General features: G+C 64.9%; 51 protein-coding genes (2 of these 51 running past the window's edge). 20 read left to right on the plus strand and 31 right to left on the minus strand.

Annotated features, from left to right (window positions below; translation table 11 throughout):
- Positions 1-289, minus strand: partial view of an aminomethyl transferase family protein gene (locus tag ACT3HL_RS11565; RefSeq protein ID WP_445086987.1) — the start only. 1025 nt of this gene lie to the left of the window's left edge; only the first 289 of its 1314 coding nucleotides appear in the window; its start codon is at positions 287-289; the stop codon falls past the left edge of the window.
- Between the two features lie 247 nt (positions 290-536).
- Between ACT3HL_RS11565 and ACT3HL_RS11570 the strand changes: the two genes are divergently transcribed.
- Entirely contained in the window at positions 537-1244 is a 708-nt protein-coding gene (locus ACT3HL_RS11570) for a class II aldolase/adducin family protein (RefSeq protein ID WP_445086988.1), read from the plus strand.
- 596 nt (positions 1245-1840) lie between these two features.
- Here the strand turns inward: ACT3HL_RS11570 and ACT3HL_RS11575 are convergent.
- Both ACT3HL_RS11575 and ACT3HL_RS11580 read right to left on the minus strand, forming a co-directional pair.
- Complete coding sequence (locus tag ACT3HL_RS11575; RefSeq protein ID WP_445086989.1) at positions 1841-2758, minus strand: PhnD/SsuA/transferrin family substrate-binding protein; 918 nt, start codon at positions 2756-2758, stop codon at positions 1841-1843.
- Between the two features lie 162 nt (positions 2759-2920).
- Positions 2921-3625, minus strand: a complete 705-nt coding sequence (locus ACT3HL_RS11580; RefSeq protein ID WP_445086990.1) for a class II aldolase/adducin family protein — start codon at positions 3623-3625, stop codon at positions 2921-2923.
- Between the two features lie 323 nt (positions 3626-3948).
- Between ACT3HL_RS11580 and ACT3HL_RS11585 the strand changes: the two genes are divergently transcribed.
- Positions 3949-5229 (plus strand): aminomethyl transferase family protein, encoded by a 1281-nt coding sequence (locus tag ACT3HL_RS11585; protein ID WP_445086991.1) that lies wholly within the window; start codon positions 3949-3951, stop codon positions 5227-5229.
- A gap of 7 nt (positions 5230-5236) precedes the next feature.
- On the opposite strand, the gene ACT3HL_RS11590 is transcribed toward ACT3HL_RS11585, so the two are convergent.
- A complete protein-coding gene (locus ACT3HL_RS11590; protein ID WP_445086992.1) occupies positions 5237-6118 on the minus strand; it encodes an EamA family transporter in 882 nt (293 codons plus the stop codon).
- Between the two features lie 158 nt (positions 6119-6276).
- On the opposite strand from ACT3HL_RS11590, the gene ACT3HL_RS11595 reads away from it, so the two are divergent.
- From ACT3HL_RS11595 to ppk1, 3 genes are all read left to right on the plus strand, one after another.
- Complete coding sequence (locus ACT3HL_RS11595) at positions 6277-8367, plus strand: hypothetical protein (protein WP_445086993.1); 2091 nt, start codon at positions 6277-6279, stop codon at positions 8365-8367.
- 107 nt (positions 8368-8474) lie between these two features.
- On the plus strand, positions 8475-9179 hold the full coding sequence (locus tag ACT3HL_RS11600; protein WP_445086994.1) for a metallophosphoesterase: 705 nt from the start codon (positions 8475-8477) through the stop codon (positions 9177-9179).
- Positions 9166-11538, plus strand: coding sequence for a polyphosphate kinase 1 (gene ppk1 / locus ACT3HL_RS11605; RefSeq protein WP_445086995.1), 2373 nt, complete (start codon positions 9166-9168; stop codon positions 11536-11538). The genes ACT3HL_RS11600 and ppk1 overlap by 14 nt, the downstream gene beginning before the upstream one ends.
- Before the next feature lie 16 nt (positions 11539-11554).
- Here ppk1 and argF read toward each other — a convergent pair whose 3' ends face one another.
- The 16 genes from argF to ACT3HL_RS11685 all read right to left on the minus strand — a co-directional run bounded on the left by argF (position 11555) and on the right by ACT3HL_RS11685 (position 27526).
- Positions 11555-12454: an ornithine carbamoyltransferase gene (gene argF / locus ACT3HL_RS11610; RefSeq protein ID WP_445086996.1), complete on the minus strand. Its 900-nt coding sequence runs from the start codon at positions 12452-12454 to the stop codon at positions 11555-11557.
- Positions 12455-12459: 5 nt separating this feature from the next.
- Complete coding sequence (locus tag ACT3HL_RS11615) at positions 12460-13521, minus strand: [LysW]-lysine hydrolase (protein ID WP_445087049.1); 1062 nt, start codon at positions 13519-13521, stop codon at positions 12460-12462.
- Between the two features lie 86 nt (positions 13522-13607).
- The gene (locus ACT3HL_RS11620) at positions 13608-14747 is read right to left on the minus strand and encodes an acetylornithine/succinylornithine family transaminase (RefSeq protein ID WP_445086997.1); all 1140 of its coding nucleotides are present in this window, start codon (positions 14745-14747) and stop codon (positions 13608-13610) included.
- The gene (locus ACT3HL_RS11625; RefSeq protein ID WP_445086998.1) at positions 14744-15775 is read right to left on the minus strand and encodes an acetylglutamate/acetylaminoadipate kinase; all 1032 of its coding nucleotides are present in this window, start codon (positions 15773-15775) and stop codon (positions 14744-14746) included. The genes ACT3HL_RS11620 and ACT3HL_RS11625 overlap by 4 nt, the downstream gene beginning before the upstream one ends.
- A gap of 15 nt (positions 15776-15790) precedes the next feature.
- Complete coding sequence (argC, locus tag ACT3HL_RS11630) at positions 15791-16867, minus strand: N-acetyl-gamma-glutamyl-phosphate reductase (RefSeq protein WP_445086999.1); 1077 nt, start codon at positions 16865-16867, stop codon at positions 15791-15793.
- Entirely contained in the window at positions 16864-17736 is an 873-nt protein-coding gene (lysX, locus tag ACT3HL_RS11635) for a lysine biosynthesis protein LysX (RefSeq protein ID WP_445087000.1), read from the minus strand. The genes argC and lysX overlap by 4 nt, the downstream gene beginning before the upstream one ends.
- Before the next feature lies 1 nt (position 17737).
- A complete protein-coding gene (gene lysW, locus ACT3HL_RS11640; protein ID WP_256288519.1) occupies positions 17738-17917 on the minus strand; it encodes a lysine biosynthesis protein LysW in 180 nt (59 codons plus the stop codon).
- Between the two features lie 204 nt (positions 17918-18121).
- The gene (argH, locus tag ACT3HL_RS11645) at positions 18122-19603 is read right to left on the minus strand and encodes an argininosuccinate lyase (protein ID WP_445087001.1); all 1482 of its coding nucleotides are present in this window, start codon (positions 19601-19603) and stop codon (positions 18122-18124) included.
- Positions 19604-19606: 3 nt separating this feature from the next.
- The gene (locus tag ACT3HL_RS11650; RefSeq protein WP_445087002.1) at positions 19607-20827 is read right to left on the minus strand and encodes an argininosuccinate synthase; all 1221 of its coding nucleotides are present in this window, start codon (positions 20825-20827) and stop codon (positions 19607-19609) included.
- A gap of 136 nt (positions 20828-20963) precedes the next feature.
- Positions 20964-21095 (minus strand): hypothetical protein, encoded by a 132-nt coding sequence (locus tag ACT3HL_RS11655; RefSeq protein ID WP_445087003.1) that lies wholly within the window; start codon positions 21093-21095, stop codon positions 20964-20966.
- An 81-nt stretch (positions 21096-21176) separates the two neighbouring features.
- Positions 21177-22376 (minus strand): cation:proton antiporter domain-containing protein, encoded by a 1200-nt coding sequence (locus tag ACT3HL_RS11660; RefSeq protein WP_445087004.1) that lies wholly within the window; start codon positions 22374-22376, stop codon positions 21177-21179.
- On the minus strand, positions 22376-22861 hold the full coding sequence (locus ACT3HL_RS11665; protein ID WP_445087005.1) for a TrkA C-terminal domain-containing protein: 486 nt from the start codon (positions 22859-22861) through the stop codon (positions 22376-22378). The genes ACT3HL_RS11660 and ACT3HL_RS11665 overlap by 1 nt, the downstream gene beginning before the upstream one ends.
- Positions 22862-22939: 78 nt before the next feature.
- On the minus strand, positions 22940-23590 hold the full coding sequence (locus ACT3HL_RS11670; protein WP_445087050.1) for a dolichol kinase: 651 nt from the start codon (positions 23588-23590) through the stop codon (positions 22940-22942).
- Between the two features lie 36 nt (positions 23591-23626).
- Positions 23627-25426: a glycine--tRNA ligase gene (gene glyS / locus ACT3HL_RS11675; RefSeq protein ID WP_445087006.1), complete on the minus strand. Its 1800-nt coding sequence runs from the start codon at positions 25424-25426 to the stop codon at positions 23627-23629.
- Positions 25423-26271: a CBS domain-containing protein gene (locus ACT3HL_RS11680; RefSeq protein WP_445087007.1), complete on the minus strand. Its 849-nt coding sequence runs from the start codon at positions 26269-26271 to the stop codon at positions 25423-25425. The genes glyS and ACT3HL_RS11680 overlap by 4 nt, the downstream gene beginning before the upstream one ends.
- Before the next feature lie 79 nt (positions 26272-26350).
- Positions 26351-27526, minus strand: coding sequence for an alpha-hydroxy-acid oxidizing protein (locus ACT3HL_RS11685; RefSeq protein ID WP_445087008.1), 1176 nt, complete (start codon positions 27524-27526; stop codon positions 26351-26353).
- 249 nt (positions 27527-27775) lie between these two features.
- Here ACT3HL_RS11685 and ACT3HL_RS11690 point away from each other — a divergent pair, with 249 nt between their 5' ends.
- From ACT3HL_RS11690 to ACT3HL_RS11705, 4 genes are all read left to right on the plus strand, one after another.
- Positions 27776-27943, plus strand: a complete 168-nt coding sequence (locus ACT3HL_RS11690; RefSeq protein WP_445087009.1) for a DUF7556 family protein — start codon at positions 27776-27778, stop codon at positions 27941-27943.
- A 142-nt stretch (positions 27944-28085) separates the two neighbouring features.
- Positions 28086-28505 carry a PCC domain-containing protein gene (locus tag ACT3HL_RS11695; protein ID WP_445087010.1) on the plus strand — a complete coding sequence of 140 codons (420 nt, stop codon included), beginning with the start codon at positions 28086-28088 and terminating at the stop codon, positions 28503-28505.
- A complete protein-coding gene (locus ACT3HL_RS11700; RefSeq protein WP_445087011.1) occupies positions 28505-32734 on the plus strand; it encodes a DNA-directed DNA polymerase II large subunit in 4230 nt (1409 codons plus the stop codon). The genes ACT3HL_RS11695 and ACT3HL_RS11700 overlap by 1 nt, the downstream gene beginning before the upstream one ends.
- A gap of 316 nt (positions 32735-33050) precedes the next feature.
- Positions 33051-33956: a 2-dehydropantoate 2-reductase gene (locus ACT3HL_RS11705; protein ID WP_445087012.1), complete on the plus strand. Its 906-nt coding sequence runs from the start codon at positions 33051-33053 to the stop codon at positions 33954-33956.
- Between the two features lie 289 nt (positions 33957-34245).
- On the opposite strand, the gene ACT3HL_RS11710 is transcribed toward ACT3HL_RS11705, so the two are convergent.
- The 3 genes from ACT3HL_RS11710 to ACT3HL_RS11720 form a co-directional block, all read right to left on the minus strand.
- Positions 34246-35793: a sulfatase-like hydrolase/transferase gene (locus ACT3HL_RS11710; RefSeq protein ID WP_445087013.1), complete on the minus strand. Its 1548-nt coding sequence runs from the start codon at positions 35791-35793 to the stop codon at positions 34246-34248.
- Between the two features lie 85 nt (positions 35794-35878).
- Complete coding sequence (locus ACT3HL_RS11715; protein WP_445087014.1) at positions 35879-36235, minus strand: NifU family protein; 357 nt, start codon at positions 36233-36235, stop codon at positions 35879-35881.
- Between the two features lie 74 nt (positions 36236-36309).
- Complete coding sequence (locus ACT3HL_RS11720) at positions 36310-36633, minus strand: DUF5783 family protein (protein ID WP_445087015.1); 324 nt, start codon at positions 36631-36633, stop codon at positions 36310-36312.
- Positions 36634-37205: 572 nt separating this feature from the next.
- Between ACT3HL_RS11720 and ACT3HL_RS11725 the strand changes: the two genes are divergently transcribed.
- Both ACT3HL_RS11725 and ACT3HL_RS11730 read left to right on the plus strand, forming a co-directional pair.
- Entirely contained in the window at positions 37206-37979 is a 774-nt protein-coding gene (locus tag ACT3HL_RS11725; RefSeq protein ID WP_445087016.1) for an IclR family transcriptional regulator domain-containing protein, read from the plus strand.
- A gap of 176 nt (positions 37980-38155) precedes the next feature.
- Complete coding sequence (locus tag ACT3HL_RS11730) at positions 38156-38581, plus strand: universal stress protein (RefSeq protein WP_445087017.1); 426 nt, start codon at positions 38156-38158, stop codon at positions 38579-38581.
- A 438-nt stretch (positions 38582-39019) separates the two neighbouring features.
- Here ACT3HL_RS11730 and ACT3HL_RS11735 read toward each other — a convergent pair whose 3' ends face one another.
- The 6 genes from ACT3HL_RS11735 to ACT3HL_RS11760 all read right to left on the minus strand — a co-directional run bounded on the left by ACT3HL_RS11735 (position 39020) and on the right by ACT3HL_RS11760 (position 45276).
- Entirely contained in the window at positions 39020-39820 is an 801-nt protein-coding gene (locus ACT3HL_RS11735) for an ATP-binding cassette domain-containing protein (RefSeq protein ID WP_445087018.1), read from the minus strand.
- A gap of 2 nt (positions 39821-39822) precedes the next feature.
- Complete coding sequence (locus ACT3HL_RS11740) at positions 39823-40623, minus strand: ABC transporter permease subunit (RefSeq protein WP_445087019.1); 801 nt, start codon at positions 40621-40623, stop codon at positions 39823-39825.
- Between the two features lie 2 nt (positions 40624-40625).
- On the minus strand, positions 40626-41402 hold the full coding sequence (locus ACT3HL_RS11745) for an ABC transporter permease subunit (RefSeq protein WP_445087020.1): 777 nt from the start codon (positions 41400-41402) through the stop codon (positions 40626-40628).
- A 96-nt stretch (positions 41403-41498) separates the two neighbouring features.
- On the minus strand, positions 41499-42593 hold the full coding sequence (locus tag ACT3HL_RS11750) for an ABC transporter substrate-binding protein (RefSeq protein ID WP_445087021.1): 1095 nt from the start codon (positions 42591-42593) through the stop codon (positions 41499-41501).
- A gap of 427 nt (positions 42594-43020) precedes the next feature.
- Complete coding sequence (locus ACT3HL_RS11755; RefSeq protein WP_445087022.1) at positions 43021-43929, minus strand: EamA family transporter; 909 nt, start codon at positions 43927-43929, stop codon at positions 43021-43023.
- 207 nt (positions 43930-44136) lie between these two features.
- Positions 44137-45276, minus strand: a complete 1140-nt coding sequence (locus tag ACT3HL_RS11760; protein WP_445087023.1) for an LLM class flavin-dependent oxidoreductase — start codon at positions 45274-45276, stop codon at positions 44137-44139.
- Positions 45277-45990: 714 nt separating this feature from the next.
- Between ACT3HL_RS11760 and ACT3HL_RS11765 the strand changes: the two genes are divergently transcribed.
- Positions 45991-46398, plus strand: a complete 408-nt coding sequence (locus ACT3HL_RS11765; protein WP_445087024.1) for a DUF120 domain-containing protein — start codon at positions 45991-45993, stop codon at positions 46396-46398.
- A 492-nt stretch (positions 46399-46890) separates the two neighbouring features.
- The gene (locus tag ACT3HL_RS11770) at positions 46891-47715 is read left to right on the plus strand and encodes an alpha/beta fold hydrolase (RefSeq protein WP_445087025.1); all 825 of its coding nucleotides are present in this window, start codon (positions 46891-46893) and stop codon (positions 47713-47715) included.
- Between the two features lie 956 nt (positions 47716-48671).
- Here the strand turns inward: ACT3HL_RS11770 and ACT3HL_RS11775 are convergent.
- Positions 48672-49307 carry an FAD-binding oxidoreductase gene (locus tag ACT3HL_RS11775; protein ID WP_445087026.1) on the minus strand — a complete coding sequence of 212 codons (636 nt, stop codon included), beginning with the start codon at positions 49305-49307 and terminating at the stop codon, positions 48672-48674.
- Between the two features lie 89 nt (positions 49308-49396).
- Here ACT3HL_RS11775 and ACT3HL_RS11780 point away from each other — a divergent pair, with 89 nt between their 5' ends.
- The gene (locus tag ACT3HL_RS11780; protein ID WP_445087027.1) at positions 49397-50224 is read left to right on the plus strand and encodes an alpha/beta fold hydrolase; all 828 of its coding nucleotides are present in this window, start codon (positions 49397-49399) and stop codon (positions 50222-50224) included.
- Positions 50225-50328: 104 nt separating this feature from the next.
- Here the strand turns inward: ACT3HL_RS11780 and ACT3HL_RS11785 are convergent, their stop codons facing one another.
- Positions 50329-50727 carry a VOC family protein gene (locus ACT3HL_RS11785; RefSeq protein ID WP_445087028.1) on the minus strand — a complete coding sequence of 133 codons (399 nt, stop codon included), beginning with the start codon at positions 50725-50727 and terminating at the stop codon, positions 50329-50331.
- A gap of 359 nt (positions 50728-51086) precedes the next feature.
- Between ACT3HL_RS11785 and ribB the strand changes: the two genes are divergently transcribed.
- The 6 genes from ribB to ACT3HL_RS11815 all read left to right on the plus strand — a co-directional run.
- On the plus strand, positions 51087-51791 hold the full coding sequence (gene ribB, locus ACT3HL_RS11790; RefSeq protein ID WP_445087029.1) for a 3,4-dihydroxy-2-butanone-4-phosphate synthase: 705 nt from the start codon (positions 51087-51089) through the stop codon (positions 51789-51791).
- Between the two features lie 151 nt (positions 51792-51942).
- Complete coding sequence (locus tag ACT3HL_RS11795) at positions 51943-53082, plus strand: LLM class flavin-dependent oxidoreductase (protein WP_445087030.1); 1140 nt, start codon at positions 51943-51945, stop codon at positions 53080-53082.
- 313 nt (positions 53083-53395) lie between these two features.
- Positions 53396-54796 carry an SLC13 family permease gene (locus ACT3HL_RS11800; protein ID WP_445087031.1) on the plus strand — a complete coding sequence of 467 codons (1401 nt, stop codon included), beginning with the start codon at positions 53396-53398 and terminating at the stop codon, positions 54794-54796.
- 349 nt (positions 54797-55145) lie between these two features.
- The gene (locus ACT3HL_RS11805; RefSeq protein ID WP_445087032.1) at positions 55146-56330 is read left to right on the plus strand and encodes an ABC transporter substrate-binding protein; all 1185 of its coding nucleotides are present in this window, start codon (positions 55146-55148) and stop codon (positions 56328-56330) included.
- Between the two features lie 21 nt (positions 56331-56351).
- Positions 56352-57062: an ATP-binding cassette domain-containing protein gene (locus ACT3HL_RS11810; protein ID WP_445087033.1), complete on the plus strand. Its 711-nt coding sequence runs from the start codon at positions 56352-56354 to the stop codon at positions 57060-57062.
- 16 nt (positions 57063-57078) lie between these two features.
- Positions 57079-57671, plus strand: partial view of an ATP-binding cassette domain-containing protein gene (locus tag ACT3HL_RS11815; RefSeq protein ID WP_445087034.1) — the 5' portion only. The gene runs 148 nt beyond the window's last position; only the first 593 of its 741 coding nucleotides appear in the window; it begins with the start codon at positions 57079-57081; the stop codon falls past the right edge of the window.

Consider the following 57671-nt stretch of genomic DNA (forward strand, 5'->3'; position numbering starts at 1 on the left):
CCTTTCCGTCCTCGTTGCACTGGACGATGTGTTTGCCCTGACCGACCGCGAAATTCTCAAAGGAGTTAACCGAGAGGTCAGCCAGCAGATCGATCGCTTCCGGGCCCGAGACCTCGAGGTCAGAGATGAACGACCAATCGCCGATATAACAGGTCTCCTTCCACGCGATCTGCTCGTCGATCCAGTTCGTGAACTCGCGCTGACGCCACCCCGGGTGGATATACCCCGGTTCCGCTCGCATCCGCTCGACGTAGCTTTCACCGCCTGTGCCAATGGGAGACTCACTCATAGTTTAGTATCCCTACTGTGGCGGTAGGATAAATAAATGCATTGGCGGAGTAGTCACTTCGCTGGCGTGTTACGCCCGCTAACGGGTCGTATCGATCGTCGGATTATAATAGCGTTTGCAAGTCTCTACACACTCGACCGCACGACGTCGTGCGGTCGGCTGTGCAATCAGTTGCAAACGCTACTATAACTGTCAGCCACCTATTCATTCCCGGTACGCTTTTTTCCCCTCGCGGGATCCTACCGCTATGTCGGATCAGCTGAGAGAACGGTTAGTCACGGCAAATCGCATCCTCGCGAACGAGGGCATCATCCGTGGATTCGGTCACGTGAGCGTCCGAAACCCCGAAACGGATACGATCTACCTGTCGCGATCTCGGAGTCCGGCGTTCGTGACCGAAGACGACATCCTCGAACTCACTCTCGACGGCGACATCCTCGACGAGGGGGACCATTCTACCTACTTGGAGAACGTGATCCACCGCGCCATCTACCGGGCGCGCCCCGACGTCAACGCCGTCGTCCACCACCACGCCGAGTCGGTGATTCCGTTCGCGATCTCCGACGTAGAGATGCGTCCCGTGACGCACAAGGGGATGCTCTTCGCCGACGGCGTTCCGAAGTTCGACGAGTACGACGAGGCGCACGGGTACCTCATCGCCACCGAGGCGGAGGGCGAGCGGATGGCCGCGACCCTCGGCGATCACCGCGCCCAACTGCTCGTCGGTCACGGCGCCAACACGGTGGGCGGGTCGCTCAAGGAGGCGATCTGCGTGACGTACAACTTCGTTCTCAACGCCCGAAACCAACTGGACGGCGAGAGCCTCGGCGAGGTGACGTTCACCCCCGAGAGCGAATCGATGGTTCGGACCACCGCCGAGAAGGAGCTCTCGGAGGGCGTGGTGGACAGACTGTGGGAATACCTGACCAAGCAGCTTCCGGACCGATCCGAGTGACATCCTCCCCGCCGTAAACGGCGAGGCTTCCCACAAGCCGAGGCTTGCTGGGTTGGGAGATTTACGGTTTCACATCCCGAGGGAATGCTGGCAGTGCCACGCTACCGTTACCCCTATCCACCGCCGAGAAGACGGGGATTCAGGGTTATCTTGTGCTTCCTGCCCCCTGTTCGTCTGATGAAAGGGGGATGCCTTCCATAACGAAAGGGCGAATCCCGATATTGTCTCATTACGATAGGGCGGCGTGGCCGCCTCGGTTAGCATTCAGTACGCCGTAGAACCACTTGAAACTACGTGCGGGCGCTGTATCCCCGCGCTGAAGCGAGGTTTTAGCGCCCTATCCCGCCAGATAACAGGACGGACTGTGATCTAGCGGAGCGTCTGCCACTGCGTTCGCAGCCGATCGCACGCTGTCGGTTCTCTGCGAAACACCCGGTGAGTGCGAACTCGCGAGTGAAGACTCCCAAACGAGACGGTAGCGGACGTCAAACGTGACTCACGGGAACGAAGCCGAAACCCACCGAAATCCGCCACCCGTGGGCCGAACGAACCGCGGCGACGTCGTGAACCGGAGGAGACTGTCGCCAGCGGATAAATCAGACCTTGAACTCCGAGTACGTGTTCGGCGCAAACAGGTCGTCTACCTCGAGTTTCTCCTGTGTCAACCCCTGCGTATGAGAGTATCTCGTCAACGTCTCCAAGAACTCTCGGTTCTCCTCGACGCCATACGGCCAGTAGTCCCACCCCATCAGGTCGCGCGTCTCCTCGAGTTCGTTGATCGACCACGGGAGGCCGACTTGGAGTTCGTTCATCTTCCCGATCCGTTCGAGGAAGTTCTGTTTCGAACGCTCGAAGGCCTTATACAGCTCCTTCGCGATCCACGGGTGCTCGTCGTACACGTCCTGACGAAGGACCACGGTGTGCATAATCGGGAAGAAACCGGTCTCTCGGTAGTACTCCTTCTCGACGCGTTTAAAATCGGGGAACAGCCGCTCGACGGGTCCATCGTGGAAGGAGGACGGGGCCCGCGCGGTGACGAGCGCGTCGAGGTCGCCGGACTCGAGCATTCCGCTTAGTGTTTGGTCATCCGAGATACTGTGGAGTTCGATTTTTTCAGGGAGGTCGATGGAGAGTTTCTCTTCGCGTCCGCCTTCCTCCTCGCCGCCGTGATACCAGATCATATCCTCCGGGCTGACCCCATACTGGTCTTCGAGCATTCCACGTGTTACCACGGACGCCGTCATCTGATACTCGGGAACGCCGACGTTCTTTCCGGCGAGGTCTTCCGGTTCTTCGATCCCCGACTCCGGGTTGATAAACACACAGGAGTGACGGAAAAAGCGCGAGGGGAACGCAGGGATCGCGATGAGTTCAGGCCAGCCCTGATCTCTCGCCATCATATACGAGGACATCGACATCTCGGCCGCTTGGAACTCTTGGTGCTTGAGCATCCGCCAGAACGTCTCTTCGACCTCGAACGGCAAGAAGTTCAGATCGATTCCGGCGGGTTCCACCGTGCCATTCGCTAAATCTCGTGTTCGATCGTTGAGATCACATGCGAGTGTGATTTCTTGTTTTGACACAGTCTACCGATGGCAAAAGCGGTATTTATAATATTCCCTCACACCGCTGACGCGTCGGCGTGCCACCGGCTGTGCGATCAGTCCCACGCGGCCCTATCGGTCGCTTGGGAGGCGCTGTCGAAAGTAGTTCCAGACGCGATCTACGACCAGATCAGAGAGCATCACGTCTTCGACCGTCGAGCGGGCCATCTCCTCGTCGTCGGCCTCGAACGTTATCTCGCCGAGCCCCATCGCCGAGAGCTGATACTGCGCGTTCGTGACAAAGTACGAGGTCGTCACCAGCGCCTCCTTGAGACTCGTCCCGACGTTGTTCGCCCCGTGACCGACGAGCAGTTGGGCGCGGTGGTCGCCGAGGGTCGCGGCCATCCGCTCGCCCTCCGCCTCGGTGACGACAAGCCATCCGTAATCGGGGTCGTACTCGTCGAACTTGGGAACGCCGTCGTGAAACAGCATTCCGAGGTGGTATGCGGGTTGGATATCGACGTCAGTCGCTGCGAAGGGGATGACCGGGGCGGCGTGGTGGTGGACGACGGCGTTGACGTCGGGGCGCGCCCGGTAGATGGCGCGGTGAATCACGTTCTCCACGTACGGACTGCGGTCGTCGTCGAGGACGTCGCCGTCGAGGGTGAGTTCGAGGATGTCGTCTTCGGTCACGAACGCCGGACTCCGCGACCGAGAGATCAAGACGGTGTTCGTTTCGGGGTTTCGGACGCTCACGTGACCGAGCCCTTGGATGATGCCCTCGTTCGCGACGATCCGGTTCGCCGTGACCAACTGTTCAGTCAGAGACTGGGACATACGGGTGTGTTCGATCAGCGGGATATAATAATATCGGGGGCTCAAGCGGTGACGGATCCGAAAATCGGAAGTCTAGTATCGAGGGCCGTTGTGTCCGGTCTCTGTGACCGGTGGCAGGAACAGTATCCGCGGTACATACACAGTATCTGACACAAACTCATCGGCTGAATTGTACACCGTGAGACACTCTCTCCCATAGACTTAAGATAACGTATATTCACCATAGACCTATGAGTCAGCGAAGTCTCGCGGACGTCTTGGGAGCGCCCGAAGACGTCATTTCGACGTTCAGACGGACGGACATATCCCGAGGCGGGAGCCATATGTCAGCTTATCAGGAAGAATACACGAACTGGATCGAAGAGCAGCGCGCGTGGAGAGAAAGTTGCATTCTGATGGACCAGTCGTATCACCTCGCCAACTACTACATCGAAGGGCCGGACGCCGTCGAGCTAAACGCCGACCTCGGGATCAATCGGTTCGACGATCTGGAACCCGACGACGCTCCGCGAGCGAAACAGCATCCGGTCTGTAGCCCCGAGGGGTACATTATCGGAGACCCCATCCTCTTTTACCTCGGCGAGGAGGAGGTCGTCGTCACCGGGAACCGCGGGCACGCACAAAAGTGGATCCACTACAACCTCGAGAACGGAGACTACGACGCGTCGCTGACAGACGTGTACGATCCGTACGGAGACACCCCGCCGATCGATTTCCGATTCGAGATCCAAGGCCCGCACGCGCGGTCGATCCTCGAGGAGGTGATCGACGGGCCGTTCCCGGAGCTTTCGTTCTTCGGGATGGACGAGATCTCCATCGAAGGGGTTGACCTCTATATGCTCGGACACGGGATGGCGAGCGTTCCGGGGTACGAGATCTTCGGGCCGTACGAACACCACGAGGAGTTCAAGAACCTGATCCTCGGGGCCGGCGAGGAGTACGGGATCCGCGAACTGGGGTCGAAAGCCTACAAGACTGCGACACTCACGACGGGATGGCTGCCGCCGGGGCTTCCGGCGATTTACGACTCCGAGGAGATGCAGGGGTATCGAGAGTGGCTGGACGCCGACTGCATCGAAGCGAACTGGTCGCTCGGCGGAAGCTTCACCTCGGAGGACATCACCGACTTCTATCTCGACCCGGTCGAACTCGGGTACGACCGCTTCATCGACATGGAGCACGACTTCGTCGGCAAAGACGCGATCGCCGCCAAGATGGACGACCCCGAACGAACCAAAGTCACGTTCGTCTGGAACCCCGACGACATCGCCGACGTCTACGCCTCTCTCTTCCGGGAGGGCGCATCACACAAGTTCATCAAGATGCCGGACATCTACCAGCAGTGGGACCTCGGCCACTTCGACGAGATCAGGAGAGACGGGAGCGTAGTGGGGGTCTCGATATTCTCAGGGTACGACTACAACCAGCGGGAGATGCTCTCGTTGGGGGTCGTCGACCGCGAGTACGGCGAACCGGGCACGGAGGTCACGCTCGTGTGGGGCGAGGAGGGCTCAGAGAAACCGAGCGTCGAGCGCCACGAAGCGGCGGAGATTCGAGCCACGGTGGCCCCCGCGCCGTACGTGACGGACCGAGAGGACCTCTAGTCGCCGATCAGGAGACCGATCCGAAGGCGGTGAGGAGCGTGATCCCACAGACGATCGTGATCGTTCCCAGCACGACCCGGTGAGAGAACAGCTCCTCTTCGCGGAACACGAAAAACGAGATGGCGATGACGAAAAGCGGGGCCAGGTTCATAAGCGGAGAGACGACGACAACGAGGCCGACCTCGAAGGCGAGATACAGCATCGGGATGGCGACGCTGCTGGCCAGCCCGGACATCGAAAACGAGAGCCACTGCCGTCTGTTCAGATCGATCTCGAGTCCGGATCCGAGCACGTATCCGGCCGCGAGGAGCCACGAGGTGGTGATCGTCACCGCGGAGGCGATCAGCGGCGACTGAACGAGGTCGATTCCGACTTTCCGAAGGAGGTGCGAAAGGCCGTAGACGAGGGCGGCGATGACGGGGAAGACCAAGTGGCGCCGATCGAACGACGTCGACCCATCGCCCCGCTCGGAGCCGACGTACGCCCCACCAGCGATGACGAGGACGCCGCCGACGAGCCCGACTGCCGACAGTTGCTCTCCGAGAAACACGATCGCCCCGGCGACGGAGACAAGCGGGTTCGAGTAGACGATCGGCGCGTTCACGTTCACGCCGAGGCGGTCGATCCCGGCGTAGTTGAACAAGCGGCCGAGCCCCGGCGCCATAAGCCCCGCGAGGATGAAGTATCGCCACCGCCAGAGGTCCACGCGGAAGTCCGTGAACGCGAACACGACGATCCAGAGCGCAACGAGGTTCACCGAGAGGCTGACGAACATCGCGGCGACCGGACTCGCGTCTCGAATCCCCGCGCGTATGAAGATCGCCGAGAGCGCGTAAAAAAAGACGGAGGTGGTACCGAAGATCACTGAGAGGAGAACGACGGGATCCATATGGTGGTAGTGGAACAGTCACCGACGACTCGCTTAAGCATGTCTTTTGGTCCCGTCCACAATCAGACAGTTACCCATCCTCGATCGCTCGACGGCGTGCGGTCGGATCCACCCGTCGCAAACGCTACTATAATAACGCTCACCTCCGTCGCCCCGCTATGGGTTGGGGGCCGACGCGTCTGTGCGTCCTCGTCGGGCTGCTCGTGGTGGCGCTGGGGCTCGTCGTGAGCCCCGCGAGTGCCGCAGACGAGATTCGAACGGGGAGTGAAATCGATACCGGGAGCGAAATCGGCGCCGACGGGAACGCCACGGCGACGGCCGCGTTATCGGAGCCGGCGGCGGCGAGCGTCTCCGAGGCGACCGCCGCGACGAACGTGGAACTCACCCAGCGGCTCCGGCTCGTGCCCGAGCAGAAGGGGATCTACGAGATCGGCCACCGGTACCGGCTCCCGGATCGGCTCCGGCGGCTGGAGGTGACGCTGCCGGAGGGGGCGACGGTCGTCTCCACCTCGGGGTTCGACAGGAGCGATGGTCGGACCTACGAGTGGGACGGCTCGACCGAGGAGCCGCGGATCGACTACCGGCTGTCGGCGAACCGGACGGTCGATCAGACCGGTCCGATCGGGACGTCCGGGCGGCTGACGTTCGTCGACGTCGGCGAGTGGGCGCTCGTCGTCCCGCCCGGGGGCGCACACAGCTGGAGCTGGGTGTCGGGCGGCGCAGACGTCGGCTTCGAACGCTCGATGAATGCCGCCGAGGGGGCGACCGGAAACGACATCGCGTACCTCGGCGCATACGAGGAGTACACGCACACGGCCCACGGGCAGCGGTTCCGACTGATCGTTCCGGCGTCGGCGTCGCTCGAAGTCCCGCCGGAGGAGCTGTTCGCGTCGCTGTCGGACGCGTCCGACCGGCTCCACGTCGGCGACCGCGACGAGACGGTGTTCGTCGTCGCCGCGCCCACGCTCGACGGCGTCGACTGGGGCGTCCGCGGCCTCCACACGGGCGGGTCGGACATGTGGGTCCGCGACTTCGAGCGCCTCGACGAGGCGGACAACGTCTGGCTCCACGAGTACGTCCACACGCGGCAGGGGTACACCACAGCGGCGGACAGCCGATGGTTCACCGAGGGGGGCGCCGTCTACTACTCGGCGTTGCTGGCGTTCGAACAGGACCGAATCTCCTATGAGACGTTCCGCGAGCGGCTGCGACGCGGCGAGCGCGACGACGACTCGATACTCGCACGACCCGACACGTGGGAGCGGAACGCGAACTACCACATCGGCGCGCTCGTCGCCGGCGACCTCGACCGCCAGACCCGGCTGGGGAGCGACGGCGAGCGGTCCCTACAGGACGTGTTCCGACGGATGAACGCGAAAGACGGGACCGTTAACGCCGCGGACGTTCGGTCCTTCCTCCGCGACGCCGGCGGGCGCGATGTCGCCGCGGCCGGCGACCGCTACACGACGACGACGGACAGGCCGTCGGCGTGGGATCTCGAGGCCCACCGCGAGGCGTTCGGCGACGCCTCGGTCCCGGCACAGATCACCTACACACACCCGACAGACGGTGACGCGCTCCGGGTCAGCGGCGCGTACCGAAACCGCTCGCTCGATTCCGTGGAGGCGGTCACGCTCGTTCCGGGAGAACGGCTCGCGGTCGACGTCGTCGCCACCAACGTCGGCGGGACTGACGGCGATTACGAGGCGACGCTCCGTGTCGACGACGAACCGCGGGCGACCGAATCCGGACGCCTCGCCGTCGACGAGTCGACGCGGCTGACCTTCGAACACACGTTCGACCGGCCGGGCGCGTACACTGTCTCGGTCGGCGACGCGACCGTCCGCGTCGCGGTTCGCGAGCCCGCGACGGCGCGCGTGGACGGTCTCGCGGTGAACCGGAGCGAACTGTCTGCCGGCGGCGGGGTCGAGGTCGAAGCGCGCGTGAGCAACGACGCCGATTACCCCGGCGAAGTGACCCTGTCGTTCACCAGAAACGGAACGGCGTTCGAGACGCGGCGGGTGCGCCTCGACGCCGACGCCGAGGCGACAGTCACCGTCGAGACGCGCCTCCGAGCGCCCGGGACCTACGTGTTCGGCGTCGCGGACGCCTCCGCAGAGACCGCGGTCGTGACCGTTGAGGAGGCGGCGGGGACGACCGCCGGATCCACGCCGGGGTTCGGGGTGATCACTGCGGTCCTGGCGGTAGCGATCAGCACGGGCGCAGTTCGGTGGCGCGGGGCGCGCTGACAAACAGCAGCCGACAGCGGACGCCTCCGCCGAAGTACCGAGCGTTCAATAGCGGTATGTAGGGATCTTAGCACCGCTTTTATCGGGGAGATCGGTATTCGCGGACGATGCCGTTATCATTCGCAGCCGAGGTCGCCGCCCAACACCGGCGGGTCGATCTGTCCGAGTGGGAGGACGTGTACGTTATCGGCGACGTTCACGGATGCGACGCGACGCTCGAACGTCTCATCGAAGCGGTCGGTGTCACAGACGACGATCTCCTGTTATTCGTCGGCGACTTGGTCCGAAAGGGACCTGCCAGTGCTGCCGTCATCGAGCGCGTTCGGGGCGCTGATAATATGCTGGCCGTCCGGGGAAACAACGAGGAGAAGCTACTCAGAGGGGAGAAATCCCTTCCGGGGCTCGATCGATCGGCCCTAACTTGGCTTCGGTCGCTTCCAGTAGCGATCAGTTGGGACGGCGGTCTGGTAGTCCACGGCGGCGTCGATCCGAGTCAGCCGCTCTCAGAGCACACCGTCGACGACTTCCAGACGATGCGTTCGCCGGCCTCCGGCGACGGGTACGACGGCCCGTTCTGGTACGAGGCGTACGAGGCCCCGCCACGCGTGTTTTTCGGCCACACGGTGCTCGAGAACCCGATCGTAACCGAATCGGCCGTCGGGTTGGACACCGGCTGCGTCTACGGCGGCTCGCTGACGGCGTATCGGCTCGGCGATGGGGCCGTCCACAGCGTGCCCGCCCGTCGGGAGGGTGTCGACCGGCCGGCCGCAAAAGTCGTTTCGACGACGGTCGGGTGCGATGCCGGACGGTAACTCACAAGTGGCGTCCGAAGCGCCCGTAGCGGACGAGGGGAACGCCGACCGCTCGGAGCACGCCGATAGCGTGGGGCCGTCGGCGTCCGCGGACGCGACCGAACCGGTGACACTGGGGCCGACAGAGTGGGCGACAGATGCCCCAGCGCGCACGCCGCCGATCGCCGAAGAGCCCCCCGACGGCGGGTTCGATGACGAACGGTGGTACCTCAACCGCGAGCTCTCGGAGTTGAGTTTTCAGTGGCGGGTGCTGTACGAAGCGCTCGACGAACGGCAGCCGCCGCTGGAGCGACTTCGGTTTCTGTCCATCCTCTCTCGAAACCTCGATGAGTTCTTTATGAAACGGATCGGTGGACTGAAACAGCAGATCGATGCCGGCGTCACGGCGTCGACCGTCGACGGTCGAACGCCGGAGTCACAGTGGAGCGAAGCCCTCGAAATGGCATCGGACTTGGTCGCCGCCCAGTCTCGCTGTTATCAGGACGCGGTCCGCCGTGAACTCGACGCGGCTGGAATCGAACTCGTCGACGCCGCCGCGCTGTCGGATTCGGAGCTCGACACCCTTCGGTCGTACTTCGAGTCATCGGTGTTGCCGACGTTGACTCCGCTGACGTTCGATCCGGCCCACCCGTTCCCGTTCATCTCCAATCTCTCGCTGTCCTTGGCGGTGCTCACCCGAGAGGAGGGCGGTGAAGAGCGGTTCTCCCGGATCAAAATACCCGCGAACCTCCCGCGGGTGATCCCCCTCTCGAACGTCGGGACGGCCATCGACGAACTCGAAGGCGATCCGGTCGGCCGGTACGTTCCGATCGAGGAGGTCATCGAGGCGAACCTCGATCTCGTGTTTCCGAACGTCGAGATCACCCACTGTGCGACGTTCCGGGTGACTCGAAACGCCGAGGTGCGCCGGAACGAGGACGTCGCCGAAGGACTGATCGAGCAGATCGAAGACGTACTCCGCCAGCGTCGCTTTGCGACGATCGTTCGACTCGAGATCGAAGCCGACGCCGACGAGAGCGTCCGGGAGTTGCTGACGGCGCAGTTGGACATCACCGATGCGGAGGTGTTCGAGGTCCCGTCTCCGATCGCCTTGGGCGACTTCGACGCCCTGTGCGAACTCGACGCACCGTCGCTCGAACTGGAGCCGTGGACGCCGAGACAGCACCCGCGCTTCGCGGAAATCGATACGTCGAACCCTGCGAAGCTGTTTGACGCGATCCGAGACCGACCGGTGCTCGTTCACCACCCGTATCACACGTTCGATGGCACCGTCCAGTCGTTTCTGGACGCGGCGGCCCACGACTCGGACACGCTGGCGATCAAGGTGGCGATCTACCGGACCGCACCGGACTCGCGGGTGCTTCAGAGCCTCATCGACGCGGCCAAGAACGGGAAGCAGGTCGCCGTGCTCGTCGAGCTGAAGGCCCGCTTCGACGAGGAGAACAACCTCCGGTGGGTCAAGCGACTCGAGGAGGAGGGGATCCACGTCGCCTACGGATCGATCGGGCTGAAAATCCACAGCAAGGTCGCGCTGGCGGTGAGACAGGAAGCCGACGACGTCCGGATCTACTCGCACGTCTCGACGGGAAACTACCACTCGGAGACGGCCAAAGGGTACGTCGACCTCGGGCTGTTCACGGCCGATGCCGACATCGGCCAAGACATCGTCCGGCTCTTCAACTCGTTCACCGGTCACTCCCGACAGCAGACGTACCGCAAACTGCTGGTCGCGCCGGAGACGCTTCGCGACCGGCTCTGTGAACTCATCGAGCGGGAGATCAGCCACGCGGAGTCGGGCGGCGAAGGTCGCATACTCGCGAAGATGAACGCGTTGGAAGATCCAGACGTTGTTCGAAAGCTGTACGAAGCCGGCGAGGCGGGCGTCGAAATCGATCTGTTCGTCCGCGATATCTGCCGACTCCGACCGGGCGTCGACGGTGTCAGCGACACGATCCGCGTTCACAGTCTCGTCGGCCGGTTCCTCGAGCACTCGCGAATCGTCAAGTTCGGAAACGGGGGCGACCCGGCGTACTTCGTCGGATCCGCCGACTGGATGACGCGGAATCTGGACCGCCGCATCGAGGCTGTCGCACCGGTCGAAGACGCGGACCTGCAGTCCGAACTCGACGAGATATTCGAGACGCTGCTCGCTGACAACCGGCGGCGGTGGGTGATGCGTGCGGACGGCAGCTACGTCCAACGCCGTCCCGGTGACGATCCCGTTCGGGACACGCAAGAAGTACTGATGAAGCGAGCGCGAGAGCGCGATCCGGGCGAATCGCGGCGCCCCGATCGAGAGCCGCACAGGGAGCCGAACATCGATCTGGACGAGGTGTACACTGACGAGAACGATCGGTGAGCGAGCGAACGGGACCCTACGCGTCGAGTAACTCCACGAGCAACCCCTTCTGGGCGTGCAGGCGGTTCTCGGCCTGATCCCAGACGAGCGAGCGCTCGGACTCTAAGACGTCGCCGGTGATCTCCTCGCCGCGGTGGGCGGGCAGACAGTGCATCACCTGCGCGTCCGAATCAGCGAGCAGCCGCTCGTTCACCTGATAGCCGTCGAAGGCCGCCAGCTTCTCGTGGCGCTGGTCCTCTTGCCCCATCGAGATCCAGACGTCGGTGTAGACGACGTCGGCGTCGTCGACCGCCTCCTTCGGGTCGTCGACGATCGTCGGCTCGTGGCCGAGATCGGCGGCCTGCCGGAGGACGGCCTCGTTCATCCCGTAGGTCTCCGGCGTCGAGACCGTCAGGTCCAGCCCGACCATCGCCGCGCCGATCACGAACGACTGCCCGACGTTGTTGCCGTCGCCGACCCACGCGACTTGAACGTCCTCGAAGCCGTCGAAGGCCTCATCGATGGTGAGCAGGTCAGCGAGCGTCTGACACGGGTGGGCGTCGTCGGTGAGGCCGTTGACGACCGGGACGTCGGCGTACTCGGCGATCTCGAGGAGGTCCGCGTGGTCGAACAGCCGCGCCATCACGGCGTCGACGTACCGCGAGAGGACCCGCGAGGTGTCCGACAGCGGTTCGCCGTGACCGAGCTGGATGTCCTCGGGCCCGAGGAAGATGGCGTGACCGCCGAGTTGGGTCATCCCGGTCTCGAAGGAGATCCGAGTCCGCGTGCTCGGCTTCTCGAAGAGCATCCCGAGCGTCTGATCGGGCAGTTGCGTGCCGTCCTCGCCGGATTTGAGCGCCGCAGCGCGATCGAGGACGGTCTGCAGTTCGTCTCGCGTCAGGTCGTCGATGTCGAGGAAGTGGTCGGTTTCGAGCACAGCAATCACTCCGTGAGGCGCTCGCAGGCGTCGACCAGCACGTCGATCGAACTGTCGTACTCCGCGAGGTCGAGGTGTTCGTTCGGCGCGTGATCCAGATCCGAGTCGCCGGGGCCGTACGTCGCCATCGGGCAGTCCCAGGTCCCCGCGAAGATGTTCATGTCCGAGGTCCCGGTCTTCCGCAGGAGCCGCGGTTCGCCGCCCGCCCCCCGGATCGCGACGCGGAACGCGCGGGCGACTTCCGTCCGCGGGCTCGTCATCACCGGCGGGATGGGCTTCTCCCAGTGGACGCCGCCGCGGGTGAGTTCGCCCTCGGCGACTTCCCGGACGTCGTCGATGGTGAACTTCGGCGGCACGCGGAACTGCACGTCGACGGTCGCCTCGACGGCGAGGCCGTCCTCCGTGGGGCCGCCGTCGAACCGGACCGGCTTCGTCGTCACGGTGTCGAAGACGCCGTTTGACTCGTCCTCGTCGAAGAAGTCCGCGACGCTCGACCACCAGTTCACCGCCGACTGGATGGCGTTGTCCTCCGGGCGCGAGGAGTGACCCAGCTCGCTGGTCGAGACGTACGTCCCCGAGAGGAAGCCGCGGTACCCGAGGGTGATGCCGTCCCACCCTGAGGGCTCGCCGTTGATGACGGCCGCGGGCTCGTCCCGCTCTTCGACGAGGTGCCACGCGCCGGCGGAGCTGGTCTCCTCTTGCACCACGCCGGCGAAGGAGACGCCGGTCTCGACGGCGGCGGCGGCCATCGCCGCCAGCGGGCCGGTCGCGTCGACGCTGCCGCGACCCCAGAGGACGCCGTTTTCGATCTTCACCGGGACGTCGCCCGGGACCGTGTCGATGTGCGAGGTCAAGAGCACCGAGTCGTCGGCCGGCGCGCGGACGTTGCCCACGTCGTCGATCCACACCTCGCGGTCGTGCGCCTCGAAGAACGCCTTCAGGCGCTCTGCGGCGGCGGCCTCCTCGCCCGACGGCGAGGGGATCGAGACCAAGTCCGCAAGGAGCGTCTGCGCCTCCGTCAGGCCGTCAGTGAGGTTCTCCTGCACGTCGAAGACGCCGTGATTCATCGAGAACCCGGCGGCGTTCCCGTCGCCGGGCGCCGCGTCGCCGTCGGCCGCGACGTCCTCGCGCTCCTCGCCGTCCACTTCAGCGCTCATTCCAGCACCTCCACGAACGAGTCGACGAACTGGTCGGCGTGGGACTCCTCGACGACGAGCGGCGGGAGCAGGCGGACGACCGTCCGCCCGGCCGGGAGCGCCAGCACCTGCTCGGAGATGGCGAGGTTCTTCAGCACGCGGTTCGCGCCGCGCTTGACCTGCACGCCGATCATCAGGCCGACGCCGCGCACCTCGCGGACGGGCAGGTCGCGTTCGTCGGCCGCGGTCTCGAGTTCGCTCCGCAGGTACTCGCCCACCTGCGCGGCGTGACCCGGCACGTCTTCCTCGACGATCGTATCGAGCGTGGCGTTGGCCGCCGCACAGACCACCGGGCCGCCGGAGAACGTCGATCCGTGGTTGCCCGGGTTCTCCGCGATCCAGTCGCGCACGAGCGTCGCGCCCAGCGGCAGGCCGTTGGCGATGCCCTTCGCGGACGTGAGGATGTCGGGGGTGACGCCGACGCCCTCGCAGGCCCACAGATCGCCCGTGCGCCCGACGCCGGTCTGGATCTCGTCGAAGACGAGCGCCGCGCCCGCCTCCTCGGTCACCTCGCGGGCGTGTTCGAGGTACTCCGTGGAGGCGGGGTGGATGCCGCCCTCGCCCTGTATCGGCTCGAGGAAGAGCGCGGCGGTCTCCTCGTCGACCGCCGCAGCGAGCGCCTCCGCGTCGCCGTAGGGGACGAACTCGACGTCGCCCGCCAGCGGCTCGAACGGCTTCTTGTACTTGTCCTTCCACGTCATCGCGAGCGCGCCCATCGTCCGCCCGTGGAACGCGCGCTTCGTCGCGACGATCTTCGAGCGGCCGGTGGCCGAGCGGGCGAACTTCATCGCCGCCTCGTTGGCCTCGGTCCCGGAGTTACAGAGCCAGACGTTGTCGATGTCGCCCGGCGCGAGCGTCGCCAGCTTCTCGTACAGCTCCGTGCGGACCTCGACCGGGTACGACGCCTGCACGTAGGTCAGCGTCTCCGCCTGATTCTGCACGGCCTCGGTGACCGCCGGGTGGGCGTGGCCGAGTGCGGCGACCGCGTAGGAGGCCCCGAAGTCGAGGTACTCCGTGCCGTTCGTATCGTACAGGTACGCGCCCTCGCCGGATTCGAGCTGGATCGGCTTCTCCGAGAAGACGAAGCCGCCGCTCATTGTGTCACCTCCGTCTCGTCGGCGTCGTCGGCGTCGCGGTCGTCGGAATCGCCCGCCACGTCGGAATCGGCGGCGACGGCGCTCGCCTCGATGTGCGTACCGCCGCCGTCGAGCGCCGCGAGGACGGGGTCGTCGGCGTTGGCGTCGGCGACGATCACCGCTGCCGCGCCGCCGTCGAGCGCCTCCTTCGCGGCCATCACTTTCTTGGTCATGAATCCCTCCGCGGCGTCTTTCAGCGTATCAAATTCCGCGGGGGTCGAAACCGACTCGACGAGCGTCGACGCGTCGTCGGGGTCGGCGTAGACGCCCTCGACGTCGGTGAGAACGACCAACTCCGCGCCGATCGCCCCCGCGACCGCCGCGGCCGCACGGTCGGCGTCGGCGTTGACCGCGACGCCGTCGTCGGCCAGCATCGGCACGGTCACGACCGGCGTGTAGCCGTCTTCGAGCAGCGTTTCGAGCAGCGCGGCGTTCACGCCGGTGATCTTCCCGGAGTGGTCGCCGCGCTTGATCTTCTTCTTGCCGTCCTCGACGACCCGGACGGCCGACTTGCGCGGACCGGTCAGGAGGCCGCCGTCCACACCTGAAAGGCCGAGCGCGTCGACGCCGGCGTCGCGGAGCGTGACGGTGAGATCGGTGTTGAGCTTTCCGGGCATCACCATCGAGAACACCTCCATCGTGCGCTCGTCGGTGAAGCGCCCGACGACGCCGCTCGGCGTCTCGACGTACGTGGGCTCCTCGCCCAGCTCCTCGAGCGTGTCGTCGACGGCGGTCGACCCGCCGTGGACGACGACGACCCGCCGGCCGTCCTCGACGAGCGCCGCGACGTCTTCGACCGCGCCGGCGGGGTCGACCGCGCGCGCGCCGCCGACCTTCACGACGACCGGCGGGCGGCCGCCGCCGTCGGCTCGAAGCGGTCGCTCCGCGGCCGTCTCGCGCGCGTCTCCGGCACGAGCATTCCCGCAGTCGCGGGATCCGGGCGTCTGGCGCGCGTCGCGTGCGTCGTGTTGGTATCCTTCGTATGTCATCGATCTTCGTTGTCGTCAGGGTGCGCCGACCGGGTGGAGACCGGCGAACTCCAAGCCGGCGGTCTCCTCGATTCCGAGCGCGACGTTCGCGGCGTGGACGGCCTGTCCGGCCGATCCCTTCATCATGTTGTCGATCGCCGAGAAGACGACCAGTCTCCTATTTCCTGGGTCGACCTCGAAGCCGACTTCCCCGAAGTTGGTCCCGGCGACCGCCTTCGGCTCGGGGTAGCGGTAGACGCCGCCACCGCCGGCGACGGTCCGCATAAACGGCTCGTCGGCGTAGGCGTCGCGGTAGGCCTTCCAGAGGTCGCCCTTCGAGACGGGCGCGTTCGGGAAGAGGTGCGCGGTCGCGCTCGCGCCGCGGGTCATATCCACCGCGTGGACCGTGAACGAGACGGAGAGACCGAGGAACTGCTCGATCTCGGCCTCGTGGCGGTGGCCGGTGGGCGCGTACGGGCGGACGATGCCCGAGCGCTCGGGGTGGCTCGAGGCGTCGCCGCCGCCGGCGCCGCCCTCCGAGGAGCCGACTTTCACGTCGACGACCGCCTGCTCGTCGCCCTCCAGGATGCCGGCGTCGAACAGCGGCTTCAGCCCGAGAATCGTCGCCGTGGCGTTGCAGCCGCCGGAGGCGATCAGCGCCGCCCCGGGGAGGTTCTCGCGGTTGATTTCCGGGAGCGCGTACTCCGATTTCTCCAAGTACTCGGGGCAGACGTGCCCGTCGTACCACTCGTCGTACTGCGCTTCGGTGTCGAGGCGGAAGTCCGCCGAGAGGTCGACGACGGTGTCGGCCGCGTCTTGGAACTCGTCGATGTGCTCCATCGAGACGCCGTGCGGTGTCGCCGCGAAGAGCACGTCGACGGATTCGAGCTCCGCCGGCGAGGTGAACCGGAGGTCCATCTCGCGGAGGTTCGGGTGGACGTGCCCGACGGTCTTGCGCTCCTTCGAGCGGCTCGTCGCCTGCACGACGTCGAACTCGGGGTGCTGATACAGCAGGCGGAGGAGCTCGCCGCCGGTGAAGCCGGAGCCGCCGACGACGGCGGCCGTGAAACCGGGGTCGTCGGCGTCCGTGGACGCGGCATCGTCTGCACTCATACGGCTGCTTCGGTGCCGGTGGCTTGTTCGGCTTTCGATTCCAGCCAGTCGACGACCGCCGCGGGGACGTCGACGTCAACGGCGTCGTTCAGCGCCTTGAACTCGACGTTGTGATTCACTTCGTGAACCGTGTAATCGGATCCGGTCTCCATCAGGTCGACGCCGAGTAAGCCGCCGCCGACGGCCTCGGAGGCGTCCGCGACGAGCTCCGCCGCGCGGTCGTCGAGCTCGAATTCGGCCACTTCGCCGCCTTTCGCGGCGTTGGTGAGCCAGTGGTCCGACGAGCGCGTCTCCGCGGCGATCGGTTCGCCGTCGGCGGCCAGCACGCGGATGTCGCGGCCGGGCTTCTCGACGAACTCCTGGACGTAGAACACCTTGTGCTGGTAGTGGCCGAGCGTCGCCTTGTGTTCGAGGATGGCCTCGGCGGCCGACGGCGAGTCGACCTTCGCCATCAGACGCCCCCACGACCCGACGACGGGCTTTAACACGCAGGGGTAGCCGAACTTCTCGATCGTCTCCATCGCGGAGTCGACGGTGTAGGCGACTTCCGTGTTCGGCGTCGGCACGCCCGCGCGCTCGAGCGCGAGGCTGTTTTTCACCTTGTCGGCGCAGACGTCCGCGGTCGCCGCGGAGTTGACCACGGGGATGCCGTACGCGTCCAAGAACTGCGTCGTGTACAGACTGCGGCTCGTCGACAGACAGCGGTCGACGACGATGTCGACCCCGTCGAACGCCGCCGGCGGCTCGCGGATGTTGAACTGCTCTTTCCGGACGTCGATCTTCTCGACCTCGTGTCCGCGCTCGCGAAGCTCCGTGAGGAGGAGCTTCTCGTCTCGCCGAATCCGGGAGTAGAGCAGCCCAACGTTCATCTTATTCGCCCCAGTCCTCTTCGAGTTCGGGGGCTTCTTCGAGTGTCACTGGATCGACCGAGACGACTTCGAGCTCCGCGCCGGTCGCGGGGCTGTCGACGATCTCGCCGACCTCGACGTCGGCGGGGATCTCGATCTCTTCTCCGGTGAGCGGATCTTCTGCGGTGATGGTCTCTGCCATATCGATTGATGGGCGAGGAATCGACTTAAACCCATCGAAGTTGTCGGATAAATTAACTGAACTCAGCCACCACTATCGGCGCAAAACAGTCGAGCGATCCGCCCGTGTGAAATCGATGTCTGATTTCATATATGAACGTCCCCCGGAGGGGACCGTCGCCGTCGAGGACGGCGGCGACCCCGCCCCGGCGGCCCGGGTCGCCGGTCAGGCATACGTGTCCACCTCCGCCTGTAGCGACTCGGCGGCGTCGTCGAGGGCGTCCGTACGCCCGTCGTAGGAGGCGCGGTCCGCGGCGAGCGACGCGTCCGCCCCGTCGAGTTGGTCTGCGACGGCCGACGGCGCGGGCCCCCCGAGAGAGTCGCGGCTCGCGACACTCTCGACCGGATCGAGCGCGGCCTCGACGCGCTCGCGGCTCACGTGCGCGAAGAGCGACTCGCCGAGCACGTCGGCGGCGACCGCGTCGAGCGTTTCGAGATCGGGCGTTTCTCCCTGGGCGCGCTCGGCCGCCGCCGCCAGCACCTCGTGAGCCGTGCGGAACGGGACGCCGGCCATCGCGAGCGCGTCCGCGACGCCCGTCGCCGTCGAGAACCCCTCGCCGGCGGCCGCCTCGAGCGTCTCCGCGGGCCACTCGGCGGTGGTGACCGCGCCCGCGACGACCGCGGTCGCCTCCGAGACCGCGTCGACGGCGTCCCACGCGTGCGGCGTCGCGCGCTGGAGGTCGCGGTTGTACGCGCGCGGGAGCCCCTTCAGCGTCGTGAGGAGCCCAGAAAGGCCGCCGACGGCGTCGCCCGCGACCGCGCGGACGAGCTCTAACGTGTCGGGGTTGACCTTCTGGGGCATGATCGAGGACGTCGAGGAGTACTCGTCGGCGAGGTCGACGAAGCCCCTGTTCGCGAAGATCACGAGGTCCTCGGCGAGCCCCGAGAGCGTCGTCGCGTGCGTCGCGAGCGCCGCCGTCGACTCCGCGAGGAAGTCCCGCCCTGCGGAGGCGTCCATCGAGTTGGACACGACGCCGTCGAAGCCGAGCAACTCGGCCGTGCGCTCGCGGTCGACGTCGAACGGTGTCCCGGCGAACGCGGCCGCGCCGAGCGGCGAGCGGTTCGCCCGGTCGTAGGCGTCGAGGAGGCGCGCGGTGTCGCGCGCGAACGCGGACTCATACGAGAGCAGGAAGTGCGCGACCGTCGTGGGCTGTGCGGGCTGGAGGTGCGTGTAGCCGGGCATCACGGTGTCGACGTGCGCCTCGGCGACCGCAACGAGCGCCTCGCGCAACGCGATCGTCGCCTCGATCGCGTTGAGGAGGTCCTCCCGGAGGCGATAGCGGATGCACGCGGCGACCTCGTCGTTGCGGCTGCGCGCGGTGTGCATCTTGCCGCCGTCGGGGCCGACGCGCTCGACGACGGCCGTCTCGATCGCCTCGTGAACGTCCTCGCCGTCGGGAAGCGAGCCGTGGCCCGCGGACTCGACGTCGTCGAGCGCGGCGAGGATCTCGCCCGCGACGCCGTCGGTGACGATCCCCCGTTCGGCGAGCATCACCACGTGCGCGCGGTCGACGGCGAGGTCGGCGGCGAAGATGCGCTCGTCGGCCGCGAGGCTCGACATGAATCCGCGGGCGGGGCCGCCGCTGAAGCGGTCGCGGCGGACGACGCCCGAGCGGTCCTCCCCGTGATCAGCGCCCTCGCCCGTCATCGTTCACTCCCAGTCGCCTTCGGTGTCGGCCGCGTCGGTCGCGGCGTCGATCGCGGCGTTCGCGAGGCGCGACTGGAAACCGTGGTACTTCGCGACGCCCGTGGCGTCCTGCTGGGTGATGTCGCCGACGCCGGAGGTGTTGAACGAGGCGGCGTCCTCGGAGTAGGCGGCGTATTCGGACTCGCGGGCGACCGGGCGGGCCTGCCCGCCCTGGAACTTGATCGTCACCGTCCCGGTGACGCGCGTCTGCGTCGAGTCGATGAAGCCCTCCAGGGCGTCGACGAGCGGGTGGTCGACGAGGCCCTCATAGCCCTTCTGGGCCCACTCGTCGTCGATCGAGCGCTTGAAGTCGCGCTCGTCTTTCGTGAGCACGAGCTGTTCGAGCGCCTCGTGGGCGGTGAGAAGCGTCGTCGCCGCCGGGTGCTCGTAGTTCTCGCGGACCTTCAGCCCGAGCATCCGGTCTTCCATCATGTCCGTGCGGCCGACGCCGTGCGTGCCCGCCCGCTCGTTCAGCGTGGCGATAAGCTCCGTCGCCGAGAGCTCCTCGCCGTCGAGCGCGACGGGGTAGCCGTCCTCGAACGCGATCTCGACCAGTTCGGTCTCGGTGGCGTTCGCGGGGTCGTCGGTCCACTCGTAGATGTCCTCCGGCGGGACGTAGGAAGGGTCTTCCAGCTGACCGCCCTCGACCGAGCGGCTCCAGAGGTTGGTGTCGATCGACCAGACGCCGGAGTTGCCGGACTGGACGGGCAGGTCGTGCTCCTCGGCGTACTCCTGCTCCCACTCGCGGGTGAGTTCCAGTTCGCGGATCGGCGCGACGACGTCGAGGTCGGAGGCGCGCCAGACGACCTCGAAGCGGAGCTGGTCGTTGCCCTTTCCGGTGCAACCGTGCGCGATCGCGTCACAGCCCTCTTCCTCGGCGACTTCGAGGATCGCGTTCGCGATGACCGGGCGCGCGAGCGCCGTTCCGAGCGGGTAGCCCTGGTACGTCGCGTTCGCGCGGACGGAGTCGAAACAGAGGTCCGCGAACTCGTCTTTCGCGTCGACGACGTGCAGATCCAGTCCGTGCGCGTCGGCGGTCTCTTGGGCCTCCTCGAACTCCGACTCCGGCTGGCCGACGTCGACGGTGACGCCGACGACCTCGTCGTATCCGTACTCTTCCTGCAGGAGCGACACGCACACTGTGGTGTCCAGCCCGCCCGAGAACGCGAGTGCCACGCTTGTCATATACCTCCGTCTCGAACGCTCATCCGTATAAATTACACGGTTTGAATTTATGAAATTAAATCGCAGAGAGGCCTATAGAGACGCTTGTCGCTTTTCGGTTGGTTCGCTGCAACAGTGAGGTGAAGTAATAGTGGCCCTAGCGGGGCCGTCGTCGCGGTCGCCGAGCGGCGTCGGTCGCCGCGGCGGAGACCGACCGGAGCGCCGTCGAGGCGGCCGCAGTCGCGACTCCCGGCGAGGCGCACGGGACCGTCCGAGAGAGCCGCGTCATTACCGTATTCGGTCGCGGCCGCCGCACTAAACGCTTTCGGGATCCGCTCACTGCCGGGGTCTGCTCATAGTCGAGATCCGCTCACGAATCCCCAATCGGCCGAATCCGACCGAGAACGCCCTCGACTGCCTCCGATCGCTGCATCAGCACCGTCCCGAGCGTTCCCATCACGAGGACGTAGCCGACGGTGAGTGCGGGAATCGTCTCTCTCATCACCGGCGTCGATCCCCCGGCGGCGAGCGCGGCGATGACGAGCGAGAACTCCCCGCGGGGCACCAGACCCAACCCGGCGCGCAGCGACCGGTGCTTCGAGAGGTCGTAGACGCGCCCCCCGAGATAGCCCGAGAGCACCTTCGACGGCGTCGTCAGGACGACCGCCGCGGCGAGCGGGACGGCGACGGCGCCGAGCGCGAGCGGGTCGGTCCCGACGCCGATCCAGAAGAAAAAGACCGCGGCGAAGACGTCGCGGACGGAAGTGAGTTGCCGTTCGATCCGCTCGCGGTGCCCGCTGGTGGAGAACCCCATCCCGACGAAGAAGGCCGCGACGGCCTCGCTCACGCCCAGCGCCAGCGCCAGACCGGCGACGGGGACGACGACCGCGAGCGTCCGGAGGACGAACGACTCCGAGTCCGACACGTCGAGAACGCGGGCGAAGAACCCCGTCCCGTACTGGACGACGACGAACAGCAGCCCCAGAAACCCGAACGCGATCGCCAGCGAGCGCCCGACCCCGTCGATCCCGTTACCGCCGCCACCGAGGACGAGCGAGGCGACGACCGCGAGGTAGACCGCGATGAAGAGGTCCTCGAAGACGAGCGTCCCGAGGATCGGGTCCGCCTCGTCGTTGGCGATCCATCCCATATCGATGAGCGACTTCGTGATGATCGCCGACGAGGAGATGTATACGATGCCGCCGAGCAGCAGCGCCTCGACGACCGACCACCCGAGCGCGAGGCCGATCGCGATCCCCAGCGGCAGATTCACCGCGGCGTCGATGACCCCCGCGCGGGAGATCCGCGAGCGCGCCTCCAGCAGCCGATCGAGACTGAACTCCAAGCCGAGAAAGAACAGCAGGAGGACGATCCCGACCTCCGCGAAAACGGCGAGGAGCTCCCCGTTCGGAACGTACGGGAGCCCCGATCGCCCGGCGACGAACGGGCCGGCCGCCATCCCGCCGACGACGTACAGCGGAATGACCGACAGGCCGATCCGGAGCGCGACCGCGCCGGCGAGCGCGAGAACCGCGAATACCTGCCCCAGTTCGAGTAGCCCGGCCGCCATTATTCGGCGGTCACGCGCGCCTCGAACGCGTCGCAGTTCGCCCGGGTGCCGACCACCACGAGCGTGTCGCCGGCGCGGATCGTCCTGTCGGGCCCCGGAGAGGGGATCACCTCCTCGCCGCGCTCGATGGCGATCACGGACGCGCCGGTCTCGGCGCGGAGGTCCGACTCGGCGAGCGTCCGGCCCACGGCCGGCGACCCCGCCTCAACCTCGACCCACTCGAGGAGCGTGTCTCCGCCGAGCAGCGTCTCTAGGTTCTGGGATTTGACCGGCTGGAAGTACGCCCCCTCGAGGATCGTCCCGACCTGTCTGGCCAGACTGTCCGTCAGCTCGAAGAGCTTCTCGGAGTCGCTGTCGGCAGACGAGCGCAGAAACACCTCTCGTCGACCCTCGTTGTGGGTCACGACGACGAGCTGTGACCCGTCCGGCAGGTCGATCTCGTGTTTCTTGCCGACGCCCGGGAGGTCGCTCTCGTAGACGGTCACAACGGCGGATTTGTCGCGGTCGCACAAAAAACATCCTGTGGCGACTCCGACGGCCCCGCCCGTCGGCGACGAGCGGAGTCAGCCGAGGACCGGTGCGGCGCCCGCGACGGCGAGGACGGCCCCCGCGGCGACGGACGCCGCCGGCGGGATCGAGGCGTTGTCGTCGACGACGTAGCCCGCGATCACGGGCTTGAACCCGTCGGCGAGGGTGGCCGCCAGCGCGGCCGCGACGGAGGCCGCGCCACCGGCGAAAACGCCCGCCACGGGGACGAGAACCGGGAGCGAAACCGCCAGACAGACCGCGAACATCGCGCCGAGCGTCCGGAGCCGCTTCGGCTCGCCGGCCTCCCGAGTCGTCCCGAGCAGGCCGGAGACGGGGTCGCCGATCGTCAGCATCAGCGCCGCCGGGACGGCGATGTGCGGGGCGAACACGAGGACGACCCCCGTGATGCTGAACATGTACAGCGCGTACCCCGCGACGTTCGTCTGCTCGTACGAGCGCGTCAGCTCGTCGTAGACTGACCACTCGAGGCCGACGACCAGCCGGAAGAACTCGAGGGCGGCCGCGACAGCCGAACAGGCGAGCATCACGAGGCCAAACTGTCGCCACGTCACGAATCCGAGGAGGTACAGTGCCGGGAGCCCCGTCCCGCTCGCGTGGACGAGCCGGCGCTTGAGTTCGCTCGAGGACGTGCGGACTCCCCCGCCCGCCGACGGCCCCGCGGTCAGCACGACTGCGACGAGCGAGCGAGAGGGGCGCACGGGCTACGCGTCCGCGCCGGGCGCGACCAGTTCGTACGTGTCGACCAGTTCGTCGAAGGCCTTCTCGCCGCTCTCGACGGCGCGCAGCTCGGCGACGAGCGACTCGATCGGGACGCGGACCTGTCTGGCCGTGTCGCGCTCGCGGATCGTGACGCTGTCGGGGGCGTCGCCCTCCAGTCCGTCGCGGTCGACGGTGACGCAGAACGGGGTCCCGACCTCGTCCTGTCGCCGGTAGCGGCGGCCGATGCTCCCCGAGTCGTCGTGGACGACGCTGAACCCGGCCGCACGGAGGTCGTCGGCGAGCGCCTCCGCGCGCGCGGTGAGCTCCTCGACGTTCGAGACGAGCGGGAAGACGCCGACGTCGGTCGGCGCGACCGCCGGCGAGAGCGAGAGGAAGGTCCGCTTCTCGCCGTCGACCTCGTCCTCGCGGTACGCGTGCGCGAGGATCGTGTAGACGGTTCGTTCGACGCCGAACGACGGCTCGATCACGTGCGGCGTGATGTGCTCGCCGGAGAGCGTCTGCTCTTCGACCCGGAAGTTGGTCACGTCGACGTCGACCTCGTAGGTGTCGCCACCGGCCGTGACGCGTACCGTCTCGCCCTCGAACGCCGAGGGGTCGCGGTCGGCCAGCTCTTCGAGCGCCGACCGCACGTCGGCGGCGTCCCCGCCGAACTCGGGGCCGAGAACGCTCATATCCGGATCGACGACGGTCCGTTCGACGCGCTTTGGCTCTTCGAACTGCCGGAAGATCGTGAAGTCGTCGTCGCTGTGCTCGCCGTGCTTCGAGAGGTCGTAGTCGCCCCGGTGAGCGAAGCCGGCGATCTCGATCCAGTCGCCGTCGACCTCGCTCTCGGCGTCCCAGCAGTCGGCGGCGTAGTGCGCGCGCTCTCCCGCGAGGTGCTGCCGGAAGCGGAAGCGGTCCATATCGACGCCGACGCGCTCGTACCACTCCCGGGCGATGCCGAGGAAGTAGCCGATCCACGGGTCGCCGACGATGCCCGACTCGACGGCCTCACCGATCGTCGTCTCGACGTACGCGCCGTCGTCGGCCTGCTGTTCCGCGGCCGGGTACAGCGTCACCCCGACGTCGGCGACGGACTCGAGGTCGGGTTCGTCGCGCTCGGGGTCGATGAACTGCTCTAACTCGGCCTGCGTGAACTCCCGCGTGCGGACGATGCTCTTCCGCGGCGAGATCTCGTTGCGGTAGGCGCGGCCGATCTGCGTCGCCCCGAACGGGAGGCTGTTCCGCGCGTACTCCTTGATGCGGGGGAACTCGACGAAGATTCCCTGCGCCGTCTCCGGACGGAGGTACCCCGGCGTCGACGACCCCGGCCCGATGTTCGTCTCGAACATCAGGTTGAAGTCCTCGACTGGTTCGCCGGCGAGGTGCGCGCCGCAGTTCGGACACTGGAGGTCGTGGTCGGCGATCAGGTCTTCGACCTCCGCGATCGGGATCGACTCGGCGTCCTCGATGTCGGTGTGGTCCTCGATGAGGTGGTCAGCGCGGTGCGATTCGCCGCACCCGGGGCACTCGACGAGCATGTCGTCGAAGCCGTCGAGGTGGCCCGACGCCTCGAAGACGGGTTCGGGCATGATCGTCGGGGCCTCGATCTCGAAGTTCCCCTCCCGGACGGTGAACCGATCGCGCCAGGCGTCCTCGACGTTCGATTTCAGCGCCGCCCCTTGCGGGCCGAACGTGTAGAAGCCGGCCGCGCCGCCGTACGCGCCGCTCGCGCCGAAGAAGTAGCCGCGTCGCTTGGCCAGTTCCGCGAGCCGCTCGCCCTCGGTTCGCGCCTCACTCATTGCAGCGCCTCCAAGAGGTCGACGTCGCGGACGATGCCGACGAGCTCGTCGCCGGAGACCAGCGGGATCTGCTCGATCTCCTCGGTGATCATCGCCTGTGCGACTTCGATCGCCGGCTTGCGCTTGGAGACGGTGACGAGATCGTCGGACATGAACTTCGCCGCGGGCTCGGCGGGGATCTCGACGTTCCGCGTCGGAACGTAGCGTTTGCCGATGGCCTTGATCCCCTCCCACATCCAGTCGTCGTCCTGCCCGGCGACGGAGTCGCCGGTGTCGTCTTCGCCCTCAACGACGCGGGCGACCTCGATGATGTCGACCTCGGTGAGGATGCCGCTCATCGATCCCTCGTCGTCGAGACAGACCGTGTAGGGGACGTTCGCGTAGTAGATCTCCCGCTCGGCCACCGGCAGCGGCGTGCCGGCGTGGGTCGTGTTCACGTCCGGGGTCGCGATGTCGCCCGCGGTGGCGTCGAGGTCGACGTCGCCGTGGGCGATCGCGTGGACGATGTCGGTGACGGTGACGATGCCCTCGAGCGTCCCGTCGACGACCGGAACGCGACGCGTCCCCGACTGGATCATCAGGCGCGCCGCCTCCTCGACGGTCGCGTCGGCGGTGACCGTCGGAACGTCCCGCATCAGGACCGCCAGTTGGTCCTCGTCGGGGCGCTCGATCAGCTCTTCGCGGGAGACGAGCCCGCGGTACGTCTCTCCCTCGGCGGTCTGCTTGACGACCGGGACCGAGGAGAAGCCGCGTTCCTGGAGATACACCAACACGTCGTCGCGGGTCCCCGGAAGCTCGACAGTAACTACGTCCTCGCGGGGCGTCATCGCGTCGGCCACGTTCATACGGCGTCTTACTGCGCCACACCTCTTGTACTCTTTGAAGGTCCACGCGGCAGATACGATCGGGCCGCGCCGCGCCGGCTCACCCGGCGAGCACCGACTCGTCGAGGTCGTCGACGTCGTCGCAGCCGAGGAGACCCAACCCGAGATCGAGGTCCGCGAGGAAGTTCTCACACACCTCTCGAACGCCGTCTGCGCCGTCGAGCGCGAGCCCGTACACGTACGGCCGCCCGAGCAACACCGCGTCAGCGCCGAGCGCGAGCGCCTTCAGCGCGTCCGCGCCCCGCCGGATGCCGCTGTCGAACAGGACGTCGACCTCGTCGCCGACGGCGTCGACGACGGCCGGTAGCTGCTCTACGGCGGCCACCGCGCCGTCGACCTGCCGCCCGCCGTGATTGGAGACGACGACGCCGGCTGCGCCCGCCTCGACGGCCCGCTCGGCGTCCCCGGGATGGAGAACGCCCTTCGGGACGACCGGGAGGTCGCTGTACTCACAGAGCCACTCGAAGTCGTCCCACGTGAGCGTCGGGTCGCTGAAGACCTCCAGAAACTCCTCGACTGCGGCGCGTTTGTTGTCCGCCACGTCGCCGTCGACGCGGGACTGAAACGTCGGGTCCGCGAAGTAGTTCGCGACCCCGTCGCGGTCGAGAAACGGGAGATACGCGCGCTGCATATCCCGCTCGCGCCAGGCCAGCATCGGCGTGTCGAGGGTGACGACCAGCGCCTCATAGCCCGCCTCCGTCGCCCGGTCGACGAAGCTCTCGGCGAGTTCGTGATCCGAGCTCCAGTACAGCTGAAACCATCCCGGCGTCTCGCCGAGCTCGGCGTGGATGTCTTCGAGCGTCGTCGACGCCGCGGAACTGGCGACCATCCCCAGATCAAGTTCGCTCGCGGCGCGAGCGGTCGCGCGCTCTGCACCCTCGTGAATGATCGACTGCACTCCGACCGGAGCGAGCATCACCGGATGATTCAGCTCGGTCCCGCAGACCGTCGTCGAGAGGTCCCGCTCGCCCACGCCTCTGAGCATCCGCGGGAGCAGCCGGTACTCACCGAACGCCTCGCGGTTCCGATCGACGGTCGATTCGCTGCCCGCGCCGCCCGCGACGTAGTCGTACGCCGACGGTGAGAGCGCGTCGAGAGCGGCCGATTCCAAGACCTCGTACGACAGTGGAACGCCCGGCGTCTCGCCCGCCATTCCGTCGGTGAACACCTGTGTCATCCGTCGCGGCCCGGGCTGGTCCGGGAGGTCGTCAGCCATACGTGCCGTGTGTTGTCATACCAGTATAGCTCTTCCCCGAGTGGTGGTAGATTGCCACAGAGTACCAACCGACGCGTTTTGTTTGCTAGATACTCGCACAGACTGGCAACCGTTATCGATCATGCGTTTTGTGCGAACCGATTGTTGTGCATCATCGTGTCTTTTTCTGCGGAAGAATATGCATATTCGTGGGAACACTCACGGCAGTGATCCGACGGGTTTATGTATGGATGAGACACACTAACAAACATGACGCCGAATGCGACGGCTGTGTCCGACGCGTCGCGCGCCGAGGTGATGGCCTCGGTGGACTCCACCCCCGCTCAGTCGGAGTTCATTATCGCGGACATATCCCGCGATGATGCGTGGCTCTCGATGCGGGTATCGGAGGCGCCGTCGCTTCGAGACTGGGCCTGACGCCCACCAGTCCTTTTCACCGTATCAGACGCGACCGAGAGCCACCGCGCCCGTCAGCGGACGGGCGAGCGGGACGGGCCGTCCGCGGGACCCGCCGCGCCGACCAGTGGGATTTTTGTCCGTATCGCGCAAGAAACAGGGTATGCACTACCGCGAGGTCGACGCGAGCCGGGAGTTCCTGCTTCGGCTCGAAACGGGGGCCGACTGGCGCACGGAGATCGAGGAGTTCGCCGATCTCGAGGGGATCGACGCCGCGTGGTTTCAGGGAATGGGAGCCGTTCAGGACGCCGAGGTGTGGTTCTACGATCAGGACGACAAAGCGTACCAGTCGGTGACGTTCGACGAACCGCTGGAGGTCGCCGCCTGCGTGGGGAACGTCGCCGACCTCGACGGCGAGCGCTTCGCGCACACCCACGCCGTGCTCTCGCGGCCCAGCGGGCAGACGCTCGCGGGGCACCTCAACGCCGCGACCGTCTTCGCCGGCGAGGTGTACCTCCGAGTGTTCGAGGGGCCGCTCGAACGCGAGCGCCACGAGCCGACCGATCTGGACCTCTGGCTGTAATGCGCGACGACGACCAGCGGTACTTCGAGCGGATCGAATCCCGCCTCGACGAGGCGTTCGACCGCGCCGAGCGCGCGAAGGGGATGGGCTTCGACCCCGAACCGGAGGTGGAGATCCCGGTCGCGAAGGACATGGCCGACAGGGTGGAAAACATCCTCGAGATTCCCGGCGTCGCAGAGCGCGTCCGCGAACTCGAGGGACAGATGTCCCGCGAGGAGGCCGCGCTCGAACTGGTCACCGACTTCGTCGAGGGCACCGTCGGCGATTTCGAGGGCCGCGCCGGGAAGGTCGAGGGCGCGGTGCGGACGGCGGTCGCGCTCCTCACCGAGGGCGTCGTCGCCGCGCCGATCGAGGGCATCGACCGCGTCGAGATCCTCGAGAACGACGACGGCACGGAGTTCGTGAACGTCTACTACGCGGGGCCGATCCGCTCTGCGGGCGGGACCGCACAGGCGCTCTCGGTCCTCGTCGCCGACTACGCCCGCTCGCTGCTGGGCATCGAGGAGTACGGGGCCAGATCGGACGAGATCGAGCGCTACGCCGAGGAGGTCGCGCTGTACGACAGAGAGACCGGCCTGCAGTACTCGCCGAAGGACAAGGAGACGAGGTTCATCGCCGAGCACATGCCGATCATGCTCGACGGCGAGGCCACCGGCGACGAGGAGGTCTCTGGCTTTCGCGACCTCGAGCGCGTCGACACCAACTCGGCCCGCGGCGGGATGTGCCTCGTCCTCGCGGAGGGCATCGCGCTGAAAGCGCCGAAGATCCAGCGGTACACCCGCGGCCTCGACGAGGTCGACTGGCCGTGGCTGCAGGACCTCATCGACGGCACGATCGGCGAGAGCGAGGAGTCGGCCGAGGGCGGTGAGAGCGACGGGAGCGAAGAGGACAGCGCGGAAGACGCCGACCACGACGACGACGAGGGCGAACCCGAAGGAACGGACGAAGAGGGAGACGCTGTCTCGGCCGGACCGCCCCGCCTCGGTCCCTCGAAGAAGTACCTCCGCGACCTCATCGCCGGCCGGCCGGTCTTCGGCCACCCGAGCGCCGGGGGCGGGTTCCGCCTCCGCTACGGACGCTCTCGGAACCACGGCTTCGCGACCGCCGGGGTGCACCCGGCGACGATGCACCTCGTCGACGACTTCCTCGCGACCGGCACGCAGATCAAGACCGAACGCCCCGGGAAGGCAGCCGGCGTCATCCCGGTCGACACCATCGAGGGGCCGACGGTCCGGCTCGCGAACGGCGACGTGCGCCGGATCGACGACCCCGAGGAGGCCCTCGAGATCAGAAACGGCGTCGAGAAGATCCTCGACCTCGGCGAGTATCTCGTCAACTTCGGCGAGTTCGTCGAGAACAACCACCCGCTCGCGCCGGCATCGTACGTCTACGAGTGGTGGATCCAGGAGTTCGAGGCGGCCGGCGCGCCGGTGCAGGCGCTCGGAGACGACCCCGCGGTCGACCTCGAACACCCGACGCCCACGGAGGCGTACGAGTGGGCGACGGCGTACGACTGCCCGTTACACCCCGAGTACACGTACCTCTGGCACGACATCTCGGTCGAGCAGTTCGCGGACCTCGCCGACGCGGTCGAGTCCGGACGCGTCGTCGCCGCGGAGGCGGACGGCGGCGTCGCGGGGACAGACCGGCCCGACGGCGACGGCTCCCGCGCTCGATCGCCCGCGGGCGGCGGCGCGGGCGGAGGCCGAACCGACGTCCTCGAACTCCCGTGCGCGGACGCGACCGCGACGGCGCTCGAGCGTCTGCTCGTCGAGCACACCCAGCGCGAGGAGACGATCCGGGTTCCCGAGTGGCGGCTGCTGGTCCGCTCGCTCGGGTTCGAGGTCGGCGACGACCGCCGCTCGCTCGAACGAACGTGGGAGGTCGAGGACCTCTCGTCGGCCGCCCGCGAGTGGGACGGCGGCGAGAACGCCGTGGGTGCCGTCACCGAGGTTGCCCCCTTCGAGATCCGCGAGCGCGCCCCGACCCGCGTCGGCAACCGCATGGGCCGCCCGGAGAAGTCCGAGTCGCGCGACCTCTCGCCGGCGGTGCACACGCTCTTTCCGATCGGCGAGGCCGGCGGGAGCCAGCGCGACGTCGGCGAGGCCGCGCGTCTGAGAGACGAGCAGGGTCGACGCGGCGTCGTCGACGTCCGCGTCGGCGACCGCGCATGCCCGGAGTGCGAGGAGCACACCTACCGGACGACCTGCCCGAACTGCGGTGGCCACACCGAGCCGTACTACGAGTGCGAGGAGTGCGGGCGCGTGGTCGAACCCGACGAGGCCGGGCGCGTCCACTGCGACCGCTGCGACCGCGACGTCGAGAGCCCCGATTGGTTCTCGATCGACGTCGGCGAGGAGTACCGCCGCGCGCTCGAAGCGGTCGGCGAGCGCGAGGCGGCCTACGACATCCTGAAGGGCGTGAAGGGGCTCACCTCCGCCGACAAGACGCCGGAGCCGATGGGGAAGGGCATCCTGCGCGCGAAAAACGGCGTCACGTCGTTCAAAGACGGGACGGTCCGTTACGACATGACCGACCTGCCCGTCACGGCCGTCCGGCCCGCCGAACTCGACGTGACCGCCGCCGACTTCCGCGAACTCGGCTACGAGACCGACATCGACGGCGACCCCCTGGAGTTCGACGATCAGCTGGTCGAGCTGAAGGTCCAAGACATCGTCCTCTCCGACGGGGCCGCAGCGCACATGCTCAAGACGGCGGACTTCGTCGACGACCTCCTCGAACAGTTCTACGGCCTGCCGCCGTTCTACGAGGTCGAAGAGCGGCAGGACCTCGTCGGCGAACTCGTCTTCGGGATGGCCCCGCACACGTCCGCCGCCGTCGTCGGCCGCGTCGTCGGCTTTACTTCTGCTGCTGTCGGCTACGCGCACCCGTACTTCCACGCGGCGAAACGTCGGAACTGCTTCCACCCAGAGACGAAGGTCTGGTACCGCGACGAGGCCGACGAGTGGCATCACGAACCGATTCGCGACCTAGTGGAGCCGCGCCTCGGGGATCCGGAGGAAGACGACTTCGGGACACTGGTACAGGCACTCGACGGCGACCTGTTCGTGCCGTCGGTGACCGACGACGGGGAAGAGGTTCTGCGCCGAGTCGAAGCGGTGTCGAAACACGTTGCACCGGACCACTTGATTCGGGTCGAAACCGAGGGCGGCCGAGCGATCACCGTAACTCCCGACCACCGCCTCTGTCGGTGGAACGGCGGCGTCGAGAAGGTCCGAGCGACCGAGTTGACGCCGGACGATCGTCTTTCGATCCCGGTGAATCCGCCTCTCGACGTGGAGATACCGGTGCCGCAGACACGGGAGTCGATGTCGAACCGAATCCACGCGGACGGTGGCGCAGCCACTGACGCGGTTGCGAACGTTGAGTACGTCGAAAGCGACGTCGATCACACGTACTGTCTGACCGTCGAGGACACACACACGCTGGTCGCGAACGACCTGTTCGTCGGCCAGTGTGACGGCGACGAAGACTGCGTGATGCTGCTGATGGACGGTCTCCTGAACTTCTCGAAGCAGTACCTCCCCGACAAGCGCGGCGGCCAGATGGACGCGCCCTTGGTGATGTCCTCGCGCATCGACCCCAGCGAGATCGACGACGAGGCGCACAACATGGACATCGTCCGGCAGTATCCGAAGGCGTTCTACGAGGCCACGCTCGACCTCACGGATCCCGACGACGTCGAGGACCTCATCCAATTGGGCGAGGACACCCTCGGCACCGACGAGGAGTACCGCGGCTTCGACCACACGCACGACACCTCCGACATCGCGCTCGGCCCCGACCTCTCGGCGTACAAGACGCTCGATTCGATGATGGACAAGATGGACGCCCAGCTGGCGCTCTCGCGGAAGCTCCGGGCGGTCGACGAGACCGACGTCGCAGAGCGAGTCATCGAGTACCACTTCCTGCCCGACCTCATCGGGAACCTGCGGGCGTTCGCCAGACAGGAGACGCGGTGTCTCGACTGCGGGGAGAAATACCGACGGATGCCGCTGACCGGCGACTGCCGGGAGTGCGGCGGCCGCGTGAACCTCACCGTCCACCGCGGCTCGGTGAACAAGTACATGGACACGGCGATCCACGTCGCCGAGGAGTTCGGCTGCCGGGAGTACACGAAACAGCGGCTCGAAGTGCTGGAGAAGAGCCTCGAGTCCGTGTTCGAAAACGACAAGAACAAACAGTCGGGCTTTGCTGATTTTATGTGAGCGCACCTTTTTTGTCGGGGGTCCTCGGCCGCGCGGAGCGCGGCCTCGAACCCCCGCAAAAAATCTGCACCAAAAAATGCCGCGAAGCGAGCGCCGCTCGCTTCGCGGTACGACGGCTGGAACCGCTACTCGGTACCGCCTCCGCGCCGCCCCCACCTCCGCGACGCACCCGCCTCCGCGACGCACCCGCACCGCCCCCCGCCTCCGCGACGCACCCGCACCGCCCCCCGCCTCCGCGCTGTTTCCGAACTGCTCTTTCTCCCTCGTCCAGCCGCCTTCCCCCCGATTTTTTGCGTCCGATCACGTCTCGCTTCCTATGGACATTCTCGTCTTCGGCGCGGGGAGCCTCGGCACGCTCGTCGGCGGTCTCCTCGCCCGCGCTCACGAGGTGACACTCGTCGGCCGCGACCCGCACGTCTCGACCGTCAGCGAAGAGGGCGTCCGGATCTCCGGGGCCGTCGAGGCACACACCCGTCCGGCGGCGACGACCGAGAGCGACGGACACGACGCCGATATCGCGCTCGTAACCGTGAAGGCGTTCGACACAGAGACGGCCGCCGGGGCGCTCGCGACGGGGTCGTTCGAGGCGGTCTGTTCGCTTCAGAACGGCCTCACCGAGGAGACGCTCGCACGAGGGATCGACGCGCCGGTCCTCGCCGGGACCGCGACCTACGGGGCCCGCCTCACCGAACCCGGACGCGTCGAGTGCACGGGCGTCGGCCGCGTCGTCGTCGGCGACCGAAACGGGGGCACGAACCCGTGGGCCGAACGCCTCGGGAAAGCGCTCCGCGACGCCGGAGTCCAGACGCTCGTCGCGGCGGACATGCCCCGCCGCCGCTGGGAGAAGCTCGCTGTCAACGCCGGGGTCAACGCCGTCACCGCGCTCGCGCGGGTCGAGAACGGTGCGCTCGAAAACGGGGCCGGATCCACCGTCGCTCACCGCGCGGCCCGCGAGACGGCTCGCGTCGCCCGCGCGGAGGGCGTTCAACTTCCGAACAGACGCGCCGCGGCGGCTCTCGACCGCGTCGTCGACGCCACGGCGGCGAACCGCTCGTCGATGCTACAAGACGTCGACGCCGGCCGAAGAACCGAGGTCGACGCCATCAACGCCGAAGTGGTCCGACGCGCGGAACGACACCGACTGGTCGGAGACGTGCCGACGAACCGAACGCTGACGGACCTTCTCCGGGCGTGGGAAGCGGGACGCGAGGGCGTCGAATGATCGGACGCGCTTTCATATACGAAGACGGGGTCAGAGGGGTGTGTGACGTAGGCGTCGCCCCGCGTCGGGCAGCGATTGTTCGGCACGTCGACGTGGGTGTGGAACGGGGTCGAACCGCCGTCCCCCAATTCCCGAACGCGCTGTGCCGACTGTTCGCCATAATCCGTCCGCTCGGAGCCGCCGCGGAACGGCGTTCGCGGACGTCCTCCCGAACGCGGTCCGGGCCGAACGTGCATCGGGCCGAACGTGCATCGGTCCGAACGCGCCCGGATTTCGGGGATCGACCCACCTACTCCAAGTATCCGAGGTCCCGGAGCCGCTCTTGGGCCTCCTCGTCCATCTCCTCGACCGTCTCGTCGGACACCTCGTCGTCGAGCGCGTCGGTCCACGCGCCGCCGACGGCCGTCTCGAAATCTGCGAGGACCTCCTCGGTCGCCGCGATCGCGGGGTCGTCCGCGCCCGCGACGTTTTCGGTCTCCTCGGGATCCCCGTCCAGCCGGTAGGCCTCGTCGGCGATGCGGTCGATCCGGACGTACTTCGCGTCGGTCCGGCGCGCGGCGCGCATCCGCGAGTAAAAGCGCGAGTCGCTCGGGAGCGTGATGCCGGCGTTCGACGCCTTCTCCTCGAGCTGATTCAGCTCCACGATGGGCCGGGAGTACTCGACGAAGGCGTACTCCCCGTCGCCGCGCTGTCCGGGGTCGCGCGCGTCGGCGTCGACACCGTCGAACCGGCGGTACGAGTCCGAGACGAGCGAGCGCGTCCGATCGAGCGCGACCGCGTTCTCGCCCGCTGCGGCCGGAGCGCCGCCTTCCACGTCGAGGGCGTCGAGGACCGTGTGATACAGATCCAAGAGTTCGACCTGATCCGAGCGGCGGTCGCCCTCGAGTTCGGGGTGTTTCACCATCAGTGGGACGTTCACGAGCGGGTCGTAGAGGCAGAACTCGTGACCGTAGAGGTCGTGTTCGCCGTGGAGTTCGCCGTGGTCGGCGCAGACGACGACCATCGTATCGTCCCACGTTCCCTCCGCTTTCAGCCACTCGAAGAGCCGGCCGAGCTGATCGTCGATGTGCGCGATCTCCGCGTCGTAGAGCTTTCGGATGTCGTCCCACTCGTCGTCGCCGATGTCGCGCGCGCCGGAGTTGTACTCCTTCGAGTTCTGACACACCGCCGAGGAGTCGACGCCGGGGGCGAACTCCGCGGCGAACTCCTCGGGCGGATGATACGGGAGGTGCGCGTCCATCAGATTGATAAACGCGAACGACCGGTCGGCGCCGTCGAGGAACTCCTTCGTCCGGTCGATCACGGCCGGGGTCTTCGAGTCCGCGCCCTCGCCGCCGGCGAAGTACTCGTGGGCGGTGTTGCCGAGGCTGACGAGTTTGTCAGCGACCGCTCGGAGCGACTCGTTGTCGTTCATCACCTTCCACGCGCGGGCCAGCGGCCCCGAGAGGAACTCGCCGGGCATCACCTCGAAGAAGTTGTCCTGATCGTCGAAGCCGTCAGTGAGGTGGGTGTACGGCGTGATCCACGCGTTCGAGGAGTAGCAGGCGGTGTCGTACCCAGCCGCCGAGAGCGTCTCCGCGAGCGTGGTCGCGCCCTCCAGATACGGGTTCTCCTGATCCGCGCCGTGCTGTGAGGGGTACATCCCCGTGAAGAGCGACGCGTGAACGGGCAGCGTCCACGGTGCGGGCGCGACCGCCTGCTCGAAGACGGTCGCCTCCTCGGCGAAGGCGGCGAGGTTCGGCGTCGTCGGGCGGTCGTACCCGTACGGCGTGAGGCGGTCCTTTCGGACCGTGTCCATCACCACGAAGAGAACGTTCTCGGGTGATTCGGTAGTCATACTCACCCCTCGCGCCGACGGCGTCAAAGAGCCTCCGATCCAGTGACGCGGGCCAAGGAGCGGTCCGGCGAAGCGAGCGGCCGCCCTAGAACGGGGCCTGCGGCCCCTCGTCGCTGTCTGCGGTCTCGTCGCTGCTCTCGCCGGGGAACGACGGCGCCATTCCGCCGTCGTGGCCGCCGCCCATTCCGGTCTCGGCGTGGACCATCTCGATCTCGGGGATCTCCTTGACCATCCGGCTCTTGATCGCTTGGATCGTCATCGGGGAGATGCCGCAGCCCGAACACGCCCCGCCGAGCATCACGGTGACCTCGCCGGTCTCGCGGTCCAGATGCTGGATCGCGGCCGAACCGCCGTGCATCTGAATCTGCGGGAAGTTCCGGCGCAGGAAGTTCGTCACGCGCTCTTTCAGGTCGTCGTCGCCGTTCGCGGTGTCCGTGCTCATGGATCCGAGTTGGTCGTCGACGGGCTTAGACCTTTGGTTCAATGCCGACGACGTCCCCCCGACGCGGACGGCGATCACGACGGGCCGTCGAGGCCGAACACCCGACGGTGTTGGCGACGGAGTTCCTCGACATACACGTCGAGGACGGCGGACAGTTTCTCCTCGTCGACGAGGACCGCGGTCAGCCGCTCGTCGGGGTTTTCGGGCAACTCGATCCGGAAGTCGCCGTCCTCGTAGAAGGGCTCGGACTCGTTGAGGATCTGCTGGTCGATGGCGTGGACGAGCTCGGAGTCGTACTCGTCGTTCATCCGCTCGAAGGCGTTCTTGTACGCGCGCTGAAGCTCCGGGAAGTAGTGTACGTACTTGTCCTCGAACTTTTCGGGGTCGAACTCGGTCATACCCGTGATTGATCGGGGACGGTACAAACCGGTTTTGTCCGCGTCGCGGGTGCGGTGTCACTGGCCGCGAGGAGACGGCCCGCGGCTTCAGCCGTTGGAGGAAGCCGGCTCCGCGTTTGTCGTCGCGAACACGGCGACCGCGACGCCGAGGACGAACAACGTCGAGCCAGCCATAAGACACGCACCGTTCGTACGACTCAAAGAGCCCCCCATTCGTCATAATAGTATTCAAGAATACGTTATTTCTAGGAATAAATAAGATTTAAATATATACTAGAAAGAATTCTAATTTCTTTAGTAGTGCTCAAAGGCAGGTATATCAAGTTGAGACGCATATCTGTGATTGATATGAATTGTGAGTCATTTATATCTAATTTTTTATAGATAACTATATATTTGTTATTTAAGGATGCTGCCTTTGGCTCGAATGAGAGACCACCGCGGGCGTCCACCGACTCGCAGTCCTCCCGACCCGGGCGGTCATGCGTGGGCGACGCGCGAACGCGACGGTCGTCCGATACGTCGTCGAAATAACCGTTTGATATTTATTCACACATAGTATCTCGTCTGGTATGACCGACACAGGGGAGGCGTCGCGGCGGGTGACCACGGTGGACACGGCGCTTGACATCCTCGAGTACATCCGGGAGGTGGACGGCGCCAGCGTCGCGGAGGTCAGCGAGGAGATCGGACTCGCCCGTAGCACCGTACACGATCACCTGACGACGCTCCGCGAACGAGACTTGGTCGTCAACGAGGGCGGAACGTACCACGTCGGACTCAAGTTCCTCGACATCGGCCAGTACGCCAAGAGCCGGTACGAACTGGGCGAGATCTCTCAGCCGATTCTGGACCAACTCGCCGAGAACACGAGCGAACTCGTCTGGTTCGGCGTCGAAGACCACGGACAGGTCGTGAAAGTCTCCGAAGCGATCGGCGATCTAGCCGTCTCCATCGACGACTGGATCGGCGAGCGCCGACCGATGCACGCCTACTCCGTCGGCAAGGCGATCTTGGCTCACCTGCCCGAGGCTCGCGTCCACGAGATCGTGGACAGACACGGTCTCCCGAAATTCACCGACAATACAATCACCGATCGAGACGCGCTGTTCGAGGCGCTCGAGCAGATCCGCGAAACCGGCGTCGCGTTCAACGACCAAGAGTACGTCGAGGGGGTTCGTGCGATCGGTGTCCCGATCACACACGAAGGGACCGTGCTCGGTGGACTCAGCCTGTCGGGGCCCGCGAACCGGCTTTCGGGGGCGTATTTCGAGGAGGAACTGCCCGAACTCCTGAAGACCGCGCGAAACGAGATCGAACTCAAGTGGTCTGTCCACGTCGACTGATCGACCCCAAATGATCCGTCCACGTGGAATGAGGAGCGCGTGCGAACGCGTCAGGAATATCCATATCGAGCGATCGGGAGCGCTCAACCTGATCTCGGTGAGCGGCCCTCGCCGGGAATCCGAGTCTCCTCTCGGATCGCCCTATCATTTATCCCGTTGCAGTCCACGTCCCTTATATGACCATCCTGGCAGCGGTCGACGGTCGGCCACACTCCACACGGGTCGTCAACACCGGATACGATCTGGCACGACAGTACGACACGAAACTGCGGGTCTTTCACGTGATGGAAAGAGAAAAAGCCGACCGGCGGATCGAGGAGGAACGGGAGTACTACCTCGACGACGCCGTCACCGACGCGCGAACGACCGCAGAGAACGCTGTCGGAGGCGTCGTCGACGAGGCTGTCGACGTCGAGGTCAGCGGCCACGTCGGCAAGCCGGCGGAGATCATCCACGACGAGGTCGAGACCCACGACCCGAACTACCTCGTGATCGGCGGGCGAGAGCGCACGCCGGTGGGGAAAGCGATACTCGGCAGCGTGCTACAGTCGGTCCTCCGCTCCGCCAGCGTTCCCGTCGTCACCGTTATGGACCGCGAGTAGTCGGCAGCGGACCAACAATCGGGAAGGCGCTCGGACGCACCGTCCCCGCCCTCACCGGTCCGACGTGCGACGTCGGCTTGTCGCCGAGGTCGGCGTCGAAGCGCATAGTCGCCACGAGTGATGTCCGCGTTGCCACCCGGCGACCGATTGCCACGCTAAGCGTCGCCTCGACGTTCTCGGCATCGGGCGCGACCATCGGGTGCGAGCGTGTCAGTGACGTCCCTGAGTGCTGGTTTTAATGAGAGTATCTCGGTGTACCGTCGAAATGAGATGGGACGGCGGCTCGAACTTCGGACCACTCCCCAGCAATCGAGACTGTGACGCGCACCGGGCCCCACAGAACGGTCCCGATTACGGAGAGAGGAGAGGGTCTACGGTCGAGACGGAACGGCGATCACACGTCTGGAAAACCGACATCGGCTCGACTGGGCCGAGGCGTTACTGCGCTTCCTGTTCGTTCTCTTGGTCCAGTCCCTTGTAGGACTCCTCGCGCAGGGGATCCCAGAGTTCGTCGACTAGCTCTCTGAATCGTTCGGAGCCGATCACGTCCATCGTCCGCGGACGGGGGATGTCGATGTCCACGAGCGTCTTGATCTCCCCCGGACGGGCCGTCATCACCGCGACCTTGTCCGAGAGGTGGACCGCTTCGTTGAGCGAGTGGGTGATGAACAGCGTCGTCTGGTTCGTCTCCTGGCAGATCGAGAGGAGTTCGTCGCCGAGGATCCGTCGGGTCTGTTCGTCGAGCGCGCCGAACGGCTCGTCCATTAGCATGATGTTGGGATTGAGCGCGAGCGCGCGCGCGATCGCCACCCGTTGGCGCATCCCGCCCGACAGCTCCGGGGGATGGGCGTCCTCGAAGCCGCTCAGCCCGACGAGATCGATCATCTCGCTGGCTCGCTCCCGTCGGGAGGCCTTGTCGACACCGCGCATCTCCAGCCCGAACTCCACGTTCTGCATAGTCGTTCGCCACGGCAGCGCTGAGTCGTCTTGGAACACGACCGCCACCTCGTCAGAGGGCTCTGTGATGGCGGTGCCCCCCAATCGGATCTCGCCGTCCGTGGGCTCGGTCAAGCCGGCGACCATCTCAAGCAGCGTTGACTTCCCACATCCGGTCGGTCCGACCACGGAGACGAACTCCCCGTCGTCGATCTCGATGTCGAGGTTTCGTACTGCTTCGACACTGTACTGCGTGTTCGGATTGTACACCTTCGAGACGTTGTCGATTGTAACGAGTGACATTGTTAGACTCCTCCGTCGCCGGCGGAAACGTTCCACCGTTTTTCCAGATAGCGTTGCCCAGCGTAGAACACGATGTTTACGACGAACGCGATGATCATCAGAACGGTCACCACGCCGAAGATCGTTCCCATATCGAACTGTGCCATCGCGTGTTGTAGCCGCAGGCCGAGACCGCTCTTCGACGCGAACAGCTCCGCGAGGATGACTCCGAGGAACGTGAGACTGAACGCCAGGCGCAGTGCGACGGTCAGCTGCACGAGGATGAACGGGAACGCGATGTGGCGGAACGTCTGCCATCGCGAGAGTCGCAGCGAACGCCCGAGGTCGAGGTAGATGTCGTCGATCTCCCTGACGGCGGCCATCGTGACGAGGATCATCGGGAACAGTCCGTGGAACATCGCGAAGGTCATCTTCGACATGAACCCGATCTGGAACAGGAACAGGAAGATCGGGAAGAGCACGACCTTCGGCACCGAGTAGATCGACAGCACGTAGATCTCGAAGACGTCGTAGAGGAAATCGTTCAGGCCGAGCACGAGGCCGATCACACCGCCGCCGACAGCGGCGATGACGAAGCCGACCAAGAGCGCTCGCATAGTCGTCTGCAGGTCGGGCCACCAAGTCCGCTCGAATCCGTTCTGGATGACCTCGACCGTGGCTCCGGGGCTGATGATGAGGTTGGGGAACAGAACGGTGATCAACTGCCAGAACACGACGATCGCTACCGGAACGAGCAGCCGACCGATCGTGACCGAATCCCCGAGCGAGTCGGTTCCCGGGAGGATAGATTCTTTCGTGGCCATCGTCACTCACCGACCCCCGATCGCCGGTAGAGGTAGTTTTCGATCCGAACCAGACCGAGGTTCACCGCGACGGCGATGATGACGATCAGCAGGATGCCCGCGTACATCTCGCCGGTGGCGAAGTTCTGGTAGTTGTAAGCGATCAGGTAGCCAATGCCGTTAGTCGCGAGGATGAACTCGCTCGCGAGCACCGCGAGCATCGCGTAGATGAACCCGAGTTTGAGTCCCGTGAAAATGTATGGAACCGCCGCGGGAATGTAGATCTGAGTGAACATCTGTTTGGTCGAGAGATTGAGCGACCGTCCGACATCGACGAAGACGTCCTTGACGTTCTCGAAGCCGTTAGCCGTGTTGACGACGATCGCGACGACCGACGTGAAGAACCCGATCACCATGATCGGGATACGGTTCAGCCCGAAGATGGCGATAAACACCGGGTAGAACGCGAAGATCGGCATCGCGTAGTAGGCGATGAGGTACGGGTCGAGAACCCTGTGCAGGAGCTCCTGCCGCCAGAGAAGCGCTCCCGCCGGTATGCCGACCAGCACGGCCGCAAAGAAGGAGGCGAACACCGTCCCGGCCGTCATAAACAGGTCGTTGAAAATCGATCCCGATCCAACGAGTGACGCCAACGTGCCGACCATATCCGAGGGCGGGGTGAACGTTATATACTGAACTCTCCCGCTCCGTCCGAACCACTCCAGAAAGCCGACGCAGCCGAGGAAGATGGCGACCTGTGTTATTCGGATTTTCTGCCTACGGGCGAGTGGTGTGACCATATATACTGTAGTGCGTGTTATTTTCAATCATATTTATCGCTTTGGTACACGGTATCGAATGGCGAGCGCGATATGAGACCGGACGCCGGCCTCGAACTAGAAGCCGTCGACCTGCTTCGATTCCGGCAGGACGCTCTGGTCGACGATTTCGCTCCAGTTGGGCTGTTCGTCGATCGTCCCCTGCTCGATCATCGCCTCGGCAGTCGAGGTGAGGATCTCCTTCGTCGGCGGGGTGTTGAACATCTGGTCAGGATTGACGGCTTCCAGCGAGTCGATCGCGAGCTGCTCGGGGACATCGGCGACTTCGGCCCACATCGCCGCGGCCTCCTCTGGGTTCTCCTTGGTGAAGTCGTTTCCGTCGATGACGCCGCGGACGTACGCTTCTGCGAGTTCGCGGTTCTCGTTCAGTATCTGATCGCTCGCCGCGAGCGTGAACTGGGTGTAGTGGTCGACGTGGTCTCGGCCGCGGAACACCAGCTTGGTCGTCCCCTCATCGAGCGACCTCGTTGAGATCGGTTGCAGCGTCCACCCGGCGGCGACGGCGCCTTCCTGCAGTTGCGTGGCCGTCTCGCCGAGTCCGCCGGTGTAGGCGATCTCGACGTCATCGAGACTGATGCCGTCTGCCTCTTGCAGCGACCTGATGAGGACGGCCTCGCCGGACGAGCCCGGACTCGAGGCCCCGATCTTCTCGCCTTTCAGGTCTTGGATGCTCTCGAAGGGGGCGTCGGGTCGGGTGTGGAACTCGATGTCAGTAGACGAGAGGTAGATGCCGATGATCTTGAGTGAGGCGCCGGCCAAGTGCGCGTTCACGAGTGCCGAGAGCGCCGCGCCACCGATGCCGATTCCGCCCGTAGTCAGCCCGCGAACAGTGTCGCCGCCGCCGGAGAACGAGACGAACTCCGAGACCTCCATCCCGTGATCCTCCCAGAACCCGTTGTTCCGGGCGGCGACCATCGGAGTGAAGTTCGTGATCGCTGGGTAGTGCGCGAGCGCGATCTGAGAGCTCATAAGCTCCGATTCGCCGCTCTCGGTCTGGGATGGCGTTTCCGTTTCGTCGCCTCCACCGCCGCTTTGAGTCTGTGGCTCCGAATCCGTCTCGTTGCCGCTTCCCCCGCCGAGACAGCCGGCCATACCTGTTGTGGCGCTGACGCCGACACCGCCCGTGATCTTGATAAAGGATCGACGATCCATATTCATCATAGTTCTTCAGGGTGTATTAATACCTTTTGACTTCTCTTTGGCATCGTCGATCGGTGAGGAGCGAGATATGGCAGACATATGTTACGTTTGTCTCGGGTCTCCAGATTCAGTCCGTGGCAGTCAGGGCGATCTTTCCCGCGCGATGGGCTTGATCGGGCCGTTCTCTCGTCGACAGTTCGGGCGACGGCCTGCGCGGAACCAACATATATCACATACCCGTCATAGTGACGAATCCTGACACCCATCAGCTATCTTCGAACCGGACGCCCCCGTCAGCTACGGCCGGGGCATTTCCTCGGTTCACCCCGTCGGGGGACAGCCATCGGGACGGCGCAAAAAAAGGGCGGATCCGCTTGGTGAGACGCCTCCAGCCACATCATATCAGAAACAGACACCGTGTCAGAGAATATCATAACACTCACCCGAACATCGTGACGACGAGCGCTCCGGCGACGATGACGACAGTCGCCCCGGCGAGACGCCACGTGATGCGCTCGAGGCGCCGAGGCATAAACACCGCCGAGAAGACGACGACGAAGAGGGTGTAGGTCATAACAATCGGGACGACGACGCTGACGGGCGCTAGTTCGAGGGCGAGGTAGTACCCGAGCAGGAACAGGCTGTTACCGACGCCCGCGAAGACGAACCAGCGCGTGTTGATTGACCAGATCGTGCCGAACGACGGCAAGGCCGACTTCCAGCGGAGATAGGTGAGAAATCCCACCGTCGCGGCGAACGTCTTGAGTGCGAGTCCGACCGGGGCGGGTGTTCCTTCTCGAAGACCCGACGTCGCGAAAATCGGTTCGAAGCCGTACGCGAACGCCGCACCGAACGGGAGCAGGAGCCCGATCAGCAGCTCTCGACGGGACAGATCGTCGGGGTTCTCCTGAGTCGTCTCCCAAGAGAGGGCTGCGACGCCGAGTACGATAAAGGCCACCCCGACACCATGAGGAACGGTCACGTTCTCTCCCAAGATGAGGATTCCGAGGCCGGACGCGACGATGGCCTGCGTCGCGACAATCGGAGAGGTGCGGCTCGCACCGATTCGATCAATGCTCGTGTACATAAACACCCGCCCCAACATCGTCCCGACGAGCCCCGCCGCGACGAACATCACCAGGGAGTCGCGGGTCAGTCCGTAGTTCGGGAAGTACAGCACGCCCACCACGGGAATCAGGACGACGAGATTCGTGATCATGACGACGAGCACGCCGTCGAAGGCTTCGCCCTCGGAGGTTCCGAGCCGGATCCAGAGCTGGCTGGCGGCGTTCGACATCGCCGCGGCGACGGCGATGACAATCGCACCGAGGTGTGAGACAGCTATCATACGTGGTGCATACTCTTATCTAGCACGAAGTGAGTCACGGTTGTCGCTCACTCATCTATATATTACGGTCCCATCGCGGTTCGATCGCTCCTCACCGACTCGTTCTCGTCTGTCGAGAGCGACGGTGCGATGCTCTCCGAGGTTCGTTTCCGCCTCTCGAAAAACGGTGTCGTCGAAGCGCCGACCGAGAGCTCAGATTCCGCGAGATCAGTTCGTCAGCTTCTTGATCTCGGGCATGACCTCGTCGGCGAACAGTTCGAGGTTCTTCCGGACGAGGTGGTCGGGGAGCGAGCCGAACTGGAACAGCCCGATGAACTCTCCGAAGCCGCCGATGGCCTCGTACTGGTGTTCGATCTCCGCCGTCACCGTCTCCGGCGAGCCGACGATGATCTCTCCGGTCTCGATGAGCGCGTCGAAGTCGAAGTCCAGCGCCTTCTGAGCCTTGTCCGGCGCGTGATCCGCGTAGGAGAACGAGTCGTCCTCGCGGTAGGCGGACTCGCCGACTTGGTCGACCGCGCCGGCGCGATAGAGGCCGGCGTAGAGTTTGTCGTAGAAGAACTCCATGTGTTCTTCGGCCTCTTCGCGCGCTTTCTCGTCCGTCTCGGCGACGTACGTCATCCGTGCCGGACCGAAGTACTCCTCGGTGGGTTCCCAGCCGTGCTGCTCACGGGCGACTTTGCGGTAGTACTTCGCGGAGTCGACGAGGCTCTGCGTTCCGACGTAGACCTGCCCGAATGGAATCTGCTTCTTGGCGGCCCACTCGAGGGAGGCCTGACTCTCTGCGGGCATCCACAGGGGTGGATGCGGATCCTGTTTGGGTCGGGGCCAGATGTAGACGTCGTCGTACTGCCAGAACTCCCCGTCCCAGTCGAAGGGTTCGTCTGCGGTCCACGCCTTGACGATCAGCTCCCACGCCTCCTCGAACCGGCCGCGGGACTCGTTGGGATCGATGTTGTACGCGGCGTACTCCGTCGGGATGCCCCGGACGAACCCGCTCCTGATCCGCCCGTCGCTGATGTTGTCCAGCATCGCCATCTCCTCGGCGAGGCGGACCGGGTTCCCCCGGATCGGGAGAATGTTCCCCATAACGGCGAGATTGATGTCGTCGGTCCGCGCGGCCATATGTGAAGCCACCAAGTTCGGGCCCGGCATAATGCCGTAGGTTGTGTAGTGGTGTTCGTTGAACCCGATCGTGTCGAAACCGAGTTCCTCGGAGTACTCCAGCTGTCCAAGGTAGTCCTTGTAGAGCTGCGGACCCTTTTCGGGATCCCACGAGTCTTCCGAGTAGGGCCAGGCCATTGCGCCGCTTTCCTGGTAGGGCATCAGGTGGAAGTGAGTGACCTCCATATGCACTCCCACAGAGCCAACTTTAAATAACACTTCTGGTCGATAGCAAGCACCAAAGGAGAAAGCACCACAGTAGTGAGACGCATACCATCTGTGGAATGTTATGTGACCGGTCGAAGCAACCGTCGTGATTCCCTTCGCCTCGTCGATCGAATCGCCGGCAAGGCCACTTTCCCATAGCACCGGCCGACTCGGCGACTCGATGGAGGCCCACTGCGTCGCCGGATCGGGTGCAAACACGCCAGCCACGATAGACACACGACAGTCGGTGGTCCGCGAGGGCCCGAACGTGCTTCGCCCCGTTCGTCGACGCTCGGATACGGTACTCCAGAACTTCACACGGATAACGAGCGGGGCGCTGGGATCGCAGGCTTCGATGGCGTAAGCGAACGATTCGTACAGAACTCCTACGGTCGACATCACCGTTCTCGTTGACGGCGTCAGCGGTGGGCGAGAAGTCACGACGGTTCGGGCGTCTTTATCGACGTAGCTGACGGGTTGTCTCTTTTGAAGGAGAAAACGACACTCTGTGGTCGGATTCACCCTCATCACGGACGAAAGGCATCGTCTTCTTTGAAAGAGAGCGTTCCCTGCCTGCGCGCGGTTTGTCCCAAATGATACTGCTATACGAAATTATATTTACCGCCGATCCTCGTCTAACAACGAGCGTGCTGGTACTGAGATGCCGCTCCTGCGGCGCGACAGGGTACCGATATGACATTCACAACCAGAGGTGAGGTGACCAGTGGCCTCGGCAAGGGACAGGAGTTCGTCACCCTCGATGGGTACGTCGACCAGTTTCAGACGCAACTCGGCTACAAACCGTTCCCGGGGACTCTCAACGTGGAAGTAGCGGAGAATCTCGATAGGGAGTTCGACAAACTGGATCCAATCCGGATAGATGGCTGGTGCGACGGGGACCGGTCGTTCGGGGCGGTCAACTGCTACCCCGCGACTGTCGACCCGAACGACGGCGATCAGGAATTCCCGCTTCATGTTCTCGTCCCAAAACGGACCGAGCACGACCCGTCGACGTTGGAGATCATCGCGCCGGTGAAACTCCGGGAAGCGCTCGACCTCTCCGACGGTTCGACCGTCTCGGTACGGGTCGAGTCCCGGTAGGCGACGCGGGTGCGCAGACTGGAACGTGCTCTCGATGCGCTTGGCGGACCTGATCCGGCGCAAGTCGTTCTCTTGGGCGAGCGCCTGGACTGAATACCACTGTGCAGCTATCGGATTTCGAGTGTGTATCCATTCATAATGAGTACTCTCGTCTCTCCCGCCGAGCGCCACCCCCGCCGACGGCGCTCGCGGTGAAACGTGAGCGTAATCATTATCGGATTTCCTGCGACGATCGTTACCGGCGACCACTCGACCGACCTCGGCTCCGACGGCGGGGACTGTTCCGACAGCTTCGTCCCTATCGACACCGGAGGCCTCCGTACTCTCACAACATCCCGTCTGTTGCAGACAGCCAAGGTAGGCTCCGTGGCACGTCCACGCGCACGGCAGCGGCCGATAGGATCGTCGATACTGTTTTAGAACTTACATCTGGACTGTTCGGGCTCTCGAGCAGAATATTTATACAGGTACCTATGAAACGTTCGTTAAATTATGGTAGATGAGTATAATAGCCATTTTGTGAACGTAGACGGCATCCGGACCCATTACCTCGAGGCCGGCAGCGACAACGACCAGACTCTCGTTCTTGTTCACTCTGGCGAGTTCGGTGCCTCCGCGAGGATGACGTGGAAATTCAACATCGGCTCGCTCGCCGAGAAGTACCACGTGATCGCGCCCGACCTCCTCGGCTTCGGTCATACGGACAAGTTGTTCGACTTCGAGGACACGTTCGATCGTCGGATCCGACATCTCGCCGCCTTCTTAGAAACCCTCGACGTAGACGAGGCACACTTCATCGGTAACTCGATGGGTGCGGGCTATCTGGCCAGTCTCGCCTGCGAGGACCAACCGCTCGAGTTGCCAATCCAGAAGATGATCCTCATCAGCGGCGGTGGTGGGACGCCGCAAGGATTCGGTGACATCATCAAGGACTTCGACGGATCGCGAGAGGAGATGGCGAAAATCCTCGACGTGCTCTTCTACGAGCCAGAAAAACTCGGCGAGGAGTTCCTCGAGGCGAAGACGGCCGAGAGTAGAATCCCCGGTCACTGGCAGGCCCTGAGTGTCATTCGGTTCGACGCCCCGTTCGAACAGGACCGCGAATTCAGGCGCCGCCACGACTACGAGAGCATTGACGTGCCGACGCTTGTCGTCGGTGGGGAGGACGACGAACTGAAGCCCGCTGAAGAAATGCGAGAGTTCGCCGACCAAGTCCCCGGTTCGGAGCTAGAGCTTCTCGAGAACTGCGCTCACTGTGCGCACATCGAGCACCCCGAACAATTTAATCAGCTCGCGTTCGACTTCTTCGAGGAGTAACGTACGCGGCTGAGTTGATTTCGGTAGATCCACCCGCACCGAATCCGTCTCGCCTCCCGGACCCTCTCAAATTACGATAGCACGTCTGCAGCGAAAGGGGCCCACGACCGGCGCGAGCACTCTAGCGACTGCAAGTGTCGATTGACGTCGGACAGCTCTTGGACGCTACTATAGCAAACGCCGATTCCGACACAAAGCGGGGATGTTCACCGATTCGAGATCAGTCCTCCAGAAACGCGAGGGGCAGCTAACCGTGGGATATCCCCGTCGACGGCGACGTGCTCTGTCTGTACGTCCACGACCGATGAAGGACACGAGTGCCGAAGACCGTTAGCGCGCGTGACCCCGCCCTGAGCGGTGAACGACTAGGATTTCCCAGACGGCTCGAACCACCGGAAGGAGGGTAGAAACTCACGTATGCGGCCACAGCGGCAAAGCGGACACCGCAGTAGTAGCGTTTGCACCGGTTTGTGACCCGATCGCTCGCTGTCGGGCGATCGAGTGCGCGAAGACGCACAACCGCCGCGATAAAAGATGCGAGTCATTGTACGGTATATCCAAACACCGCCAGTCTTGACACTGCGGTATCAGCTCACACAGTTCGCGGAGATTCAGCGCGTCCGGGAATTAATCCCGATTAATCACTAAATTATGAGCGATCGGTGGATTCCACTTGTTCGGGATATCCAGACATTGTTGATATTTCCCACGTGTGAAATTCACAACCGGAGAAAGCGAGCAGTCGGCACGAATATCCCCCACACGCCACCCCTTCTCGGCGACTTTTGGACGGTCTGTCCCGATGCAGGGCCTCAATCGGACGGCCCGAATTACAAACATAGTACTGTAATAGATGGGAAATCCCATCGGAGAAACCGAACGAGGTTGTGTTCGGAATACCCGAATTTAAATCAATGTTATTATAATTCGCGCGCCGAATCGGTCGTCAGGCGCGCTCAGCCGAAGCTCTCGACGTACGCGTCCTCGGGAGCGACTCCGTTGGATTCGAGGATCTGCTTCGCCTCGGTGCAGAAGTCCGCGAACCCGAACACGTAGACGGTTCCGTTCGAGGCGTTCTCGGCGACTGCCGATTCGAGTGCGCCCTCGTCGGAGCCGAACACACGGATCGTCTGTCCGTCTTCGGAGAGCGCGTCGAGGCGCGTCTTGTGCGCTGGCGCGTCGTCCTGGTAGATGACCGCCGCTCGGTGGCCGTGCGCGGACGCGCGCTCGGCGATGGCGACCGCCGGACCGATCCCGGGCCCACCGGCGATCGTGACGACATCGCCCTCATCGTCGTACGCGATCTCGCCGTACGGCCCCTCGATCTGGATCGTATCGCCCGGCTCTCGGGAGGCGAGCCACTTCGAGAGCCCGCCCTCCGGATCGACGCCGACCGTGACCTCGAACCCGGTGTCCACCGACGGCGAGGAGATCGTGTAGTATCCCGCCTCTTCGTCGCCGTCGACATCGGCGCGCAACAGCACGAACTGTCCGGGGAGTGCCTCGAGCGGTTCGTCGACTTCGAGTTCGAGCGCGACTGTGTCCTCACCGACGTCGGTGACCGCTGTGACGCGTGCGGAGTGTTCTGCCATCAGAGGTGAATGAGAGCCCCCACCTCTAATCGTTTCCGATGACGGGGGCCAATGTTTATAATAGGAGCCGGATAACTGGCGGACTGACTATGGGAAGCGAGTATGTGAGTCGGTTCGTGACAGTGCAGGGTATCAAAACGCACTTCCTCGAGGCCGGTGCCGGGAACGACGAGACGCTCGTCCTCCTCCATCCGGGCGAGTACGGCGCGTCGGCTGAACTCAGTTGGCAGGAGACCATCGACGCGTTCGCCGAGACGTACCACGTCATCGCGCCGGATATGATCGGATTCGGGAAGACCGACAAACTCTTCGACTTCGGCGACGCCTTCGACCGCCGGATCGAGCACCTGTCGGCGTTCCTCGAGACGATGAACGTCACGGAGGCCGACTTCATCGGGAACTCCATGGGAGGGGGGTACCTCGCGAGTGTCGCGTGCGAGGAACCGCCGCTTTCGCTCCCGATACGCAAAATGATCGTCATCAGCGGGGGCGGCGGCGTCCCCGACGGGTTCGGCGAGATCATCCGGGAGTTCGACGGGACCGAAGAGCAGATGGCGAAAATCCTCGACGTGCTCTTCTATGAGCCGGAGAAACTCGGCGACGACTTCCTGACGCGAAAGACCGAGGAGAGTCGGATCCCCGGACACTGGCAGTCGCTGAGCGCCATTCGGTTCGAGCCCCCCTTCGAGCAGGAGCGCGAGTTCCGACGGCGGCACGACTACGAGAGCATCGACGTGCCGACGCTCCTCGTCGGCGGCGAGGAGGACGAACTCAAGCCGCCGTCGGAAATCCGAAAGCTCGGCGAACAAATTCCGGGCGCGCGCGTCGAACTGCTCGACGACTGTGCACACTGCGCCCATATGGAACGCCCCGAGACGTTCAACGAACTCGCGTTCGAGTTCTTCGCCGACGACTGAGTACTGCGGTCGCCGGCACGCTGGACGGGGACACGGTCCGCTCGGATTCGCCGGCCTTCGGCCGCTGCGAACAGCCTTCGGCTGCTACGAAAGGCTTTTCGCCGCTACGGTATCTGTTCGCGGAGTTCGAGCGTGTAGCCGTACGGGTCCCGGACGAGGCACATTCGACTGTCGAGCCAGTCGACCGACTGGGGCTCGGTGAGTGCCGTTCCGTCGGAGTCGGCGACCCGCCGGTAGACGGCGTCGAGGTCGTCGTCCAACCCCACCGCGAAGAACGCGCCCTCGCCCCGCCCCGTCTCGGCGGGCGCCTCGAGGTTGAACGCTTGGAACACCTCCGGGGGGTAGTCCGCCTGTAGTTTGAACGTGACGGCGCCGACGTCGTACGTCGCGCTCTGATCGTCCGCGTCTGCCACCGAGAGGCCGAGCACCGATTCGTAAAACGCTCTAGCCGCAGTCAACTCCGGTACCAACAGGAAGCACTCTGTGAGTGAATCTCCGCTCATAGTGTCCGATATCGCGTTCGCCCACCGACGAACTAACCTTTTTGCTTCGGTTCGGCTAGTGTCAGCGCTCGTCCGGTTATCGCGCGTTTGCCCGTCTTCGCGCACTCGACCGCCCGGTGTCGGGCGAACGGATGCGTAAGCAGGTGCAAACGCTACTGCCGTGCCCACGCTGCTGTGCCGGCAACTGTGCCCAGTTCGACCGGGCCGTCGGCACCCCCGTGGGGAGCGCAAACGAAATCGACACCGGACTGACGGCAACGTTTATATTCTGCTACGGACTACGTTAGCATCGATGACGTCTCAGCCAGAAGCGAGTGCACCACGTGCTCGGGTGGTGACCGATGTGGACCACTAGCTCAATGTCGGGCGGATTCACCGGGCTCAAGGATCCGGTCGGGGACCTCGACGACGCCGTAGCCGCGTTCGAGGCGGGCGAGCCGGTGCTCATCCACGATGCGACGGAGCGAGAAAACGAGATCGACATCGTCTATCCAGCCTCCGCGGTCACCCCTACAGCCGTATCGCGGATGCGGAACGACGCCGGCGGACTGATCTGCGTCGCCCTCTCGGACGCGGTCGCACGGGAGTTCGACCTCCCGTTTCTCGCCGACAGTCTCGATCATCCCGTCGGCGAGGCGAACGACCTCGCCTACGACGACCGCTCGTCGTTCTCGCTGCCGGTGAACCACAGCGAGACGTACACGGGAATCACTGACAACGACCGCGCACTGACGATCACGATGCTGGCGGCGGCCGCGCGGGACCCCGCCGCGACCGACTTCGCGACGGAGTTCAACGCGCCCGGGCACGTGCACCTTCTCAAGGCCGCCCCGGGGCTGCTCGAGGAGAGACAGGGACACACCGAATTCGGCGTCGCGCTCGCGGAGCGAGCGGGTGTGCCGCAGGCGGCGGTGGTCTGTGAAATGCTCGACGACAGGACCGGCGAGGCGCTGTCGCGGCAGAAGGCCGTGGCCTACGCCCGCGAGGAGGGCCTCGTCTTCATCGACGGGTCGACGATCACCAACCGGATCCGATCCGGAGTGACGCGAGCGGACGAGCGCTGACGAGACTGTCGGGAGCGGGCCGGATCATACAGGCGACCACGGGACAGCAGCCAGCGTGTAGTGGCGTCAGAGGCGGTGATCCGCGGCGCTTGCCGGCCGGAGACGCAGAGTGGGCACAATGTTTTTATAACAGTCGAGGGTTACAGAAGGTATGGAAGTCATTAACTTCCACTTAATGCCGTGGCAGGACGCCAGTGATATGGCATGGCCATACTCTGAGGACAAATTCGATCCAGACATCGGGTCGGACCTCTATCAGACCTACTTCTCACAGCTCGAATACTCCGAGGAACTCGGTTTCGATATCATCGGATTCAACGAACACCACTACACAGCCTACGGACTGATGCCGGGACCGAACTTGGTGGCTTCACACATGGCCGCGCGGACAGACGATATCGGCCTCGCCGTGCTCGGTAACGTCCTCCCGATCCGGGGGAACCCGGTCCGCCTCGCCGAGGAGATGGCGATGCTGGACAACATCAGCGACGGGCGGATGACAAGCGGGTTCGTCCGCGGCATCCCGACGGAGTACGCCGCGTACAACATCGATCCCAACGAGTCCCGCGGCCGGTTCGAGGAGGCGTGGAAGCTGATCACGAAGGCGTGGACAGCCGAAGATCCGTTCGACTGGGACGGCGAGTACTGGCAGTACGACGACGTCTACATCTGGCCCCGGCCCAAACAGGACCCCCACCCGCCCCTGTGGATGCCCGCCGAAAGCCAACAGTCCCTCGAGTGGGCCGCCGAGCAGAAGGTCCCGATCGGACAGGTGTTCGTCGGAACGCAGAACCTCGTCGACTCCGCGAAGTACTACCGCAAAGTCGCCCGTGAGCAGCACGGCTGGGAGCCCACGGAGGAGTACATCTGGCCGGCACGGAAGACGTACGTCGCCGAGACGGACGAGAAAGCGCGCGAGGAGGCCAAAGAGCACATCGAGTTCTTCTACAACAACCTCCTCGGCGGGCTCTATCGCGCCGGCGCGGTCCAGCAGGTCGGCGAGTCGGCCTACCGCGAGGACGACTCGTTCTCCTATGCGGACCACGCACCCGAGAAGGGACAGAAAGCGATGGAGGCCGATTTCGAGGCGCTCGTCGAGAGCGGCGAGATCATCGTCGGCTCGCCGGAAACCGTGACGGCGGAGATCGAACACCAGTACGAGGCCATCGGCGGCTTCGGGAAGTTCATCGGGCTGTTCCAGTTCGGCTCGCTCCCCGACCACCTCGTCCGGAGGAATATGGAACTGTTCGCCGACGAGGTCATGCCCGAGATCAAGAAGCTGACGAACTAACCACCGATCGAGGCCACACAGCGCGATGTACCCGCTCGATTCCACACGGAGGCACCCTGCGGATCCCACACGGAGGCACCCCACGGGATCCGTTCAGAGGGGGTACGCGCGCGGCGACCCGACAGCTCGGAACAGGTATTTCCCGCGCGGAACGGTCGGGACCGAGCGAGACGACGGATCCCAGACGTGACCGAGGGATCGAGAGCCGCCGTATCGAACGCGGTCGGACCACGAGTCGTCACGCGACTGCCCGCGACGGTGTTCGCTGCGCGGCGATCGGGCGTAGCCACCCTCGCGGGCGACGCGTAGAGCGATGATCGACCGTTCGATCCTGGCTGGACACGCCCTACCGGAGCGAGAGTGGTTCGCCGTTCCCGTCGGTATCGCCATCGCCGCCGGCATCCTCCAGTATTCCCCCTACGGGTGGGAACTGACGGCGATGTTCGCGATCACCGCGTTCTGCATCTGTCTCTGGATCGCCGCCCCGGTGCCGACGTGGTACACGTCGCTCGTCGGGATCGCGCTCATCGGGATGGCGTTGTCGCTCGACCTCGCGCTCCGAGGGTTCCAATCGCCTGCCGTGTGGCTCGTCGTGCTCGGGCTGCTGATGGGCGAGGCGATCACGGAGAGCGGGCTGGCGGCCCGCGCAGAAGTCGGACTGCTGCGCCGCCTGCCGGAGCGCGTGCTCGAGCGTCCCGCCGCGGCGTATCGAGTTCTCTTGATCGGACTCTGCGCGCTCGGCGCCGCGTTCGCCGTCGTGATCCCGTCCGCGCTGGTTCGCGTGCTGATGTTGGGCCCGATCGTACAACTGGTCGGCGACTCGTTCTCCTCGCGCAACGCGAAGGTCGGGCTGTTTCTCGGTCCGCTGTTCGCCACGTACTTCGCCGGAACAGGGATCCTCACGGGATCGCTCGTGAACATACTGATAACTGGAGTCGTGGACGCCCAGGTCGGCGAGCCGATCACGTGGACGCAGTGGGGGACGTTAATGTTCCCCGTAATGAGCGTCGCGCGGGTCGCTCTCATCGTCGTGGTCACGTCCCTGTTGTACCGTCCCGCACCGGACGAACAGGTCGACCTCACACGCGATACTGTCGCGCCGACGACTGACGGGTCTCGGCGGATGCTGTTGTATCTCGCCGTCGGCGTCGCCGTCTGGGTGACGGACGGCATTCACGGGCTCCACCCGCTATTCGGCGCGTTATCCGTCGTGGTCCTTTCGTTCACGCCGAAAATCGGCGTGGTGTCGTTCGAGCGGGTTTCCGCGGTGAATTTCTCGATCGTGTTCTTCCTCGGCGCGATACTGGCCATCGCGGAGGGCCTCATCCACGCGGAGTTCGGGTCCCACGTGACCTCGTTCATCCTCGCGTGGATCCCCGCGGACACGACGATGCTCGGCGCGTTTCTCGTCGTACTCGGGATCACGATCCCGCTGACCCTGCTGATGTCCGGGCTCACGTCGGCGAGCGTACTGACGCCGGTGTTCGTCTCGTTCGCGCAGTCGCTCGGAATCCCGATCACTCCCGTGATGCTGGTCGAAGCGATGGCCCTCAGCGTGTACTTCTTCCCGTATCAGTCGACGGTGCTGATCGCGATCCTCTCGATGGGCGTCGTGGATCTGCGAGAGCTCGTGGTCGCGTCTTCAGTGATCTCGATTAGCACGATCCTCGTGGTGTTCCCGCTCCAGCTCGGACTCCTGTTTCTCGTGTTTTGAGCGGCGGACCTCACGGATTCGTGAGTAGTATTGAAATCAGTGAAGTGGCCGTCTTTCTCGTCTACGAAGAGTCGCGGGCGATCGGCGACGATCGCGTTACGAGACGGAGGCGCGCTGGTGGAAGCCGCCCGAATTGCCCGTGCTTTCGCGAGGGCCGAACGCAGATCGACCGAAGACATCGTCCGAAAAATGTGGATACAGTCGTTAATACTGGTGTGTGTAGGGAACCAGCATCTCGTTACTGCCGGATCGGTAGACCGAAACGGGCGAGACGGCGAGACCGCTGTGTGGCAACCACAAGGACAACATTTATTATCAACTAATATGTGGATAGGACCGAGGATTAAGAGTGATATTCCAAGATAGTTCTCGACGTCGATTCATCAAAGCGACAGGTGCGAGCATCGCGGGCGCCTCGCTGGCCGGGTGCACGTCGTTCGGCGGTGGCGGCAGCGAGTACGAGCCACGGATCGCCGCGGTGACGGCGCTCACCGGACCGCTGGCAATCGGCGGAACGAAGGTGGGGGAGATCGCCGAGATGGCGGTCGCCGACGCGAACGAGAAGTTCAGCGACAACGACCCCGTCGAGGTCACGGTCGAGGACTCCGAATCGAACGTCCAGACAACCCGAAACCTCGTCGGACAGGCGCTCGACGACGGCGCAGTGGGGATCAGCGGGACCGTCTCGAGCGACGTCGGCATCTCGATGCGGGAATACGCGATGGAGAACGAGGTCCCGTTCGTGCCGAGCGTCGCGGTGAACAGCGACATCACGCAGGCCGGGACCGAGTACGTCGCCCGGACCTACGGCGACGTCACGCAGCTCGCCATCGGCGCGTGTGAGTACATGCAGGAACTCGGACTGTCGAACGTCTCGTTCCTCGGTGCCGACTTCACGTACCCCCGAACGTTCCTCGACTCCGTCAAGGAGTACGGCGGCGAGTACGGCGTCGAGATCATCGAAGAGCAGTTCGTTCCGCTCGGGACGGACAACTTCAACCCGGCGATCTCGAACATCGACCTCGAGACGGCCGACGCCCTGTTCCACATCTACCCCGGCGCCAACGCGACCGTGCTCACAGAGCAGTTAGAACAGAACAACGTCTACGACTCCATCGAGACGTCCTACGGCGGCAACACGTTCGCGACGCCCTCCTACGCCGACGCGACCGGAGACACCAAACGGCACGTGAGCTTCGCCGCGGCCGACCGGTCGACGGAGCCGGCACAGAACTTCGAGAGCCGCGTCCGAGAGGAACTCGACGCGAGACCGGACATCTACCACTACCAGGGGTACGACTCCATCCGGTTCCTCGCGGAGGCGATTCATCAGGCCGAAGAGCTCACGCCGCAAGCGGTGTACGACGCGCTACTCACGACCGACTATCAGACCGTGACGGACAACACGACCGTCGACCTCGGCGACGGCGGATACAACGCCGCGTTCGAGGCGCCGACGCTCCGGTGGATCGAGCAGGACGGCGAGGTGACTGCGGAAGTCGCGTACAAATCCGAACCGCTCAGCTACCGATAACCGCGGCGCCCGTATCTGACTATGACGCTCCATACTGAGAATATCAAGAAACGCTTCGGGGGCTTACTAGCGTTAGACGACCTCTCTATCGAAGTCAACGACGGCGTGATCACGGGACTCATCGGGCCGAACGGCGCCGGGAAGACCACGCTCTTCAATATCATCACCGGCACACTGGCCCCCACCGCCGGCGACGTCGTCTTCAACGGCGAGACCATCACAAACAAGAGCGCCCACGAGATCGCCAGGCGCGGACTGACGCGGACGTTCCAGACGCCGCAGCCGTTCTTCGAGCTCACCGTCGAGGAGAACGTCCGAACCGCCCGACACTTCGGGTTCGACGGGGACCGCGGCTCCGGTACGTTCACCGTCGATTCCGTCCTCGAACTGCTCGAGATGGACGAAAAGCGCGATGAGTCGCCCGAGAACTTACAGCTCATCGAACAGAAGTACCTCGACTTCGCCCGCGTGCTGGTGATGGAGCCGGCGGTGATTATGCTCGATGAGATGTTGGCCGGGTTGAATCCGACGGAGAAGAACGAGTTCGCCAATCTGGTGACCGAGCTCCACCGCGAGTACGACGTCGACTTCTTCATTATCGAGCACGATCTGGATCTCATTCGCAAGCTCACCGACGAGCTGATCGTGATTCACGAGGGTCGGCTGCTGTCTTCGGGACCGACGGAAGACGTGATCAAAGACGAGGCGGTTCAGGAGGCGTACATCGCATGAGCGAAAGAGGAAAGCGATGAGTGCGCACGAGTCGCAGTCAGCGCAGACCGCGCTGCTCGAAGTCACGGACCTGAAAGCAGGGTACGGTCAGCTCACGATCATCGACGGGATCACGTTCAGCATTACGGAGGGCGAGATCATCTCGATTGTCGGCCCGAACGGCGCCGGGAAGACGACGCTGATGAACACGCTCGGCGGCTTACTCGAGCCCCAAGGCGGCTCGATCGTGTGTAAGGGAACGGAGATCAGCGGCCTCTCGCCCGACGAACGAATCGGCGTGGGACTCTCTCTCGTTCCGGAGCGCCGGAACCTCTTTCGGAATATGACCGTCCGAGAGAACCTCATCTTGGGGACGTATCAGAACCGCGACGCGGACCGCGAAACGCTGCTCGCGGAGGTCTACGACATCTTTCCGCGTCTTAAAGAGCGGACCGACCAGAAGGCGGGAACGCTCAGCGGCGGGGAGGCACAGATGCTCACGGTCAGCCGGAGCATCATGACCGATCCGGACATCCTGCTATTGGATGAGCCGACGATCGGGTTGGCGCCGAAACTCATTCCCGACCTCTTCGATGCGATCAAGCAGATCAACGAGAACGGGGTCTCGGT

This window comes from Halobellus sp. GM3, from assembly GCF_052545375.1.

Coding starts and splice junctions, on each gene's coding strand:
- ACT3HL_RS11570 (WP_445086988.1), top strand. CDS start 537: ATGTCGGATCAGCTGAGAGAACGGTTAGTCACGGCAAATCGCATCCTC.
- ACT3HL_RS11580 (WP_445086990.1), bottom strand. CDS start 3,625: ATGTCCCAGTCTCTGACTGAACAGTTGGTCACGGCGAACCGGATCGTC.
- ACT3HL_RS11585 (WP_445086991.1), top strand. CDS start 3,949: ATGTCAGCTTATCAGGAAGAATACACGAACTGGATCGAAGAGCAGCGC.
- ACT3HL_RS11590 (WP_445086992.1), bottom strand. CDS start 6,118: ATGGATCCCGTCGTTCTCCTCTCAGTGATCTTCGGTACCACCTCCGTC.
- ACT3HL_RS11595 (WP_445086993.1), top strand. CDS start 6,277: ATGGGTTGGGGGCCGACGCGTCTGTGCGTCCTCGTCGGGCTGCTCGTG.
- ACT3HL_RS11600 (WP_445086994.1), top strand. CDS start 8,475: ATGCCGTTATCATTCGCAGCCGAGGTCGCCGCCCAACACCGGCGGGTC.
- ppk1 (WP_445086995.1), top strand. CDS start 9,166: ATGCCGGACGGTAACTCACAAGTGGCGTCCGAAGCGCCCGTAGCGGAC.
- ACT3HL_RS11615 (WP_445087049.1), bottom strand. CDS start 13,521: ATGAATCACGGCGTCTTCGACGTGCAGGAGAACCTCACTGACGGCCTG.
- ACT3HL_RS11620 (WP_445086997.1), bottom strand. CDS start 14,747: ATGAGCGGCGGCTTCGTCTTCTCGGAGAAGCCGATCCAGCTCGAATCC.
- ACT3HL_RS11625 (WP_445086998.1), bottom strand. CDS start 15,775: ATGACATACGAAGGATACCAACACGACGCACGCGACGCGCGCCAGACG.
- argC (WP_445086999.1), bottom strand. CDS start 16,867: ATGAGTGCAGACGATGCCGCGTCCACGGACGCCGACGACCCCGGTTTC.
- lysX (WP_445087000.1), bottom strand. CDS start 17,736: ATGAACGTTGGGCTGCTCTACTCCCGGATTCGGCGAGACGAGAAGCTC.
- lysW (WP_256288519.1), bottom strand. CDS start 17,917: ATGGCAGAGACCATCACCGCAGAAGATCCGCTCACCGGAGAAGAGATC.
- argH (WP_445087001.1), bottom strand. CDS start 19,603: ATGACGGGCGAGGGCGCTGATCACGGGGAGGACCGCTCGGGCGTCGTC.
- ACT3HL_RS11650 (WP_445087002.1), bottom strand. CDS start 20,827: ATGACAAGCGTGGCACTCGCGTTCTCGGGCGGGCTGGACACCACAGTG.
- ACT3HL_RS11655 (WP_445087003.1), bottom strand. CDS start 21,095: ATGACGCGGCTCTCTCGGACGGTCCCGTGCGCCTCGCCGGGAGTCGCG.
- ACT3HL_RS11660 (WP_445087004.1), bottom strand. CDS start 22,376: ATGGCGGCCGGGCTACTCGAACTGGGGCAGGTATTCGCGGTTCTCGCG.
- glyS (WP_445087006.1), bottom strand. CDS start 25,426: ATGAGTGAGGCGCGAACCGAGGGCGAGCGGCTCGCGGAACTGGCCAAG.
- ACT3HL_RS11680 (WP_445087007.1), bottom strand. CDS start 26,271: ATGAACGTGGCCGACGCGATGACGCCCCGCGAGGACGTAGTTACTGTC.
- ACT3HL_RS11685 (WP_445087008.1), bottom strand. CDS start 27,526: ATGGCTGACGACCTCCCGGACCAGCCCGGGCCGCGACGGATGACACAG.
- ACT3HL_RS11690 (WP_445087009.1), top strand. CDS start 27,776: ATGACGCCGAATGCGACGGCTGTGTCCGACGCGTCGCGCGCCGAGGTG.
- ACT3HL_RS11695 (WP_445087010.1), top strand. CDS start 28,086: ATGCACTACCGCGAGGTCGACGCGAGCCGGGAGTTCCTGCTTCGGCTC.
- ACT3HL_RS11700 (WP_445087011.1), top strand. CDS start 28,505: ATGCGCGACGACGACCAGCGGTACTTCGAGCGGATCGAATCCCGCCTC.
- ACT3HL_RS11705 (WP_445087012.1), top strand. CDS start 33,051: ATGGACATTCTCGTCTTCGGCGCGGGGAGCCTCGGCACGCTCGTCGGC.
- ACT3HL_RS11710 (WP_445087013.1), bottom strand. CDS start 35,793: ATGACTACCGAATCACCCGAGAACGTTCTCTTCGTGGTGATGGACACG.
- ACT3HL_RS11715 (WP_445087014.1), bottom strand. CDS start 36,235: ATGAGCACGGACACCGCGAACGGCGACGACGACCTGAAAGAGCGCGTG.
- ACT3HL_RS11720 (WP_445087015.1), bottom strand. CDS start 36,633: ATGACCGAGTTCGACCCCGAAAAGTTCGAGGACAAGTACGTACACTAC.
- ACT3HL_RS11725 (WP_445087016.1), top strand. CDS start 37,206: ATGACCGACACAGGGGAGGCGTCGCGGCGGGTGACCACGGTGGACACG.
- ACT3HL_RS11730 (WP_445087017.1), top strand. CDS start 38,156: ATGACCATCCTGGCAGCGGTCGACGGTCGGCCACACTCCACACGGGTC.
- ACT3HL_RS11735 (WP_445087018.1), bottom strand. CDS start 39,820: ATGTCACTCGTTACAATCGACAACGTCTCGAAGGTGTACAATCCGAAC.
- ACT3HL_RS11740 (WP_445087019.1), bottom strand. CDS start 40,623: ATGGCCACGAAAGAATCTATCCTCCCGGGAACCGACTCGCTCGGGGAT.
- ACT3HL_RS11745 (WP_445087020.1), bottom strand. CDS start 41,402: ATGGTCACACCACTCGCCCGTAGGCAGAAAATCCGAATAACACAGGTC.
- ACT3HL_RS11750 (WP_445087021.1), bottom strand. CDS start 42,593: ATGGATCGTCGATCCTTTATCAAGATCACGGGCGGTGTCGGCGTCAGC.
- ACT3HL_RS11755 (WP_445087022.1), bottom strand. CDS start 43,929: ATGATAGCTGTCTCACACCTCGGTGCGATTGTCATCGCCGTCGCCGCG.
- ACT3HL_RS11760 (WP_445087023.1), bottom strand. CDS start 45,276: ATGGAGGTCACTCACTTCCACCTGATGCCCTACCAGGAAAGCGGCGCA.
- ACT3HL_RS11765 (WP_445087024.1), top strand. CDS start 45,991: ATGACATTCACAACCAGAGGTGAGGTGACCAGTGGCCTCGGCAAGGGA.
- ACT3HL_RS11770 (WP_445087025.1), top strand. CDS start 46,891: ATGGTAGATGAGTATAATAGCCATTTTGTGAACGTAGACGGCATCCGG.
- ACT3HL_RS11775 (WP_445087026.1), bottom strand. CDS start 49,307: ATGGCAGAACACTCCGCACGCGTCACAGCGGTCACCGACGTCGGTGAG.
- ACT3HL_RS11780 (WP_445087027.1), top strand. CDS start 49,397: ATGGGAAGCGAGTATGTGAGTCGGTTCGTGACAGTGCAGGGTATCAAA.
- ACT3HL_RS11785 (WP_445087028.1), bottom strand. CDS start 50,727: ATGAGCGGAGATTCACTCACAGAGTGCTTCCTGTTGGTACCGGAGTTG.
- ribB (WP_445087029.1), top strand. CDS start 51,087: ATGTCGGGCGGATTCACCGGGCTCAAGGATCCGGTCGGGGACCTCGAC.
- ACT3HL_RS11795 (WP_445087030.1), top strand. CDS start 51,943: ATGGAAGTCATTAACTTCCACTTAATGCCGTGGCAGGACGCCAGTGAT.
- ACT3HL_RS11800 (WP_445087031.1), top strand. CDS start 53,396: ATGATCGACCGTTCGATCCTGGCTGGACACGCCCTACCGGAGCGAGAG.
- ACT3HL_RS11810 (WP_445087033.1), top strand. CDS start 56,352: ATGACGCTCCATACTGAGAATATCAAGAAACGCTTCGGGGGCTTACTA.